Raw genomic sequence first — 55,403 nt, 5'->3', positions numbered from 1 at the left:
CCTTGGCGCGTTCGTCGTCCGTTCCGGCTCTTGCGTAGACCCTGTCGATCGCTGACAGCGCGAGATTGGTGAGATTCAGCAGTTCATTTTCCTTGGCCTTCAGCATGTTCTTTTCGAACGTCTCGATGCTGCTCTGCACGAGTGTCGTCGATTGCCACGTGATGAAAGCCGTGATTGCGAGAATCGCCAGGATAAGGGGTACGATCGCGAGTGCGACAATCTGGTATCGTAACTGCAAAACCAATCCCTCCCCGAACTGACAGTTTTGCGTAGCGCCTCGTCACCCCCGTGGCAACTGGCAAAACTGCCGGTGAGACCGCCCTCGTTTCCTCCGAACGACGCATGTGAAGGCGGTGCGGACTGCCTGATCCGTCCCCTCGTGCCGATCGCAGCGATGCCGTCCGCGGCGTCCGACAGTCTCCAGTACCGGATCAATTCCTCCGCCATGATGATCCGGAGATCGTCAGGCATGTCTTCCGCCTCTGCGGACGTGCCGCGGGCCGATCAATATTAGCCCAAACAGAGATTGACAACATACCAACTAGTCGGTATGTTTTCGATCAATGGAGGAAGAGATGTCCAAGTCAGCGATCAAACCGGATGCCCGGACCAAGCTGCTCACCGCCGCCCTGTCCGTGATCCGTACAAAGGGCTACTCCGCCACCACGGTGGATGAGCTCTGTGCGGCCGCCGGCGTGACCAAGGGCGCCTTCTTCCATCACTTCAAGAGCAAGGACGAACTTGGCGTCGCCGCGGCCAATCACTGGTCCGAAACGACCGGGGCACTGTTCGCCGACGCGCCCTATCATAATTTCGCCGCCCCTCTCGACCGCATCCTCGGTTATCTCGAGTTCCGCAAGGCGCTTCTCAAGGGTGGAGTGCCGGACTTCACCTGCCTCGTGGGCACCATGGTGCAGGAAACCTACGAGACCGTACCGGCCATCCGCAATGCCTGCTCAAGCAGTATCACCAGCCATGCAGCAACGCTTGAAGCCGACATCGAAGCGGCAGTGCACGAGCGCGACCTGACGCCCGACTGGACCGCGAAATCCCTCGCGCTCCACACCCAGGCGGTCATCCAGGGCGCATTCATCCTGGCGAAGGCCACGGGTGGAGCCGACATTGCCGCAGACAGCATCGATCATCTCAGCCGCTACATCCGGATGCTTTTCAGCGCCGGAGCAGAGCGGAAACGGATTTGAACAAGGCAGCCCCCGAAATCAGTCGATCAGCGTTCTTCGAGGAGGATCGAAGACGCCGACACACGAAATGAAGGAGCTTTCCGATGACACCGACGATTACCGCCTTCGAACACTCCCCGGACGGAGGACAGGGGCTCGCACGTGACACGCGCGTCCGCTGGGCTTTCGAAGAAGTGGGGCAGCCCTACAAGGTCCACCTCGTTTCCTTCAACGCGATGAAAGAGCCGGAACACATGGCTCGCCATCCTTTCGGACAGATTCCGACCTATGAAGAGGGTAATCTCGTCCTCTTCGAGTCCGGAGCGATCGTCTTTCATATCGCCGAACGCCATGCAGGCCTGCTGCCGGCGGAGGCAGAGGCCCGGGCGCGCGCGATCGCCTGGATGTTCGCGGCATTGAACACCGTGGAACCGCCGATTCTCGATCGCGCAACAACCTGGATATCGGAGTGGAAGGAGCCCTGGTGCGAGCAGCGCCTGCGCCTCGTCGATGACCGCATCCGCGATCGGCTCGGCGACCTTTCCACCCGCCTCGGCTCTGCCGACTGGCTCGACGGTCCGTTCAGTGCGGGCGACCTGATGATGGTATCGGTCCTCATCAGATTGAGATCGTCAGGGATACTCGACGAATATCCGAACCTTTCCGCCTATGTCGCCCGCGGCGAGGCGCGGCCCGCCTATCGACGCGCTTTCGCCGCGCAATTGGCGATCAATGCCGGCAAGCAGCCGGCCTGACGACCCCGGTCGCACCGAATGGTACCGCCCAACAACACCTGAAACCCAAAGGAGAATGGAAATGACCGAACTCGTTACCTGCCTGTGGTATGACCATGGTGAAGCAAGCAAGGCCGCAAAGTTCTATGCAGCGACATTTCCCGACAGCCGCGTCGACAAGGTGAACGCCGCCCCCGGAGATTTCCCCGGCGGCCATGCGGGAGCCGAACTGACGGTCGAATTCACGGTCCTCGGCCGGCGCTTTCTCGGCCTCAACGGAGGCCCCATCTTCACGCCGAACGAAGCGGTGAGCTTCGTGGTCCTCACCGAAAACCAGGAAGAGACGGACCGCTACTGGAGTGCAATTACCGGGAACGGAGGGGCCGAAAGCGAATGCGGCTGGTGCAAGGACCGCTGGGGTTTCTCATGGCAGATCACACCACGGCGGCTGATCGAACTGAAGACGAGTTCGGACGCCGGCGTGGCCAAGCGCGCATTCGATGCGATGATGACGATGAAGAAGATCGACATCGCGACGCTTGAAGCCGCGGCTGCAAACCGGTCATGAGCGGTCGGTCCGGCCGGCTTCTCCCGGCCGGATCGCCAGAACGGGGCGAACACTGACCCCGTCAGACGATCTTTCCACGTGCGACGATCGGCCATTTCTCCGGGGTCGCCCGTCCGTCGCCCGTCACCACGACAGCATCGACCATGTTGGTCACCACGCAGGCGTGGTTCGGCACGATCCGGACCTTGTCGCCGACAGCAAGGCCGATCGGCCCCTGGCTCACCAATCGGCCATGCTCCTCGGAAAGCTGGTCGATCATTATATCGTCGCGCCCGAGCACGTGGCCGTAGCCGGTGAGCCCGAGAAGGTCGGAGGTCAGGGTTTTCGAGCCGGCGTCGATAATGGCCCGGTTCGGCGCGGGGACCGACACGACGGTTGCGAGCACATTCAGGGCGCAGTCGTCCCAGCCGCAGACCCCGCGCGATACCAGCGACCGGTCGTTGTAGACGTAGGTTCCGGGCCGGTATTCGGTCGTCACCGGGGCTTCTGCAGCATGCATCATCGTTGGACTACCACCTGAGGTGATGACGGGAACGACGATGCCCCTTGCCTCGATGCGGCTCTTCGCCTCTTCCATAAACCGTTCGACGGCTGCCTCACCTCCTGCCGGCGGATAGGTCATGAGGCCTCCAAAGACGAGTCCGGGCGACGCGTGGATGTGCGCGGCAAGCGCCTCGGCGGCCTCAGGTGTGAGGACACCGCAGCGGTTCGCGCCGGTGTCGCATTCCACCAGGACGGTCAGGGGCTGTGGCTCGCCGCGAAACGCCCCGGACAGTCCGTCCACGACGGCGCGGCTGTCTGCGACGACGGACAACGTCACTTTTCTGGCGAGCGCCTTCAGGTGTTCGAGCTTTTCGGCGCCGACGATGTTGTAGGTGATCAGGACATCGGTGATGGCACGGCTGCCCGCGACCATGGCCTCGGCCTCCGACACCTTCTGGCAGGTTATGCCGACCGCACCGGCCGCAAGCTGCATCTCGGCGATCGCCGGAAGCTTGTGCGTCTTGATATGCGGCCGGACGCGAAGCCCGTGTTGATCCGCATAATGCTGGAAACGCTCGATGTTGCGCCTGGCGACGTCCAGGTCGATCAGGACGGCCGGCGTGTCGATCGCCGCCAGATCTTCGGAAGAAAAGGACATGGGAACCTCGGTACCGATGGATGCAGCGCGGCCGGGACGTGCCACTGCTGAGCGCTGCATCGCAATGGCTATTGACAAGACATCCTCCATGAGCGTTGATATGTCAATCCGGTAAAACAGACATATGTCCGCTATATTGGATTTCAAAAGAAACACTCGATTCCCAGGGGAACGCCATGACCATTTCCTTCCGTGCCGGCCTGATGTCGCTGGTCGCCGCAACCTTCCTTTCCACTCCGGTCCTCGCCGAAGGCAGCAAGCTCGATGAAGTCCTTGCCCGCGGCCACCTCGTGCTCGGCACCGGCAGCACGAACGCGCCCTGGCACTTCAAGAGTGCCGACGACAAGCTGCAGGGCTTCGACGTCGACATGGGCCGTATCGTCGCCAAGGCACTGTTCGGCGATCCCGACAAGATCGAGTACGTCAACCAGTCCTCCGACGCGCGCATCCCGAATATCACGACCGACAAAGTCGACCTGACCTGCCAGTTCATGACCGTCACCGGCGAGCGCGCCCAGCAGATCGCCTTCACCATTCCCTATTACCGCGAAGGCGTCGGCCTGATGCTCAAGGCTGACGGCAAATATGCCGACTACGCCGCCCTGAAGGCCGCCGGGTCCTCGGTTACCATCTCGGTCCTGCAGAATGTCTATGCGGAAGACATGGTGCACGCCGCGCTCCCCGAGGCGACCGTCGACCAGTACGAATCCGTCGACCTCATCTATCAGGCGCTCGAATCCGGACGTGCCGATGCCGCAGCGACCGACCAGTCGTCGCTCGCCTGGTACATGACGCAGAATCCCGGACGCTATAAGGACGCCGGCTACGGCTGGAACCCGCAGACCTATGCCTGCGGCGTCAAGCGCGGTGACCAGGACTGGCTGAACTTCGTCAACACCGCACTGCACGAGGCGATGACCGGTGTCGAATTCGACTTCTACGCCAAGTCCTACAAGACCTGGTTCGGCAAGGACCTGACGCCGCCGCAGATCGGCTTCCCGGTCGAGTTCAAGTAAGACGCGAGCACTGTCATCGGGACGAAGGGCCGATGCCCTTCGTCCTTCGTTTTCTTTCTTGGCAGGACCCCGCCATGGGTTATTCGCTCAATTTTGCCGCCGTCTGGCGCAGCTTCGACCAACTTCTCGAAGGGTTGCTTCTCAGCCTCGGCCTGGCTTTCGTTTCCATTCTGATCGGCGCGGCGATCGGCCTGATGGTCGCATTCGCACTGGTCTCGAAAAGCGCGTGGCTCAAGACGCCGGCCGCGACATATGTGACGATCATCCGCAACCTGCCCATCCTGGTCCTCGTGCTCTTTGCCTATTTCGCGCTGCCGCAGATGGGTGTGCGGCTCGGCAAGATCGAGAGCTTCGTCGCGGTCCTCTCCATCTATTCCGGCGCCTATCTCGCCGAGGTCTTTCGCGCCGGCCTTCTGTCGATCCCCAGGGGGCTGACCGAAGCCGGTCTCGCCATCGGCCTCACCCCGACGCAGATCCGCACCTCGATCATCACGCCGCTCATGTTCCGTAACGTGCTTCCGTCGCTCTCCTCGACCGTGATCTCGCTGTTCAAGGATACGTCGCTCGCCGCGGCGATCGCCGTGCCGGAACTCACCTTCGAGGCACGCAAGATCAATGTCGAAACCTTCCGCGTGATCGAAACCTGGATCGTCACCTCGGGCCTCTACGTCGCCACCTGCACCCTGCTCGCCGCCCTTATGCGCGTCGCCGAGCGGCGGCTGGCTGTTCCAAGATAGGTGGAAATCATGATGGATCTCTCAGCCTTCCTCGATCAGCTCTGGCTCGCGCGCTACGTGATCCTCAAGGGTCTCGGCATCACCGTCTCGATCTCGCTCATGTCGATCATCGCAGGCTCACTGCTCGGCGTGCTCGTCGGCCTGTCGCTGGTCTACGGCAACCGTGCGCTGCGCCTCGTGGTACGCGCCTATACCGACGTCATTCGCGGAACGCCGGTGCTCGTTCTCGTCCTTGCGAGCTATTATGTGCTCTCCACCGTCGGCATCGAGCTCGGGCCGTTCCAGGCCGGCGTTCTGGCGCTCGCGATCTTCTGCTCGTCACATGTCGGCGAAATCGTCCGCGGCGGACTGCAGGCAATCCCAAACGGACAAACGGAGGCCGCGAAGGCGATCGGCCTGACCTTCGGCCAGACGTTCGCCTACGTGCTCTGGCCGCAGGCCCTTCGGCAATTCCTGCCGGCATGGGTCAATACGGCCGCGGAGATGGTCAAGGCCTCGACGCTCCTCTCCGTCATCGGTGTGGCGGAACTCCTGCTCCGCACCCAGGAGATCATCTCCCGCAATTTCATGAGCCTGCAGTTCTATTTCTTCGCCGGGCTTCTCTACTTCGTCATCAATTACGGCATCGAGCGCTTCGGCAAATACGTCGAGCGCAAGACCGCCGTCCCGTCCTGAGGTCGCACATCATGAGCAAGATACTTCTCGAGATCGAGGGTTTGCGTAAACAATACGGAACACTGGAAGTGCTGAAGGGCGTGGACTGCACCATGCGCGAAGGCGAGGTGATCTCGATCATCGGCTCCTCCGGATCCGGCAAGACGACGATGCTCCGCTGCATCAACATGCTGGAGGACTTCCAGGGCGGGCATATCCGTCTCGCCGGCGAGGAGATCGGCTACGATCACGTCGGTGGCGTTCGCAAGCGCAAGAGCGAAAAGGAAATCGCCCGGCAGCGGGCGATGACCGGCATGGCCTTCCAGCAGTTCAATCTCTTTCCGCACATGACCGCCCTGCAGAACATCATGCTCGGGCTCGTCAAGGTGAAGAAGATGAACCGTGACGAGGCGCGTGCCGTCGCCGAGAAATGGCTGGACCGTGTCGGGCTGGCGAGCCGCGGCGATCACTATCCCGGCCAGCTGTCCGGTGGCCAGCAGCAGCGCGTCGCCATCGCCCGCGCCATTGCCATGGCGCCGCAGCTGATGCTGTTCGACGAGGTGACATCGGCGCTCGACCCAGAGCTCGTCGGCGAAGTCCTGCAGGTCATCAAGGGTCTGGCTTCGGATGGCATGAGCATGTTGCTCGTCACCCACGAGATGCGTTTCGCCTACGAGGTGTCCACCCGCGTGATCTTCATGAACCAGGGCGTCATCTGCGAGGAAGGCGACCCGAAGGAGATGTTTGTCAGGCCGAAGACCGAGCGGCTTGCCGAATTCCTGAAGACATCCAGTTTCAACTGAAAGAAAAAGAAGAGAGAATTCTATGACGATCAAACGTTACGGTGCGGGCGAAACCGGTGCAGGCGGCCAGCCCCTTCCCTTTGCCCGCGCGGTCGAGGCGAACGGATGGCTCTACGTCTCCGGGCAGGTGCCGATGGAAAAGGGCGAGATCGTCCGTGGCGGCATCGTGGCGGAGACCCGCAAGGCGATCGAAAACCTCATTGCCATCCTGCATGAAGCTGGTTACGGCGTCGAAGACGTGGTGCGCGTCGGCGTCTGGCTCGATGACCCGCGTGACTTCTGGAGTTTCAACGGCGTCTATGCCGAGTACTTCGGGGACCATCCTCCGGCACGTGCTTGTGTTCAGTCGCGTATGATGGTCGATTGCAAGGTAGAGGTCGATTGCGTGGCTTACCGCGCTGATCGCACCTGAGAACGATTGGAGAAGAGCATGGCCGAGGCCGCAGGCGATTTGGTGTCGCGACGCACCCGGGGACTGGATCGCGCCTTCGAGATCCTCGAGTTCCTCCGCGTGAAGCGGCAGCCCATGCGGCCGAACGAGATCGCATCCGAAATCGGGGCGCCCCGGTCGTCGGTCTATGAACTGGTCAATCTGCTCCTGAGCCACGGCATGCTCGATTATCAGGGAGGTGACGGCCGCGTCTATCTCGGCCGTCGTCTCTACTTCCTCGGCACCGCCTATGCCGAGCAATTCGACCTGATGCGCGAATGCGACCGCATGCTGGTGAGGCTCGCAGAGGAGACCCGCGAGACGGCGCAGATGTGCCTGCTGGAAGGCCGGAAGTATACCGTCGCCATGATGCGCGAGGGTATCCGGCCTTTCCGGATTTCGTCGAATGTCGGCGAACTGGTTTCGATCCCGTGGACAGCCTCCGGCCGCCTGCTGGTCTCGCATCTGAGCGATCAGGAGATCGTCGATTTCATCCCGCCGGAAGATTTCATCCTTCCCGACGGACGCCAGATGCAGCCGTCCGAGTTCATCGCCCAGGTGCGCCAGGCGAGCCGCGACGGCTACTTCACCTTCAACAGCGAAGTCGAGAACTTCACCCATTGCTTCGCCGTGCCGATCTATCAGGCCGACGGCACCTGCATCGCAACGCTCTGCCTCGTCACGCCACGCGAGGACGGACTGCGCAATCGGAGCGCTTATCTCGAGAGCCTGCTGAAGGCAGCAAGCGAGATTTCCGAAAAACTGGGTTTCCATCCGCAGAGCAGGACAGCCGCCGCGCGCTGAGGCGTTCCTTGAAAACCTGCGGGAACACTTCCGACCGGCGTTCTAGCGCCGCTTCGCCAGCATCGACCGCGACAGGACGACAACGAGGCCGATAAGGACGGTCGCCGCAATGAAGAGGAAGGCGGCTGCGGCAATCGCGGGACTGATATTCTCGCGGATCGAGGAGAACATCTGCCGCGCCAGCGTTCGCTGGTTCGGGCCCGCGACGAAGAGCGTCAACACCACCTCGTCGAGCGAGGTCGCGAAGGCCAGCACGGCGCCCGACAGCACGCCCGGCATCGCAAGCGGCAGGGTGATGCGGCGAAACACCGTCGTCGGTGCGGCGCCGAGGCTCTGGGCGGCACGCTCCACCCGCTCGTCGATGCCGGCAAGCGCCCCGGTGACGCTCACCACCACGAAGGGCACGGCGACGACGGTGTGGGCGATGATGACCCCGAGATAGCTGTTGGTGAGGCCAAATCCCGACAGGAGCACCTGCAGACCGACACCGAGGACGACGGCCGGCACGACCATCGGCAAAAGGAATAGCGTGCGCATCGAGCCCCGGAAGAAGAGCAGCCGGTTGCGCAGGCCGAGCGATGCGGCCGTGCCGAGCGCAGTCGCGAGCAGCGTCGTGCCCGTGCCAATGACCAGGCTGTTGACGATCGCCCGACGCCAGGCGTCGGCGAAGAACAATTCCTCGAACCAGCGCAGTGACCAGGAAGGGATCGGATAGGTGAGGATGACGCTCGAGGTGAAGGCGAGCGGCAGGATGGCGATCAGCGGCGCGACGAGGAAGAGGATCGACAGCGTGGCGAAGGTGACCTTGGCGATTTTCATCGGCATCGTCAGCTCCTCCCCGGCTCGTCGCTGGAGAGCCGCGCATAGACGCTGTAGAGCAGGAGCGTCGCGACGAGCAGCACGACGCCGAGTGCCCCGGCCATACCCCAGTTCGCCGAGCCGGTGGCATAGAAGGCGATGATGGCCGAGATCATCTGGTCGCCCGGCCCGCCGATCAGCGCCGGCGTGATGTAGTAGCCGATCGCCGAGATGAACACGAGCAACCCGCCCGAGGCGACGCCGCGCAGACTGAGCGGCAGCAGCACGCGCAGGAAGGCGCGCAGCGGAGGGGCACCGAGCGAGGCGGCGGCCGGCATCAGGTTCTTCGGAATGGTGATCAGCACGGAATAGATCGGCAACACCATGAAGGGCAGGAGCACATGGGTCATGGCGATGATGACGCCGGTGCGGTTGAAGATCAGCGCGAGCGGCGCATCGACGATGCCGAGCATCAACAGGAGATCGTTGATCAGCCCCTTTTCCTGCAACAGGATGAACCACGCAGCAGTACGCACGAGAAGCGAAGTCCAGAGCGGCAGTAGCACGGCGGCAAGCATCAGATCGCGCTTCCAGCCGGAAAGCGAGGCGGCGATGATGGCATAGGGATAGCCGATGCAGGCACAGGCGAAGGTGACGAGCGCGGCGATCCAGAAGGTGCGCGCAAGGATCACACTGTTGACCGACTGGTCCGGTGGCAGATGTTCGATCTCGCCGGCGGCATTGCGCCCGAGATCCACGGCGGCGAGAAGGTTGCGGTCCGTATAAGGCGAGAGCGAATCGGCGATCGCCAGCCAGAATTCCGGCTTTTCCCAGCGCTTGTCGATGGATACGAGATCGGCGGGCGGGTTTGCGGTATCCTCCAGCGCACTCGTGGTCTTGCCCATCAGCGTGCGAAAGCCGGGGCGGGCGCTGTTGAGGCGGCGCACCATGTCGCCGAGCGCCTGGTCGTCATCGACGGCCCTCAGGTCTTCCATCATCGCGATTTGCATGGGCATGGTCGGGGGTGACTTGCGGTCCCAGTCGGCGAGAACCTCCGCGCTGCGCGGCAGAAGCCTGAGCACGGCGGGATCCGACACGGCCTGCGACATCATGCTGAAAAGCGGCCACACGAAGAAACCGATGAGGAAGAGCAGGAGCGGCGCGAGCAGGAGAAGCGACCGCCCAGTGCGGGAGGGAGCCGCACTCATGGCATGATGACCCGACAGTCGCCGGCCGAAAAGGCCGCAAAGACCCTGGTGCCCGGCGGAAACTCGCGCGACCTTCGGCCGAGCTTGGCGATCAATGGATGGCTGACGTTCTGCAGCTGCACACGCAGGTGATCACCTTGGTAGACAGAATCGGTGACCTCCGTTTCGAGCACATTGCGCGCCTCGCCTCGCGCCTCGCTGAGATCGACCCGCTCCGGACGGATGGACAGCAGGACGGGTTGGCCGGACGCGACACTGCCTGAGACGGCCGACACGATCTGTGCACCCGAGGCAAGCCGCACCGTCGCTTCCGCGCCGTGTACGGCTTCCACGACACCTTCAAAGAGGTTGGTTTCCCCGATGAATTCGGCAACGAAGCGCGTCGCCGGCTCGTCATAAACCTCTCGGGGCGTGCCGATCTGCTCGATCTTGCCCCGGTTGAAGACGGCGACGCGGTCCGACATGGTGAGGGCTTCGGACTGGTCGTGCGTGACGAAGACGATTGTGAGGCCGAGACGGCGATGCAGGTCGCGGATATCAAGTTGCATCTGCTCGCGCAGCTGCTTGTCGAGCGCGCCGAGCGGCTCGTCCATCAGCACGACACGCGGCTCGAAAACAAGGGCGCGCGCGAGCGCCACGCGCTGTTGCTGGCCGCCGGAGAGCTGTATCGGGCGCCGGTCGGACAGGGCCGACATCTGGACCATGTCGAGCGCGCGGCTGACGCGCTCGCCGATCTCCGCCTTGCCGACGCCGCGCATCTGCAGCGGAAAGGCGATGTTGTCGCCGACCGACATGTGGGGAAAGAGAGCATAGCTCTGGAAGACGACGCCCATGTCCCGCTTGTGGGTGGGCACGGCGTTGATCGCTACTCCGTCGAGCAGGATATTGCCGGACGTCGGTTGCTCGAAGCCCGCGAGCATCATCAGAAGCGTCGTCTTGCCGGAGCCGGACGGGCCGAGCAGGCTGACGAATTCGCCCTTCCCGATGGCAAGATCGAGGTTCTCGACCACGCAGAGCGGGCCGTAGAATTTCGTGATGCGGTCAAATCGAATGAACTCGGCCACGGTAGACTCCATCGCTAGAGGCGAAGGTACGCCTTGTGGAACGCACCCGGCCATGCAGGAAGAGCGCCCGACGGGGCGCCCTTCACCACGGATGTCCTTACTGGGCGAGCCAGGCGTTGAAGCGCTGTGTCAGCGTTTCGGCATTGTCGATCCAGAAATCGACGTTGAGCGGAATGGCGTCCGTCATGTTTGCCGGATCGGTCGGCAGATCCTTCGCGAACTCCGCCGGCACCTTCGCGGCCGCTTCCTTGTTCGGCAGACCGTAAGCCACGAACTCCGGCAGCTTCGCCTGGTTTTCCGGCAGGCTCGCAAAGGCGATGAAGTCCTGAGCCACGTCCTTGTTTTCGGCATCCTTCAGGACCACCCAGCTGTCGACGGCATAGATGCTACCCGGGAAGACGACTTTGAAGTTCTTGCCCTCCGAACGGTTGATGCCCGTGATGCGGCCGTTATAGGCCGAGGTCATGACGACTTCGCCCGAAGCGAGGAACTGCAGCGGCTGGGCACCGGACTCCCACCAGATGATGTTCGGCTTCAGCTCGTCGAGCTTCTTGAAGGCGCGTGCGACACCCTCTTCCGTGCTCAGCACGTCATAGAGCTCGTCTTTGGAGACACCGTCGGCGAGCAGCGCGAATTCCAGCGTATATTTCGGGCCCTTGCGCAGCGCGCGCTTGCCGGGGAACTTCTCGACGTTCCAGAAATCCGCCCAGGAGGTCGGGCCTTCGGCCAGCTTGTCGCCGTCATAGGCGATCGCCGTCGACCAGACGATCGCGCCGACACCACAGTCATTGACGGCGCTGTCGAGGAACTTGTCCTTGCCGCCCATCTTGTCCCAGTCGATCTTCTCGTAGAGACCGTCGGCACAGCCGAGCGCCAGCTCCTCGGCTTCCACCTGCACGGCATCCCAGTTCGGGGCGCCCGCCTTGACCTTCGACTGGATCACGCCGATGCCGCCGTCCCAAGCCTCGTCGAGCACCGGCTTGCCGATCTTTTCCGAGAACGGCTTGAAGTAAATGTTACGCTGCGCGTCCTGGTAGTTACCGCCCCAGGAGACGACGGTGAGGTCACGCGCGAGAACCGGCGCAGCGAGGCTTGCCGACAGAACGACGGCGGCCGCCGCAAGGACACCCGATTTCAAGATGGTCTTCATGACATTCCCCTTTTCTTCGTTGTATCGAGCCGTTGCCGGCTCCGTGTCGTATTCACGCCGACCGCCAACCCGATGCTTTGCACCTTCGGTTGCGGCCTCTCCGGTCGTCGCGCCCTTTCCCCTGAACGTTTCGGCCGATTGATGCATTCCGGTCATTGCCGGTCAACGGGCAACTTGCCCCGCTTGACCGTTGTCAAACGTGCTGCCCTCCGTTGATGTGGATCTCTGCTCCATTGATGTAGGAGGAGGAGTCGGTGCAGAGGAAATAGATGGTTTCCGCGACTTCGCGCGGTTCGCCCAGCCGTCCCATCGGCACTTCCGCCGCCACCAGCGCATCGGTCCCTGGTGAGAGGATCGAGGTTTCGATTTCGCCCGGCGCAATCGCATTGGCGCGCACACCGCGGCGGCCGAATTCATGCGCCATCTCACGCGTGAGCGCCGCAAGCGCAGCCTTCGAGGCCGCATAAGCAACGCCCGCAAATGGATGCACACGCGAGCCGGCAATCGAGGTGACGTTAACGATCGAGCCCCTCGCCGCCTCCAGCTCCGGCATCAGCGTACGGGCGAGCAGTGCCGTCGAGACGAGATTGACGTTGAGCACCTGCGTCCAGACGTCCGCATCCGTGGCCATGACGCCGAGCCGGCTCTTGCCCGGCCCTTTCGGAGAGATGCCCGCATTGTTGACGAGCGCGTGCAGCTTGCCGTTCGGCAGCCGTTCACGCACGGTCGCGGCGAGACGACCGATCTGCGAGAGATCGGCAAGATCGGCCTGGATGTGGCTTTCCCGGGCAGAGGGCCAGGCGCATTCCTCGGAAAACGGCTGGCGGGAAACGGTGAGCATGCGCCAGCCTCTCGACTGGAAGAGCTTCACCGTCGCATGACCGATGCCGCGGCTCGCCCCCGTCAGCAACATATAGCGGCATTCTTCGGTCATACAGAACTCCTCTTGATGCTTGATACATCATAATAAGCGGCCGACGAATTGCAAGTCTCTCTTTTCACCACTCCTCAGGCGCGACGGGCCTCCCGGCCGGCATCCCGTTCGATGCAGTCGAGAATCGGCTTTCCACCCAGAAGGATATCATCGACGATGGCCATGGAGGCCGCTGCCGGATCATGACGCTTGAGCGCCTCGACGACCGGATAGTGATGGTCGATCATCGCCCGGCCGCCCGCGATATAGGCGCCGGAAATGTGCGGCCCCATCTGCAGCCACAATCGGCGCAAAATGCTGGTGAGCACCGGAAGCCCTGCGATCTGCGGCAGCATGAAGTGAAAGGCCTGGTTGAGCTGGGTGCCCTTCAAGCGGTCGCCGGCGGCGATTGCCGCCTCATTTTCCCGCAAGATCTGCTCCAGCGCCTGGATATCCGCAGTCGTCGCCAGCTGTGCGGCCGTCTCCGCCGCCAGTCCCTCGAGACGCACGCGGATGGCACGAATCTCGCGGTAGCGCTCTTCGCTGAGCCCGGCGATGCGGATGTCACGCGGTGAGCGAAAGGTGACCGCCTCGTCGTTGGCAAGGCGCAGGATCGCATCGCGGATCGGCGTGACGCTGGTGCCGAACTGTTCGGCAAGATCACGGATCTTCAAGCGATCTCCCGGCTGGAACCGCCCCTGCATCAACGCATCGCAAAGGGCGCCGTACACGACGCTGTTGAGGTTCGCATATTCCAGTGTCGAAAACTCGGCCATCGAACTCATCCGGCAAATAAAAGTGAGAAGATACTTGATGCATCTTTTTTTGCATGTTTCAAGTATGCACGAACGGCATTGTGGCGATCTGCGGGGAGCGCCCCGCCGGCCGGCACAAGCGTCCGCCGTCGCAGAACCGTCCAGGGACGGGGAATGGGAGCAAGTATGACCGATTCGATGTCGGCGACATGGGAACCGACCTCACTCGACGATGCGGAGCAGGCCGTCGCGGCCGTCTATGGCCTTGGCGGTGCGGCCAAGCGTCTATCCAGCGAGCGCGACGAGACCTTTCTCTTCACCCGCATGGACGGCACACCCTTCATCCTGAAGATCGCCAATCCTGCCGAAGATCCCGCCGCCCTCGTCTTCCAGGACGGCGCGCTGCTGCATCTCGAAGCCGCAGCGCCCGCCGTGCCCGTCCCCCGGCTCGTGCCGACCCTTGAGGGCAAGCCCAGTGAGACGCTGTCCACGGTGGAAGGACCGCGCATCATTCGTCTTCTGACCTTCCTCGACGGTGAGCTGCAATACCGCACGCCGGCCTCGGAAGCGCAGAGCCGCAACGTCGGTCGGGCGCTGGCCGAACTCGGGCTCGGCCTGGAAGGCTATGCCGGGCGGGCGCCCGAGGGAAAGCTGATGTGGGACATCTCGCATACGCTCGATCTGGCCGCCGTCGTCGACCATGTGGCGCTGGAGCGCCGCGCCCAGGTTGAGGCTGTGCTTGGCGAATTCGAGCGGGCGCTCCCCGCGATTGCGGCGCTCCGGCGCCGACAGATCATCCACAACGACTTCAATCCGCACAACATCCTGCTCGATCCGGCCGAGCCGACACAAGTGGTTGGCATCATCGATTTCGGCGACACGGTGTACGCGCCTGTCGTCAACGATCTTGCTGTCGCCCTCTCCTATCATCTCGCCACCGACAACTGGGCCGCCCGCATCGGCGCCTTCCTTGAAGGCTACCAGTCGGCGCGCGCGCTCCAGGAGGAGGAAATCGACCTCCTGCCGCTTCTCACCCGGGCACGCCTGGCCATGTCGATCATCATCGCCGAATGGCGCTCGGCCCGTTTCCCGGAGAACAGCGCCTACATCATGCGGAACCACGCAACTGCCTGGCGCGGTCTGCAAAATACCGCCGATCTCACTGCGGCCGGGCTGAAACGGCTCGTGCCCAACCTGTCCGAGGGCTGATCATGTCGATGTTGAATGCTTTTTCGCGCGAGGATTTCGAACGGCTGAGCGAAAGCGAACGGGCCCTCATCGCCCGACGGGAAAAGGTGCTGGGTCCGGCCTATCGCCTGTTTTACGAAAAGCCGCTACATCTCGTGCGCGGCGAAGGCGTTTTCCTCTACGATGCCGCAGGCGAACGCTATCTCGACGCCTACAACAATGTCGCCTCGCTCGGTCACTGCCATCCGCGCGTCGTGGAAGCGATCACGAAACAGACCGCCGTTCTCAACACCCATACACGCTATCTGCACGAGGGCATCGTCGACTATGCGGAAACGCTGACGGCGACGTTCCCCGAGGACCTGAGCCAGGCCATGTTCACCTGCACGGGCAGCGAAGCCAACGATCTCGCCGTACGCACCGCCCGTTACGTCACCGGCGGCACCGGCATCATCGCCACCGATCTCGCCTATCATGGCCTGACCAGCGCGGTTGCCGAGTTTTCGCCCTCGCTCGGCGAATCCGTGACCCTCGGCCCGCACGTGCGCACCGTGCCCGCCCCCGACAGCTATCGCCACTCGCCCGAGGAGATGATGGAGAAGTTCGGCCGCGACGTCCGCGCCGCCATCGCCGACCTCAAGCGCCACGGCGTCAAGCCGGCCATGCTGATCACCGACACGATCTTTTCCAGCGACGGCATCTTTGCGGATCCGAAGGGTTTTCTGAAGCCGGCCGTGGACGCCATTCACGAGGCGGGCGGTTTGTTTGTCGCCGACGAGGTGCAACCCGGATTCGGCCGCACCGGCGAGGCCATGTGGGGCTTCGAGCGTCACGGCCTTGCCCCCGACATGGTGACCCTCGGCAAGCCGATGGGCAACGGCTACCCGATGGCCGGCATCGTGCTGCGGCCGGAAGTCATCGCCGAGTTCGGCCCGAAGGCGCGCTATTTCAACACCTTCGGCGGCAATCCGGTCGCTGCCGCCGCCGGCAAGGCGGTGCTCGACACCATCCGCATCGAGGGCGTGCAGCAGAATGCGTCGGAAGTCGGCCGCTACCTGATGGACGGCCTGAAGGATCTTGCCGGCCGCCACTCGGCCATCGGCGACGTGCGCGGCTCCGGCCTCTTCATCGGCGTCGAAATCGTCGCCGATCGGGCGACGAAGAGCCCGGATGCGACGCTCACCACCCGCATCGTCAACGGCCTTCGCGAGCGTCGCGTCCTCATCAGTGCGTCCGGCCCGCGCGGCAACGTGCTGAAGATCCGCCCGCCGCTGGTCTTCTCGCGCGAGAACGCCGACATGCTGGTGGAGGCGCTCGGAAACGTCATGAGGGCGCTGTGACCGACGGCAAGAGAGCACTCGAATGCGGACCGCATATGTCAGGCGGCATGAAGGCGCGAGCGGCCGCCGCTGTCACGCCCTGACGCCGGTTGTTCTGGCGAGGTCGAGTGCTTCGCTAATTACCGCGTGATCGCCTATGTGGTTCATCAGGATCAGGATCAGGCGCGCATTCATGGCGTGACTTTCTTCTTCCGAGAGCCCCTCATGCGCTTTGATCAACCGCGCATAACTCTCATCCGGTCGGGAAAGATTGGGCTTGGTCTGCAGCATGGATCAATCCTTTGCAATCGCACGGGCAAGTGCTGCGCTGACGGCGACCGCATCGAAGCGATCCCATCGGGCGGCGACATGCTGGTCGGGGCGGATCAGATAGACGGCACTCTTCGCCCCGCCGAGATAACGTTCCTCGAGCGCCCTGTTTTCCTTCGCCGAAACCGCGAGCGTCTTCAGAGCGATGCCATGCGCCGCAAAGTTCTCCGGAACGTCCGCATCGATCGCGAGCAGCACGAAATCGCCGCCGATCAGGCGCAGTAGCCATTCCGTGCCGACCGGAGCGTCAGGGCATGGGCTTCCAGGACGCGTCCGGGCAGGCAGGCCTGGTAGATCCGGTCCGTTCAACCGCGAGCCGTCGTAAGTACAGGGTACCGAAAGACGGCCGGAATTGACCACGGTGCGGGCAAAGGGAAGTGTCTCCGCCAGGTCGAGAACCGCATTGCGGAAGAGTTTCGAAACGGCCGATTTCGGAGTGATGAAATCGGTTGACCGCGTCGAATTGGCGATGTTCTCGTCGGCTCCGAATACGCGTTCTTCGTCATATGTATCAAGCAGAGTATCGGGCGCCAGACCGTTGGCGACGAGAGCCAGCTTCCACCCGAGATTGTCGGCATCCTGCACGCCAGAATTGGCGCCGCGCGCACCGAAGGGCGAGACCTGGTGGGCGGAGTCTCCGGCAAAGAGAACCGGCCCATGGCGGAACTTTTCCATCCGGCGGCACTGGAATGTATAGATCGAGCACCAGTCGAGCTCGTATTCGACCTCTGGGCCCAGCATGGCGCTGACGCGGGCCCTGATATTCTCGGGCTCCAGTTCCTTCGCCCGGTCGATGCTCCAGCCGAGCTGGAAATCGATCCGCCAGATGTCGTCAGGCTGCTTGTGGAGAAGCGCGCTATCGCCGGATTTGAAATGCGGCTCGAACCAGAACCAGCGCTCGGTCGGGAAGTCCGCCTTCATCTTCACGTCGGCGATCAGGAAATTGTCTTCGAACACACGTCCCTCGAAGCCAAGGCCAAGCATCTTCCGGATCGGCGAACGGGCACCGTCGCAGGCGACGAGCCAGTCGGCCTCGACCTGGTAGGCACCATCGGGCGTCATGATATCGAGCGACACGTGGTCGTTATGGCGGGTGATCGAATCGATGCGATTGCGGCCACGGATTTCGATCAGGGCTCCCTCTTCCTGTGCCTTGACCACACCGTCATGCAGGAACTTTTCGAACCACGGCTGCTGCAGATTGATGAAGGCAGGGAAGGCGTGGCCATCTTCCGGCAACAGGTTGAACTCGTAGAGCAGCCGGTCGTCATGGAAGACCTTGCCGGTGTTCCACTGCACACCCTTCGCCAGCATGGCCTCGCCTGCGCCCAGCCGGTCGCAGATTTCCAGCGTCCGCTTCGCAAAACAGATGGCGCGGCTGCCGAGCCCCGGCCCCTCGTGATCGTCGAGGACGAGGACGGGAATGCCCCGCCGGCCGAGGTCAAGCGCCGTCGCAAGTCCGACGGGCCCCGCGCCGACGACGATCACCTTGTGCCGGACGGGCGTCACCGCATCCTGGTCAGGCGATCTGACATAAGGATATAGCCGGAACGCTATCGGATAGCGCTCCGTAACAGGATTCTCCATGGTCCCCTCCTCCGGGAAAGCCGTCAGCCCTGCAGGTCAGCCCACATCTGCAGGTCGCGATCCGCCGTCCAGATGCGTGGATGGTCGATGCCTCGCGCCTCGTCGTAGGCACGCGCCACATTGAACGGCAGGCAGTGCTCGTAGATTGCGTAGTCCCTGAACTTCGGATCGCATTCGGCACGAACCGCGTCCCAGGCTTCCTTCAGCGAGCCGCCGCGTGCCGCAATCCGCACCACCGGCCTGTAAGTCGATTCCACGAAGTCCTTCGTCCGGTCGAGCGCGGCGTTCGCCGCATCGCGGCCGACCACGGCATCGCCCCGGCCGGGCGCTATCGCCGCCAGATCATAGGCGCGGATCGCCTCCAGCGTCCTACCCCAGTCGGCAAAGTGGCCATCGCCGCAATAGCAGGCCGAGTGCGCCTCGACGATATCACCTGTGAACATCACATTCTGGTCAGGTACATGGATCACCGCATCGCCCGCCGTGTGGGCACGGCCGAGCTGAAGAATGTCGACCCGGCGCTTGCCGAGAAAGACCGACATCTTTCCGTTGAAGGTCGTGGTCGGCCAGGTCAGGCCCGGGATGGACTCATGGCCCTGGAACAGGCGGGGAAACCGCTGGAACTCGCTGTCCCAATCCTCCTGCCCGCGCTCGACGACCATCTTGCGCGCAGCGTCCGACATGATCACCTGGCCGGCACTGAAGGCGCTGGCGCCGAGCACGCGGACGGCATGGTAATGCGTCAGCACCACATGGCTGATCGGCTTGTCGGTGACGGTGCGGATGCAGTCGATCACCTTCCGGGCAAGGCGCGGTGTTGCCTGCGCCTCGACGACCATGACGCTGTCGTCGCCGATGATGACGCCGGAATTCGGGTCGCCCTCGGCCGTGAAGGCGTAGAGCCCGTCGCCGATTTCAGTGAAGCTTATCTTCTTCTCGGTGAGGTCGCCTTGGGACGCGAATGCCTTTGACATGAATCTCTATCCTTGCTGCTTTTCAAGCTTTGTAACGGTCTGCTCAATGGCGCCGAAGATGGAATGTCCGCTCTCGTCCTTCATTTCGATGCGCACGGTGTCGCCGAATTTCATGAACGGGGTCTTGGGGCCGCCGCTCTCGATCGTCTCGATCATGCGGATTTCGGCAATGCAGGAGTAACCGGCACCGCCTTCCCCGACCGGCTTGCCGGGGCCGCCATCGAGCTTGTTGGAAACCGTGCCCGAGCCGATGATGGTACCCGCAACGAGCGGCCTGGTCTTCGCCGCATGGGCGATCAGCTGACCGAAATCGAAGGTCATGTCGATGCCGGCATTGGCGCGACCGAAGGGCTTGCCGTTATAATCCACCAGAAGAGGCAGATGCAGCTTGCCGCCGTCCCATGCGTCGCCGAGTTCATCCAGCGTCACCGCAACGGGCGAAAATGCCGAGGACGGCTTGGACTGGAAAAAGCCGAAGCCCTTTGCCAGTTCGGCCGGGATCAGGCCGCGCAGCGACACGTCGTTGACCAGCATGATCAGCCGGATTGCATGCCTCGCCTCTTCTGCCGAAACGCCCATGGGAACGTCATCGACGATGACGGCGACTTCGCCCTCCATGTCGATGCCGAAGGTTTCGTCGTCGGGCATGACGATGGGTGCGCGTGGCGCGAGGAAACTGTCGGATCCGCCCTGATACATCAGGGGATCGGTCCAGAATGTCGCGGGCATTTCGGCATTGCGCGCCTTTCTGACCAGCTCGACGTGGTTCACATAGGCCGAACCGTCCGCCCATTGGTAGGCGCGCGGCAGTGGCGAGGCCGCGTCGTGCTCATGGAAACGTGTGAAGGGCTGCGAGCCGGTTTCCAGGCCTTCCGCGACACGCTGGAGGCGCGGCCCGACATGAGCCCAATCGTCGAGAGCCGCCTGCAGGGTGCGGGCGATATGGCCGACTTCCGAACAGCGCGTGAGATCCCTGGAAACGACGACCAGTTTTCCGTCGCGTGTGGAATCCTTCAAGGTGGCAAGTTTCATTGTCCCTCCAACCCGGCTCGCGGCCGGTTATTTCTTGATGCCCGGCGTGCCGTCGAACTTCTTCTCGAGGCTGTCCCAGCAGTCGATATAGTCGTCCTGCAGCGGTGCATGCTTCGCAGCCCACTCCGTGAGATGCTGGGGGAAACGCGTCTCGAACATGAAGCTCATGGTTTCCGCCTGGAATTGCGGCACCATCGGCTCATTCGAGCCGTGCTCGAAGGCGTTGCGGTCCGGCCCATGCGGCAGCATGCAATTGTGGAGACTCATGCCGCCTGGTGCAAACCCCTGTGGCTTGGCGTCATAGACGCCGTAGATGTTGCCCATCAGCTCCGACATGATGTTCTTGTGGTACCAGGGCGGGCGAAACGAGTGCTCGGCCACCATCCAGCGCTCACGGAACAAGACGAAATCGATGTTGGCCGTGCCCTCCTGCCCGGACGGTGCCGTCAGCACCGTGAAGATCGACGGATCGGGGTGATCGAAGAGGATCGCACCGACCGGCGAGTAGGTTCTGAGGTCATACTTGTAGGCACAGTAATTGCCGTGCCAGGCGACGATGTCGAGCGGTGAGTGGCCGATCCTGGTCTCATGGAACTGGCCGCACCATTTGAGCACGACGCGCGAGGGCACTTCCCGGTCTTCGAAAGCAGCCACCGGGCATTTGAAGTCGCGCGGATTGGCGAGGCAGTTCGCGCCGATCGGACCGCGGTTGGGGAGATCGAACTTCTGGCCGTAATTCTCGCAGACGAAGCCGCGGCACGGGCCCTCCAGCACTTCCACGCGATAGACGAGACCACGCGGCAGGAGTGCGATTTCCTTAGGCTCGACATCGATCACACCGAGTTCGGTAGAGAAGCGCAGCTTGCCCTCCTGCGGCACGACCAGCAGTTCGCCGTCGGCCGAGTAGAAATACTCGTCCACCATGGATTGCGTGACGAGATAGACATGGCTCGCCATGCCGGTCTGGGTGTTGACGTCGCCTGCCGTCGTCACCGTGCGCATGCCGGTGACCCATGTCAGCTTTTCGTCCGCATGCGGGATCGGGTCCCAGCGATATTGTCCCAGGGAAGTCACGTCCGGCAGGATGTGCGGGGCCGACTTCCAGAGGGGCACGTCGATCTTTTCGAACCGTGTCGTATGCTTGACGCTGGGACGGATGCGATAGCACCACGTGCGCTCGTTTTGTCCGCGCGGTGCCGTGAAGGCCGTGCCGGAGAGCTGCTCGGCATAGAGGCCATAATTGCATTTCTGCGGCGAGTTCTGACCCTGCGGCAGCGCGCCGGGCAGTGCCTCGGTTTCAAAGTCATTGCCGAAACCCGGCATGTAACCCTGATGCGGACCAAGATTGCTGAGTGCGCGGGTCGTGCCAGCGGCGAGCGGATGCTGGTTCATCGTCTGCTCCGATCAGATTTGTGTCTGGACCGGAGTAGATAGTTGCATTCGCAACTTTGTCAAGATAGAGTTTGACGGAACGCAAGAAGAGGACGTCCGGGATGACCGAGCACGATGTGACGCTGTTTGACTACTGGCGGTCCTCCGCCTCCTATCGTGTGCGGATCGGTCTGAACCTGCTCGGCATCTCCTATGCCGGTGAGCCGGTCGACCTCCTTTCCGGTGCACAGCGGAGCCAGGAGAATCTGGTGCGCAACCCGCAGGGACTGGTGCCGACCCTTTCGATCGACGGCGTCGAGCTTACGCAGTCGCTGGCAATCCTCGAATATCTGAACGAGACACGCTCCGTCGGATGGCTTCCGGCCGATGCGGTCGGGAAAGCCAGGGTGCGAGCGTTGAGCTACGCAATTGCGATGGAGATCCACCCCGTCTGCAACCTGCGCGTGGCCCGCCACGCAGCTGCACTGGGCGGCACGACCGTCGAGGAATGGATGAGACATTTCATCACGGATGGATTGGCGGATTTCGAGGGCATGCTGCAACGGCAGCCGGAAGGTCGCTTCTGCTACGGGGATCAGGTGACGCTCACCGATATCTGCCTCGTGCCGCAGATCTACAACGCGCGGCGATGGGGCGTGAACCTGGAAAGCCTGCCCCGCACCATCGCCGTTTCGGCCCGGCTGGAGGAGATTCCGGCCTTCGCGGCCGCCCATCCGGATCGTGTGCGGCCGCAATCGTGACTTCGGAAGTGGGCTGTGGCAGGTTCACCGCCCAGAATCATGGATACCTGAATGGCCGACCAGAAGCGCGACGTGGATTTCGATCTCGAACAGTTCCTGCCCTACCTGCTGAACCAGGCAGCGGAGGCGATATCCCGTTCCTTTCAGGAAATCTACCGCGAGCTCTACGGCATGACGCGCACGCAATGGCGGGTGATGGCCAATCTCGGCAAGTTCGGCGCGATGACGGCGAAGGACATTTGCGTCATCTCCCATGTCGAGAAGACGAAGGTCAGCCGCGCGGTCTCCGCACTGGAAGCCGATGGCTTTCTCGTGCGCACGCCGAGTGAAGAAGACAGGCGGGCCGAGATCCTGAGCCTCACGGACAAGGGCCGCACTGCTTTTGCCGACCTTGGCCAACGCGCCATCACCTACGATCGCGATCTGCGCCGCAAACTCGGGCCGGGACTTACGATCCAGCTCGATGCGCTCCTGAAAAAGCTGATTGCCGAAGCGCCGTCCCGGCACGACGACGAGTAATCAGCCAGCGGCTCCCGCACGCCCCCTCACGCATCAATCCCCAAGCTCGAGGACCTCGCTGTCCTTCAGCGTCCTCAGCACGAAATCAGAGCGCACCTGCGCGACCTGCGGCTGGATCAGAAGGCGATCATGGACGAAGTCCGAAAAGCGCTCGAGGTCTCGTACCCGCACGTCGAGCACATAATCGGCGTCACCCGACACTGAAAAGGCCGATTGCACCTCCGGCTGCCGTTCGAGCCATCTCGAGAAGTTCTTGTCGGTGTCCCGATCATGCATACGCAGGTTGACCCGCACGATCACCCGGACCTTGACCCCGAGTTTCGCCGCATCGAGCCTTGCGTGGTAGCCTGCAACCAGACCCGCCTCTTCCAACGCCGTCCGCCGTCGGGAACACTGCGACGGTGACAGATTGATCAGCTCCGAAAGCTGCGCATTGGTGAGCGATCCGTCCTTCTGCAGGGCATCCAGAATCTGGCGGTCATGGCGGTCGATGAGCATGGCGATCCTCTCACATGTCGCACTCTTCCGAATATACATACACATATCATGCATCACTATCCATAGTGGAGCACGTTTCATGCGATATTCCGCGGATGCAGGCCAAAGGTCGCACACCTCGTGCACATTGTCGCTGCTATTCTCACCTTCACGCCAGAGACCAGGGCGACGGGAGGATACCGGCCATGACGCCAAAGACGGACTATGTCTATCAATCCATCGCGCGCGCCGTGCGCGATCACGATGTCGGAACGATGTTCGGGCTCATGGGCGATGCAAACCTCTTCATGGTCGACCACTTCGTTCGCGGCTGCGGCGGTCGCTTCGTGCCGGCGGCGCATGAAGGCAGTTCCGTTCTGATGGCGCTCGCCTTTGCCCATGTGTCGGGCGGCGTCGGCGTCGCCTCCGTGACCCATGGCCCTGCGCTGACCAATTGCGTGACAGCGCTCACCGAAGGCGCCCGCGGCAACATTCCGATGGTGCTTCTGGCGGGCGATACGCCGGTCATGAACCCGCGCCATATCCAGAGCATCGACCAGCGCGAAGTGGTGAAGGCGACCGGCGCCGGCTTCGAGCAAATGCGTGCGCCCGAGACCGCAACCTATGACGTGGCGCGGGCCTTTTATCGTGCCAGTGTCGAGCGGCGCCCGATTATCCTCAACATGCCGGTCGATTTCATGTGGCACGAACATCCGTACCAGTCCCACCGCTTCGAAGTCTTCGAAACGCCGGCTTATGTTCCGGAAGGCGATGCCTTGAACAGGGCGATCGGCGTGATCGCCGCCGCCCGCCGTCCGCTGATCCTTGCCGGGGGTGGCGCTTGCGGCGCACGTGAACAACTGATCCGGCTCGCCGACCGGCTCGAGGCGCCGCTTGCCACGACACTGAAGGCCAAGGGCCTCTTCTCCGGCCACCCTTACAACATGGACATCTTCGGCACGCTCAGTACGCCTGCGGCCTATGATGTGATCGCCAGGTCCGACTGCATTCTCTGCTTCGGCTCCGGCCTGCATGATTTCACCACCGAGAAGGGTGCCCTGATGAGGGGCAAGCGTGTCGTGCAGGTGGACGTCGACCAACGCTTCATCGGCCGCAGTCTGCATCCGGATGTGGCGCTGGTGGCCGACAGCGCACTGACGGCTGACAACATCGTCTATTGGCTCGACGAGGCGGAAATCCCGCCGAGCGGCTTCACCGGCGAACTCGCGCCGCAGGCGCTCACTGGCCATGTTCCCGGCCAGCGCGACAAGGCCGGACCCGGATTCGTCAACTATGTCTGGGCGGTGGAAGAACTCGACAAGGCCCTGCCCGACGACCGTATTCTGGTCACCGACGGCGGGCGCTTCATGACCGAGGTCTGGTGCCGCATTTCGGTGACCGACCCGAAAAGTTTCATGGTGACCGCCAATTTCGGCTCGATCGGGCTCGGCCTCGCGGAAGCGATCGGCGCAGGGCTCGCCGCGCCTGACAGGCCGGTCGTCCTCTTTACCGGCGACGGCGGCTTCATGATGGGCGGCATCAACGAGTTCAACACCGCCGTGCGGCTCGGCCTGAACCTGATCGTCGTCGTCTGCAACGATTCGGCCTACGGGGCGGAACACATCCAGTTCCTCGACCGCAAGATGGATCCCGGCCTCACCGAATTCGACTGGCCCTCTTTTGCGGAAGTTGCCACGGCGCTCGGCGGTGAGGGCATCGCCGTCCGCTCGGCCGACGAGCTCGACGTGGCCATCGCTGCGATCGGAAACCGCACGAAGCCTCTCCTGATCGAACTGCGGCTCGATCCGAACGACGTGCCCCGCATGCGCATCTGACGCGTAACACCACTCTTTCGAAGAAACCTACTGTGAGACAGATCCTCAATGTTTGAAACCCTTACCCGCGAAGCCGACGACCCACTGCTGGCACTGACACCCCTCTTCAAGGCCGATCCGAACCCTGCGAAGGTCGACCTCGGCGTCGGGGTCTATCGTGATGATCTCGGCAGAACCCCCGTCTTCCGCGCGGTCAAACGTGCGGAGGCCCTCCTTCTGGAAACGCAGGAGACGAAGGCTTATGTCGGTCCGGAGGGCGACCTCGCGTTCATCGAAGCTTTCTGGAATTTTGTGGCCGGCGAAGGACGAGATGCCGCCGGTGTGCAGACCGTCGGCGGGACCGGCGCACTGAGGCTGGCCGCGGAACTGCTCCGACGTTCCGGCTCATCGCGGATCTTTCTCGGCACCCCCACTTGGTCGAACCATTCAGCCATCTTCCAGGCGGCCGGCCTCTCGGTGGTGACCTATCCCCTGTTCGACGTTGCCAGCCAGAACCTGCTCGCCGGGGAGATGATGTCGACGCTGGCCGACAGGGCACAGCCGGGCGATGCCGTTCTCCTCCACGCAAGCTGCCACAATCCGACCGGTGCCGTCATGGACGACGCCACTTGGGCGGCGGTCACCGAAATGATCCTCAGGAAGGGTCTCGTGCCGCTCCTCGACAGCGCCTATCAGGGTTTCGGAACCGGCATCGAAAGTGATGCCGCCCCGTTGCGCCGCTTGCTCGACCAGGTCCCGGAGACAATTGTCGCAGCCTCGGCTTCCAAATCCTTCGGGCTCTACCGCGAACGGACGGGGGCGGTCTATGCGACCTCCCCTTCGCCAGCAACCCGTGACAAGCTGAAATCCCATCTCGTGACTGTCGGACGTGGCTCCTATTCCATGCCGCCGGATCACGGTGCGGCGGTCGTCCGCACCATTCTGACCGACCCCGAATTGCGGGAGGACTGGCGGACCGAACTCGATGAAGCACGCCAGCGGATTACCGCCATGCGGGCGATCCTCGCGGAGGGCCTTTCCCCGCTTTCTCCCGCGCTCGCTGCGATCGCAACCCAGCAAGGCATGTTCTCGCTTCTTCCGCTGGACGAGAGACGGATCATCGAGCTCCGCCAGCGGAGCGGAATCTACATGCCGCTCTCCGGCCGTATCAACATCGCCGGGCTGAACAGCGGACAGGCTCCGGGCGTGATTGCAGCACTCCGCGCCCACGCCGCGCGTGGCTGAAGGAAACGAACGGCTGCCATAGGTCGGAGCTTCGACGGCGACGACCTGAGGTGGCTCAGTCGAAGGAAAGGCCTTCATCGCGGCTGACCGGTCTTCTCCGCGATATAGGCAACAATTGCCGAGATGGTCGAGAGACGAGGGTAGTCCTCCTCGGGCATCGGCAGGCCGAACCGCTTGCCGAGTGCCGCCATCAGGTTGAGGAAGTCGATCGAGTCCAGGTCGCATTGCTCCCGCAGCGACCGGTCCGGGACGATCTCGGCCGGATCGATGTCCGGTGCGATCCGCCGCAACTCCGCCTTTACGGCATTTTCGATGTCCTGTGCGGTCATAACGCCTCCGGTCGCTGGAGCAGGTCTGCAATGGTGCCGAGGAAAAGCGCGCCGCGGTGACCGTCGCTGACCCGGTGATCGCCGGCGAGCGAAAGGCTGACGACGCGCCGCGGCACAATGTGGTCGCCTTCGACAACAGCTTTCGTCGCGGGGGTGCCGAAACCAACGATCGCCACCTGCGGCGGGTAGATGACGCCGTACAGCGTTTCCACACCCCGGTCGCCGAGGCTTGAGATTGTAATCGTCGGATCCGCCAGTTCCGAGCCCCGGAAACGTCCGGCACGCACGCGGGCGACAAGGTCCTTCAGTTTCTCCATGAGCTCCGGGAGCGGCATCCGGTTGACGTCGTGGATCGCCGGCGCGACGAGTCCGCCTCCACGGATATTGATCGCGACGCCGGCATGTACTGCGCTTGCGGCCACGAACGCGCCGTTCAGATGGTGGCCGTTGAACTCCGGGTAACTCTTTGCCGCGATTGCCACGGCCTTGACGAAGAGAGCGCCGAGCAACAAGCGGCTCGCGGGATCCCGACCGGCATTGTAGGCGGCAAGCCATGTCTCGGCCTTCGCGAGCTCGGCGGTGTGTGAAAGATAATAATGAGGGATTTCCCGTTTCGATCGCGCCATCGCGGCGGCGATCGCGGCGCGCATGCCCGTCATCACCTGTGCCGTCGAAACCGCTTCCGCCTGCCGCAGTGTATCCTCTCTGCCCTTCCGGACCTCGACATCGGCAAGCACGATCTCACCGCGGGGACCGCTGCCGTGCAGCTCGGCCAGCGCTATTCCCGACTGCTCGGCGAACCGTCGCGCCGCGGGCGTAACAAGAATGCGTGCGGCTACTCCCGGCCCTACCGGAACCACGGGCGCGGCCTGCGGAATAGGCGGTGGGGGAACGGCCGTCGCGATCGTCTCCACCGCCGTTACGGACACCGGCGGCACCGGAGCTTCGACGACAACCTCGCCGGGACGGGCGATCACGGCCATCGGCGCACCGACCGGAAGTCGGTCACCGATCGCCGCGAGGCTCTTCTCGAAGACACCGTCCTCAAAGACCTCGATCTCGATCGCCCCTTTCTGGGTTTCAACGACGGCAATGACATCGCCGTGGCGGACGGCCGCGCCGGGCGTGACGAGCCATTCGACCAGCGTCCCCGCCTCCATGTCGGCGCCGAGCGAAGGCATGTGGAAGGTGCCCATGCTCAGCCCTTTCCGAACATTGCCTTGACGGCCGCGACAATCGTCGCCGTCTGCGGGATCGACGCCTGCTCGAGATGGGCGGGATAGGGGATCGGGACCTCCGCGCTGCAGACGCGGGCAAGCGGCGCATCGAGATCGAAGAAACCGCGCTCGGCGATCTGCATGCCGATCTCGGCGGCAAGGCTGCCCGTCCTCCAGCCTTCGTCGACGACCAGCACCCGATGGGTCTTGCCGACCGAGGTGAGGATCGTGTCGATGTCGAGCGGCCGAAGCGACCGGAGGTCGATCACCTCCGCCTCGATGCCCTCTTGCGCCAGTTGCTCGGCGGCCTCCAGTGTCTTGAACAGCGACCCGCCATAGGTGACGAGCGTGACGTCGCGTCCCGCGCGGCGGACGGCGGCACGGTCGATGTCAACCGGACCGGCATTCACCGCGAGCCGACCCGTACGGTTGTAAAGCATGACGTTTTCGAAGATCAGCACCGGATCCGGCTCCTGAAGCGCCGTCCAGAGCATGCCGCGGGCGTCCTCGAGCGTCGCCGGCGCGAGCACGCGGATGCCGGGAATGTGGGCATACCAGCCCTCGAGACTGTGCGAATGCTGTGCGGCGAGTTGCCGGCCCGCACCCGTCGCCATGCGGATGACGACGGGGACCGGAAACTGCCCGTTCGACATGTGGCGCAGCGTGGCCGCGGTGTTGACGATCTGATCAAGCGCGAGCAGCGAGAAGTTCACCGTCATCACCTCGACGATCGGCCGCATGCCGGCGATCGCCGCGCCGATCCCCGCGCCGGTGAAACCCGATTCCGAGAGCGGCGTGTCACGGATGCGTTCGGGACCGAATCGGTCGAGCAGGCCCTTGCTGACGGCATAACAGCCGCCGTAGCGGCCAACATCTTCTCCCATCAGGAAGGTTCGCTCGTCCCGTTCCAGCGCCTCGACGATCGCCGCCTTGACGGCCTCGCGATAGCTGATCTCGACGGTTTCGGCCGACGGCGCGACGATCGCCGGCGCGGGCGGCCGCACATCCGCATAGACGTCCCGCGTCAGCGTTTCGAGTGGCTCCCACGTGCCGGCTTCGGCAAAGGCGACCGCCTCGGCGATCTCGCCTGCGACCTCCGCCTCGATCGCGGCAATGTCGGCCTCGTGGACGATGCCGTTCTGCGTGAGCCATGACTGGAAGCGGACGATCGGACCCTTGGCCCGCCATGCCTCGACCTCGGCCTTGTCGCGATATAGCTGCGCATCGAACATCGAATGGGCACGGAAGCGATAGGTCCTGAACTCCAGGAAATAGGGTTTTCCGGTCTCGCGGATCGCGTGGACGGCGCGCCGTGCCGCCGCTTCCACGGCGACCACGTCCATGCCGTCGACCGCCTCGCTCGTGATCCTGTAGCTCTCTGCCTTCCTATGAAGGTCGGTCTCGGCCTCGGACCGTTCCAGCGCCGTGCCCATCGCATAGCGGTTGTTCTCGCAGACGAAGAGGACCGGCAGACCCCAGAGCGCGGCGAGATTGAGGCTCTCGTGGAACTCGCCCTCGGCGACCGCACCCTCGCCGAAGATGCAGGCCGTGACGTGGTCCTCGCCCCGCATCCGGTCCGCGAGCGCGAGACCGACGGCAAGCGGCAGGCCACCGCCGACGATGGCGTTTCCGCCATAGAAGTTGCAGGCGCTCGAAAAGAGATGCATCGAGCCTCCGCGTCCGCCGGAACACCCCTCCGCCTTTCCGTACATCTCGGCCAATACCGCGCCCATCGGCACACCGCGAACCAGCGCATGCCCGTGCTCGCGATAGGTGGCGACCAGACGATCCCTCTCCTCCAGCACGGGAATGACGCCGACGGCGATCGCCTCCTCGCCGTCGTAGAGGTGCAGGAATCCCCGGATCTTCTCCTGGGTATAGAGTTCGGCGCACTTGTCCTCGAAGCGCCGGATGCGGATCATCTGCTTCAGGAGGCTCAGGGAGTGCTCGCGGGTCAGATGCGGTTTGAGGCTGCTGTCGCTGGTCATTTTTCGTCACTCTCGAGCGTGGAGATGTCGCCCTCGGGAAGGCCGAGTTCGCGGGCTTTCAGGAGCCGCCGCATGATCTTGCCGCTGCGGGTCTTCGGAAGGTTCGTCCGGAAGGCGATCTGTTTGGGCGCGACGGCCGGACCGAGGCGGCGCCGGGCATGGCCGAGCAGGTCGAGTTCGAGCTCCTCACCGGGCTGGTATCCATGCTTCAGCGCAACGAAGGCCTTGACCACCTCCCCCGCCGTCTCGTCGGGAATGCCGATGACCGCCGCCTCGGCGACGGCCGGATGCTCCATCAGCGCGCTTTCGACCTCGAAGGGGCCGATCAGGTGGCCGGAGCTCTTGATCACGTCGTCGTCCCGCCCGACGAACCAGTAGTAGCCGTCCGCATCCCGCATCGCGAGATCGCCGGAGAGATACCAGCCGTCGACGAAGCACTTGCGGTAGCGTTCCTCCTCATGGAGATAGGCGCGCATCATCGACGGCCAGCCGGGTCTGAGCGCCAGATGCCCGATCGTCATCGGTGTGGTCACCTCGCGCACGCCAGTTTCAGTTCGTTCGACGATGCCGGCGGTTATACCAGGCAGGGGCTTGCCCATGGAGCCGGGCTTCACGTCCATGGCGGCATAGTTGGCGATCATGATGCCGCCGGTTTCCGTCTGCCACCAGTTGTCGTGGAACGGCTTGCCGAAGGTCTCGTTGCCCCAGACGACCGCTTCGGGATTGAGCGGCTCGCCGACGCTCGCCATGAAGCGGAGGCACGAGAGATCGCGACGCTTCGCCGGCCCGGCACCGACCTTCATCAGCATGCGGATCGCCGTCGGTGCCGTGTACCAGACATTGACCCGTTCGGCCTCGAGAATGCCGTACCAGCGCTCGGCATCGAATTCGGCTTCGTCGACGATCATCGTCACGCCGTTCGTCAGCGGGGAGATGATGCCGTAGGAGGTACCCGTCACCCAGCCCGGATCGGCCGTGCACCAGAAGATGTCGTCGGGATGCAGGTCGAGTGCGATCCGTCCCGTGACATGATGGGCGACGACCGCCTCGTGCACGTGCACCGCACCCTTCGGCCGGCCGGTGGTGCCGCTCGTGAAATGCAGGAGCGCCATGTCTTCCGGCACGGTCCGCGCCACCTCGAAGTGTGGCGACGCCTCGGCCATCAGTTTGCGAAGTTCCGACGTCCCTTGCGGCGGCTCGCCGTCACCATCGATGATGAGGACATGGGCGAGACCGGGAAGTTCGCGCCACCAGCCGGCCACCTTGCGCTTGAAGAGCGCGGCCGATGTGACCAGCACGCGCGCCTCGCCGATTTCCATGCGCGCCCTGACCGGCTCAGGTCCGAATTGCGAGAACATCGGACAGAAGACCGCGCCAGCCTTCAGCGTCCCGAGCGCCGCAATGTAGAGCTCGGGTACCCGCCCCAGGAGCGCGTAGACACGCTCTCCCTTCCCGATGCCGAGCGAGGCGAGCACGTTCGCGAACCGGTTCGTCCGAGCCTTGAGGTCGGCAAAGGTGAAATCGTGACGGCTCTCGTCCTTGGCGATCCAGCGGATGGCGACCTTGTCTGCAAGACCGTCGGCGACATGGCGGTCGACCGCCTCGTGGGCGATGTTGAGACCGCCACCCGGCAGCCCGTCAAGAAGCGAGCGGGCCTTGTCCCAGGTGAAGTCTTCGCGCAAAGCCTCGTAGCTCGAAAAATTCGCACCCCCGACGGTGTTCCGGTCCTTGATGATAACCTCCATCCCTGCCTCCCCTCCGGTTCGACCCGGCATCAACCGGCGATCGCTGCCTGCCACCGGTTCTTCGAACATCGTTCGCAGTCGGCCCGTTACTCGACCGATCCTCGATGCTCTTTATTCTTTTATTCGGATATAATTACATTGTTGTTGGCCTATATCAATCAACCGCAATTGTGAGAGAAGGCTTGGAACAGCGAGGCGGCCGGCGAGAGGCCGTTCAATCTCCTCACGCGGCCGTGGAACCTCCGTCATGCAGTCCGACGTCAAGGATAACAGAGCCTGGGGGGACGAGAAGGGCAATCAGGCATTCTTCCGCAGTTCAATCACGGGACGCCGCCACGAGACAATCTTCGGGGTGAACACCTGCACGATCTCGCCATCCTGGTTGAGCGTTTCGCTGCGAAAGGTGACGAGGCCGCGTTCGGGCTTCGAGCGCGACTGCGCGATGGTGACGATCTCACTTTCCACATGGATGCGGTCGCCGGGCCATGTGGCGCGCGGCCAGGAGATTTCCCCGCCCGCGCCGATCAGCCCGCCGGCCAGCGGCAGGCTGTCGCGGGCCAGCTCGTCATCGAGATGGAAAAACTGCGGATCGTAGCGCCCCGCGAATTCCCGGATTTCGTCGAGTTCCATCACATGGGAAGGGCTGGTGAAGCGCTGGCCGGCCTCGAGGTCGTCGGGATAGAGCTTCACCGCCTGCGCGTCGTCGGTCATATTGCGTCTCCCTCAGCCGGCAAGCGTCGCATCCGGCGAGCGCTTTTCGTATTCGTCTAGAACGATCCGAAGGATCGCCGTCTTGAGCACCTTGCCCATTACCGTATGCGGCAGTTCCTCGACGATGATGACGTCGTCGGGATTGCTCCACTTGGAGATCTTGCCGGTATAGACGTCGAGCATGTCGTGGCGGGTAAAGGTCTGGCCGGGCTTCACCACCACGACGAGAACAGGGCGCTCGCCCCAGCGGGCATCGGGAACGGCAACGACGGCCGCTTCCTTGACCGCCGGATAGGCCTGCGCGATGTATTCGAGCTCGATCGAACAGATCCATTCGCCGCCGGATTTCACCACGTCCTTGGTGCGATCGACGATCTGCACGAAGCCGTCCTCGTCCACGGTGACGACGTCACCGGTATCGAACCAGCCTTCGACGGCGTGCGCCGGGCCCTTTTCGGTGTTGTAGTAGCCGGCGGCGACCCAGGGACCCCGCACCAGCATGGCGCCGAAGGCCTTGCCGTCGCGCGCCACCGGCTTGCCGTCGCTGCCGTCGATGCGGAATTCCATGCCGAACAGCGGGCGGCCCTGCTTGGCTTCGAGCATGAGCCTCTGCTCTGCCGACAGCAACTCGTGCTTGGGAAGCAGGGTCGCCGCAAGCCCGATCGGGCTCGTTTCCGTCATGCTCCAGGCATGGCGAACCATGACGCCCATGTTGTGGAAGCGGCTGATCATGATCGGCGGCGTGGCCGAGCCGCCGATGGCGACGCGCTTCACCGTCGTGGACTTTTGCCCATGGGCGTCCATCCAGTCGAGCAGGCCGAGCCAGACCGTCGGCACGCCGGCGGTCGCGGTCACGCCCTCGCTTTTGAACAGAGAATGAAGGCTTGCGCCGACGAGGTTCGAGCCGGGCACCACGAGCTTCGCCCCGACCATCGGCGCCGCGAAGGGCAGGCCCCAGGCATTGACGTGGAACATCGGCACGACCGGCACCACCGCATCCGTCGCCGAAAGGCTGAGCACGTCCATGAAGCTGATCGCCATGGCATGCAGCACGCTTTTCGGGTCGCCTCGTCGTACCCGAGGTGTAGCAAAGGCCGGATGCGGTGTTCTCGTCGAACACCGGCCACTCGAATTCGTCGGGCTCGTCCGCAATCAGCGTCTCGTAGCAGACGAGGTTCGGCAGCGCCTCCGACTTCGGCATATGCGCCTCGTCGGTCATGATGACGACGGCCTTCAGCGGCGCCAGCCGGTCGGCCAGCGCTTCGAGGATCGGCAGGAAGGTGAGGTCGGAGAAGAGCACGCTGTCGCCGGCATGTTCGATGATGTAGCCGATCTGCTCGCGGAAGAGGCGCGGGTTGATCGTGTGGTACACGAAGCCCGAGCCGAAAACGCCGTAGTAAAGCTCTATGTGCCGGTAGCCGTTCCAGGCGAGCGTGCCCACCAGTCGCCATGCTGGAGGCCGAGCTTCTGGCTGCGCTTCGAAAGGTCCGCATAGATGTTGCGATGGATCGGCCCCTCGACGGTCTTCGAGACCTCGTCCGTGCTGCCGTGATAGGTCGCTGCATGACGCAGAATCGACGACACGAGCAGCGGTGCATTCAACATCATGCCAAGCATGGTCTTACTCCTCCCAGGGACAGAGTAATTCCAGCAAAAGTGTGAAGCGGTTTTGCGTCCGGAATTACGTAAAAACAAAAAGACAGAGCATTTTCGGCGACTCCGTTCTCACTGGAAATGCTCTGGATTTCGATCAGAACAGGCCGGCGTCGAGCGCCATGATATCGGCAGCGCCGGCACGAATGGCCGCGTCGAGGCTCACGGTCTGCGGCAGCAGGCGGGCCGCGAAGAAGCGGGCAAGCACAAGCTTGCGCTGCTTCAGCGGCGTCGTTGCATCGGCAGCTGCCTTGCCCGCCATGCGCACCCAGAGCCAGCCGAGCGAAACCAGCGCGAAGAAGCGCAAGTGTTCGGTGGCGCTCGCTCCGGCCTCCACCGGATCGGCGCCCCTGGCCAGCAAGTTTTCCGTCAGTTCCTCCAGCCGAGCAAGGGCCTCGATGACCGAGGCCTTCACTGACTCCAGTTCGGCCGGACCCTTCGTTGCCTTAAGATCGTCGCGCACCAGCGCGAAGAAGCCGCGCGCCACATTGCCGTTGTCCATCGGCAGCTTGCGGCCGACGAGGTCCATGGCCTGCACGCCGTTGGTGCCCTCGTAGATCTGTGCAATGCGGGCGTCGCGTACATACTGCTCCATGCCCCATTCACGGATATAGCCGTGGCCGCCGAACACCTGCTGCGACTGGACGGCGATCTCGAAGCCGAAATCGGTCAACGCCGCCTTCACCACCGGCGTCAGGAGCGCAACGAAACCGTCAGCCTTGCGGCGCGCTTCCGGATCGGGATGGCGGGCGGCGATATCCATCTGCAGCGCGGTCCAGACGGCAAGCGCGCGGCCGGCCTCGGTGAGCGAGCGGCCGGTCAAGAGCATCTTGCGCACGTCGGCATGCTCGATGATCGGCACGGGACCGCGTGTTCCGTCGGCGGAACGGCCCTGCAGGCGCTCGCGGGCGTAAGTGACGGCCTTCTGGTTTGCGGCCTCGCCAATGCCCAGCCCCTGGATGCCGACGAACAGGCGCTCGGCATTCATCATCGTGAACATGGCGTTGAGGCCACGGCCGGGTTCGCCCACCAGCCAGCCGATGGCGCCGTCATAGTTTATCACGCAGGTCGGCTGGGCATGGATGCCCATCTTGTGCTCCAGCGAGCCGACCGACATGCGGTTGCGGTCACCGAGCGAGCCGTCTTCCTTGACGAGGAACTTGGGCGACAGGAAAAGGCTGATGCCCTTTACGCCCTTCGGGGCGTCGGGCAGGCGGGCAAGCACCAGATGCACGATATTGCCGCCGAAATCCTGGTCGCCTGAGGAGATGAAGATCTTCGTGCCCTTGATCGCGTAGGAACCGTCACCCACTGGCTCGGCGCGGGTGGTGAGCAGGCCGAGATCTGTGCCGGCGGAGGATTCGGTGAGCGCCATGGCGCCCGGCCATTCGCCGGAAATCATCTTCGGCAGATATGTCTGCTTCAGCTCGTCGCTCGCATGATGCGCGATCGCCTCTACCGCGCCGCGGGTCAGACCCGGAAACAGGCCGAAAGAGAGGTTGGCGGAAGACAGCATCTCGTCGAGCAGGATCTGCAGCACGCGCGGCAGGCCTTGTCCGCCGAATTCCGGGTCACCGGAAAGTCCGCCCCAGCCGGCCTCGACGAAGGCCCTGTAGGCATCGGCCACGCCCTTCGGCGTCGTCACCAGCCCGTTTTCCAGCCTGCAGCCTTCCTCGTCGCCGGGCCGGTTGAGCGGTTCGAGGATTTCGGCGCAGAACTTGCCGCCTTCTTCGAGAACGCTCGCTGCGAGTTCCGTATTGACCTCTTCAAAGCCGGGAAGGGCGGCCATCTGCGCATCGAAGTCGAAGACCTCGCCGAGCAGGAAGGAGATATCGTCGACGGGAGGGATATAGCCAGCCATGGGGCGTCCTTGCCTCTTCTTGTTCAGTTGCGCAGCGGCTTGCCGGTCGCCAGCATGTGCTTGACGCGGTCCACGGTTGCGGGTGTTGCGAGCAGGTCGATGAAGGCCTCGCGCTCCAGCGCGATCACATCGTCTTCCGTCAGCGGTTTCAGCGGATCGGCGGAAGGGCCACCGGTCAGAACATTGGCAAGCGCACGCCCGGCCACCCCGTCATGCACGGTGGCCCGGCCGGCGAGTGCTTCGCTTTCGATGATGTTGTGGATCGCCGAGGCGCCCGACGGGCCGGACATGGCGATCACAGGCGGTTCCGGCGGCACATAGCCCTTCGCGAGTGCGAGCGCCTTTGCCTTGGCATCGCCGATCAGCCGGCTGCGGTTCATGGTGATGCCGTCGGTGGTCTTCAGGAAGCCAAGGTTGCGCGCGTCGAAGGCGCTGGCCGAAACCTTGGCCGGCGCAATCAGGTTGAAGGCGGCAATCGCCGGAGCGACCGGCCCGCGCAGGGCGGCGGCGGAAGCCGAGAAGCGCAGCATCATTTCCTTGCAACCGCCCCAGCCCGGCACGACGCCGATGCGGGTCTCGACGAGGCCGATGGAAAGCTCCGCATGGGCCTGGATCGCGTCGCAATGCAAAAGGATCTCGCAGCCGCCGCCAAGCGCCAGCCCTGCTGCCGCGCCGACGACCGGAAAGGGGGCATATTTCACGGCCTTGAAGGTGCGGTGGCCATGGTCGATGAAGGCGCCCGGAGCCTCGCGACCGCCCTTTTCCACCGTGTTGAGGAAGACGCGCAGGTCCGCGCCCGCGCTGAACACGGCAGCATCGCTGCCGATCACCAGGGCCTTGAAATCCTTCGCCGTGCGTTCGACAGCCTTGTTGATAGCGTCGAGCAAGGCGGGATTGTAGGTGTTCATCTTTGTGCGGAATTCGAGGCAGGCGACGCCGTCGCCGAGATCCCAGAGGCTTGCCGCGCCCCAGTCCTCGACCGGCTTGCCGGCGAGCTTGAGGTCGGAAATGAGCAGCACGCCGTCACCCTTGGCAATGGGCTCGACCGTGCCATCAGGCAGCAGGTTGGCGCGCTTGCCATCGACGACCGAATAGAAGCCGCCCTTTTCAGCCGCAAGCGAGAGATAGGCGGGCACGGCAACGCCGCGTGCTTCAAGCCGCGCCTTCAGCCAGCCGGCGCCGAGCCGGTCGATCAGTTCGAACGGACCCTGCTTCCAGCCGTAGCCGGTGCGCATGGCCTCATCCACGGCATCCGGCGTGTCGGCGATTTCCGGCCCCAGCGATGCGGCATAGGCGAGCGACTTTTCCATGACGACGGAGGCATAGCGGCCGCCGAGGCCGGCATGTTCCATCAGCGCGCGCGCATCGCCGCCCGAGGCTTCGAGGCTTTCGGAGGAAACCGCCTTCTGCGGCCGGTAGTCACCGGTCTTGAGATCCGTCACGTCGCGCGACTTGCGGTCGGGCGAAAGGCGCACGAAACCCGCGCCGCTTTTGCGGCCAAGACGGTTTTCCGCGATCATGCGGGCGATCAGCGCCGGTTCGGCGTCATAGTCCTTCACCGCGTCGCCTTCAGGCGTCGCGTTCTGCAGGCTGCGCAGGATGGTCGGCATCAGGTCGATGCCGACGAGATCCAGCAGGCCGAATATGCCGGTCGACGGAATGCCGAAAGGCTTGCCGATGATGGCGTCGGCTTCCTCGACATCGAGGCCGAGTTCGATGGCCTCGTTCTGCGCCACCACCATCCAGTAATTGCCGATGCGGTTGCCGATGAAGCCGGGCGTGTCCTTGCAGACGACCACGCTCTTGCCGAGGCCGCGATCCGCGAAGTCACGGATCGCCGCGGTCACTTGCGGATTGGTTGCCTGGCCCGATACGAGTTCCAGCAGCCCCATGATGCGCGGCGGATTGAAGAAATGGGTGATGAGGAAGTCGGCGGCGAAGCTCTCCGGCAGGCCCTCGACCAGTGAATGCAGCGGAATGGTCGAGGTGTTGGAGGAAACGATCGACCCCTTCTTCCTGACGCCGTCGATGGCGCGGTAGAGCGCCTGCTTGATCTCCAGCTTTTCCGCGACCGCCTCGACGATCCAGTCGGCATCGGCGATCAGCGCGAGGTCGTCCTTCGTCGAACCGGTGGTGATGCGGGCCGCGAATGCCGGGTCCATGAAGCCGTTGGCCTTGAGCTGGCGGGCGACGCCGCCATCGGCGAACTTCTTCTCCATGTCGAGCAGCACCACGTCGAGCCCTGCATTGGCGAGATGGGCGGCGATGCCCGAACCCATGACGCCCGCGCCGATGACGGCGGCTTTTCTGATCCCGGTCATGATTATGCTGCCTCCAGAACCATGGCGATGCCCTGACCGCCGCCGATGCACTGGGTGGCGAGAGCATGACGTCCGCCGTCTCGCTTCAGGAGCAACGACGCCTTGCCGACAAGGCGGGCGCCAGTCGCACCCAGCGGATGGCCGAGCGCGATTGCGCCGCCGTCGCGGTTGAGGCGGCTGGGATCGATGTCGAGGTCGCGGCAGCAGGAGAGAACCTGCACGGCAAACGCTTCGTTCATCTCGATTACGTCGAGATCGGCGGCGGAAATGCCGGCGCGCTTCAGCGCCTTGCGGCTGGCCTCGACGGGGCCGATGCCCATGATCTCGGGCGCGCAGCCGGAAATGGCATATCCCGAGATGCGGGCGAGGGGCTTAAGATTGTGGCGCTTCAAGAAGTCTTCTGAGCAGACCAGCGTCGCGGATGCGCCGTCGGTAAGCGGCGAGGAGTTGCCGGCCGTGACCGAGCCACCGGCCTTGAAGGCGGTCTTGAGGCCGGCGAGCTTTTGCGTATCCGTCTCGCGCGGGCAGCCATCCTGAGCCACGTCGCCGATCGGTGTGATCTCGGCGGCGAGCCGGCCATCGGCGCAGGCGGCGAGCGCCTTCTTCTGGCTTTCCAGCGAGTAGGCGTCCTGTTCCTCACGCGAAATGCCGTAGCGGTCGGCGAGGTTTTCGGCGGTCAGTCCCATGTTGAGGAAGGCGATGCGCTCGGCATCGCTCCAGGCCGGGTTCGGCATGGGGTTGAAACCCATCATCGGCACGCGGCTCATGCTTTCCACGCCACCCGCGACGAAGGCGTCACCGGCACCCATGGCAATCGCGCCAGCAGCCATCTGAATCGCCTGCATGGAGGAACCGCACCAGCGGTTGACTGTCGAGCCGCCGACCGATTGCGGCAGGCCGGCGATCAGGCCCGCGCAGCGGGCGATGTTGAGGCCCTGCTCGCCCTCTGCGAAGGCGCAGCCGAGGTTCACATCCTCGATTTCGGCTGGGTCGATGCCGGAGCGGCCGACCAGCGCCTTGATAACGGCGGCTGCGAGATCATCCGGGCGAACGCCTGCAAGCGCGCCGCGATAGGCGGGCGCAAAGGGGCTGCGCAGGTAGTCGACGATGTAGGTTGCGGTCATGGTCTTCTTCTTCCTGTCTGGAAGCATTTCCGGCAAAACTGCGAAGCGGTTGGCGTCGGATAATGCGTAGAAACAAAGGGATGGAACGGGTGTCACATGTTGGGATAGTTCGGGCCGCCGCCGCCTTCGGGCGGAACCCAGGTGATGTTCTGCGACGGATCCTTGATGTCGCAGGTTTTGCAGTGCACGCAGTTCTGCGCGTTGATCACGAAACGGGGCCCGGTCCTCGCCTGTTCGTCGTCATAGACGACCTCGTAGACCCCGGCGGGACAGTAGAGCCGCGCCGGCTCGCCATAGAGCGGCAGGTTGCGTTCGATCGGGATGGCGGGATCGGCAAGCCTCAGATGAACCGGCTGGTCCTCGATATGGTTGGTGTTCGACAGGAAGACCGAAGACGGCTTGTCGAAGGTAAGTTTACCATCCGGCTTCGGATATTGAATCGGCGTGACCTCCGAGAGCGGCTTCAGGCTCTGGAAATCGGCCTTCCTGTGCTTGAGCGCGCCGACGGGTGAGACGCCAAACAGCGTCTGCAGCCACATGTCGATGCCGCCGAGGCCGACGCCGAGCACAGTGCCGAACCGCGACCATAACGGCTTGACGTTGCGGACCGGCTTCAGGTCCCGCCCGATGGCCGAACCGCGCCAGCCGGCCTCATAGGCTTCGAGCGTATCGTTGGCGCGGCCGCCGGCGAGCCCGTCGAACACGCCATCCGCGGCCTGCATGCCGGAATGGATGGCGTTGTGCGAACCCTTGATGCGCGGCACGTTCATGAAGCCCGCCGCGCAACCGGCAAGCACGCCGCCGGGGAAGGCGAGCTGCGGCACCGACTGATAACCGCCCTCGGTCAAGGCGCGAGCGCCATAGGCGATGCGCTTGGCCCCATCGAAGGTGTCGCGGATCAACGGATGCGTCTTGAAGCGCTGGAATTCGTCGAAGGGCGAGAGCGTCGGGTTCTTGTAATCGAGGTGCAGCACGAAGCCGACGGTCACCAGATGATCGTCGAAATGATAGAGGAACGAGCCGCCGCCGGTCTTCATGTCGAGCGGCCAGCCGAACGAATGCTGCACCAGCCCTTTGCGGAACTTCTCCGGCTTGACCTGCCAGAGTTCCTTGATGCCGATGCCGAATTTCTGCACCGAGCGTCCCTCGGTCAGGTTGAAGCGGGCGAGAAGTTGCTTGGTCAGGCTGCCACGCGCGCCCTCGGCGAACACGGTATATTTCGCCCGAAGCTCCATGCCGGGGGTGAAATCGTTCTTCGGTTCGCCGTCGCGACCAATCCCCATGTCGCCGGTGGCGATGCCGGCGACCGCGCCGTTGTCGTCATAGAGAACTTCGGTTGCCGCAAAGCCCGGATAGATCTCGACGCCGAGCGCTTCGGCCTGGGCGCCGAGATAGCGGGCGACATTGGCGAGCGAACCGATGAAGTTGCCGTGATTGTTCATCAGCGGCGGCATCAGCGCATTGGGCAGCCGCAACGAACCGGTGGCGGTCAGCACATGGAAATGGTCGTCGGTCACTTCGGTGGTGAGCGGCCGGTCGGGATCTGCCCGCCAATCGGGCAGAAGCGCATCGAGGCCGGAAGGATCGATCACCGCGCCCGACAGGATATGCGCCCCGACTTCCGAACCCTTTTCCACGACGACGATGGAAAGTTCCTCGCCCGCGTCCATGGCGCGCTGCTTCAGGCGGATCGCCGTGGCAAGACCGGCCGGTCCCGCGCCGACGATCACCACGTCGAAGTCCATGGCCTCCCTGACTGTTTCGTTCAACCTTTCCTCCTTCAGCTGATGGCGATATATGTACCAAACGATTGTTACAGTTCGCAAGTGCAAAATTCTTCTCGCGCTTGCGAAGCCAGTGGAGAGTGCTGCAAGGGCATTTGGGAAAAGCGCCGGTCTGGGCTATGAGCATTGAAGAGGTGCAGTCGGACGATGAACGAATGCCGGGAGATGCAATGACGGACGGAGACCGCCGGAAGGAGCTGCGCGTGCCGCGGAGCGCGCTGGTGGGCGCATTGCAGTTGAGCGGCCTGAGCGACCGTCATCGCGATATTCTTGAAGCCGCCGCCACCCTCTTTGCCGAACGCGGCTATGCGGCGACGTCGGTGCGCGATATCGGCGACCGGGTGGGGCTGCTCGGCGGTTCGCTCTATCATTACATCAAGTCAAAGGAAGCGCTGTTCGTCCGCATCCACGACATCGCCCTGCAGGTGGCGGAAGATCGCATCCGCGCGGCCATCGCGCCGCTTTCCGATCCGTGGGAACGGCTGGAAGCGGCATGCGTCACCATGATGGAAATCCAGCTCGATCCCAACTCGCTGACCATGCCGCTGATGAATGACTTCGCCTCGGCCCCGCCGGAGATCCGTGAACGGCTGGTGGAAAAGCGCGACACTTTCGAACTGGTGTTCCGCGACCTGATCGCCGCTCTGCCGCTCGACCCGACCCTTGACCGCGGAGTCTACCGCCTGCTGCTGCTGACGCTGCTCAACAATGTCTCAAGCTGGTATCGCCCCGGCCGCCTGACCCCCGACGAGATCGGCCGCCAGATCGTGAAGATCTTCCGGCACGAGAAGTGACGGAGGCATCGAGTTTCGCTCGGGCCTGGAAACACGAACCTCAACAATGTCATCCGTCTTGCTGCTGCCGGAATCGGCGATGGTATCGCGCTTTCTGTCTCCGCTGGCGGCCGACGCAGAAAGCTTACGACTCTAGAGATGCGTAAGGATGTTCACCAAGCGGCGAAACAGATCACGGACATAAAATCGACGTACGCCCCACGGCTCCAACTCCGGGCCGTACTCGACCGGGATGCCCGCCTTCGAAACGCGCGCCAGAACGTCGTCCAGATCATCGACCTCGATCGAGAGATCCGGAACCGGGGTGCCGGAGCCGCCTTCGGATGCGAAGCTGACCTGCACTCTCGCCTGGGCGTCGCTGGCGAATGTGCTGATCCATCCATGATCATCACCACCTCCAGCCCGAGGATGTCGTCGTAGAAGGCCTTGGCATCCTCAGGCGAAGAGCATGCGATGTTGGCAACGATGCCTCGTACAGTCGCGGAAGGCATCCTTGCGTTGTCGCGTCATAAACGTAGTGTGATTTCATCTGCCGGACAGATGCGTCGAAGAGCCCGGCAGGAAATCGGCCGGATCCAGTTATCCGAACCCGCTCGTTGCGGAGGAGCGCGAAGCCGTCAATCCGCGCTGGCTACCTCTTCGGCAATAACGCGGTAGAGCGCCATCTGGCGTGCAGCCCATCCTTCGAACTCGCGGACCAGATCGGCCGACACGACAACGGATTGTCCGCCCTGGGCAACCGAAAACCAGCCGCGCTGTCTGGCCTCGATCAGGAGATTGCCCACGTGCTGCCTGGAAACGCGAAACCGCTCCGCCAGTGCCGCGTAGGTCAGCGGGAGCGTGAAGGGCGTGCTCCCCGACTGTGCCGCATAAGACGCCCCCATGACGGCGGCAAGCAGGGGATAGCCGCTGTCGCGCTCTGCGAACTGAACGATGGTCGGGAACGGCGCGAAATAGACATCGTCGGCATGGAACCGCTCCGCCGAACGACCGAGCAAGTCGCAGAGCAGAACCTCATCGTCGTGAATGCGGCCGACGAGCGATGCCGATGCCGGAAGAATACGCTCGGAGGCGTTCAGAAACGCGAGCGGAGAGCGCGCAATTTCGTGCAGGAGCGCCGAAGAGGGACGGAGATGAAGGCTGCGGCGGTCTGCACCCCGCCCCGCGATGACGTACCCGCCGTGCCGCAGCGCATCGACGAAACTTGCGACCTGCCGCGCGCTCGCCGGCACCTTGCGTTGCAGCGCCGTCAGCGTCGGAGGCTCTGCCCCGTCGCGGAGCCACCGGGCGTGGTTTCCGATGAGATCGAAACAGACGATGTAGCGCATGCTCTGGCCGAACAACTTGTTGGTTGGCCATGACACGTCCGGCGGGCGGGTCATCTCCGTGCAATAGGATTCCAGCACTTCGGTGAAACGAGGCTTTTCAGCCAAGGATGCCGCAAGCGACGAAACGTCCGTCGGCACGGCAACTCCGCCAGAGCTGCGCGAAAGGCCCCCCTCACGACCATCCGGCAATGACTTGCTCATCGGCAACTCCTGCAAAGTTTGGACTTTGCAGTTGCATGCCACGAATGACAATAATCAACCAGTGGTTATGGGTGCCGGCTCTGCCAAACGGTTAACGATTGATTTTCGTGGTCAATGCGGCAGGCTTCCTTCAATCCCGACGTGCGAAGCACTGTGAGGTAACGTCATGTGTGACCTATGCCCTGTGAATGCGACGAGACTGTCCCGACGTGGGCTGCTCCTCGGAGGTGCGGCGCTCGCCGGTATGGCGGCAATGACGCCAAAGGCCGCGTGGTCGCAGGCGGCCGCGCCCCAGAACGCGATCTCGCCGGACGCTGCACTTGAGCGGCTGATGGAGGGCAACGCCCGCTATGCCGCCGACACCTCGGCCAACAATGACTACTCGGCCGGCCGGGCGGCGCGCGTGAACGCGCAGTATCCAATCGCGGCGATCCTCAGCTGCGCCGACGCACGCGTCGCTCCGGAGCTTGCCTTCGACCAGGGGCCGGGCGACCTTTTCGTGGTCCGCGTCGCCGGCAACTTCCTCAACGATGACGGGCTTGCGAGTTTCGAATACGCCGTGAAATACCTCAACGCACCCCTGCTGATGGTGCTCGGTCACTCCAATTGCGGCGCGGTCGGTGCAACGATCAAGGTGGTCAAGGACGGCGTCACGCTGCCCGGTCACCTGCAGGACATGATCCGCGACATCAAGCCCGCCGTGGAGACTGCCGAGAAGGCGAAGCCCGCCGACCTGTTGTCCGCGTCGATCGCGGAAAACGTGCGCTTGGCCGCGCACCGCCTCGAGACAGCCTCGCCGATCCTGTCGGAATATGTGACGTCGGGAAAAGTGAAGGTCGTCGGGGCACAATATGACCTCGCGACCGGCAAGATCGCGCTTCTCTGACACCGGTCGAACCCGACGACGGGCGGCGGCGTCTGCAGTTCAGGGCGCCGCTGTCGTCTTCAGCAGGTAGTGTGCGGTCTCCTCGTCCGTAATCAGCCCGTTGAGGTGGCCGCCGACCACGGCCGCCCGGATTGCCGCATGCTTGCGCCGGCCGCGCGCAAGGCCGATCACGGTGGAGCTTTCCCGCGAAGGGATGGAAATGCTCGCGACACGCTCGTTGACCGGATCGTCGAGGAGGTTGCCGTCCGCCCCGAAGACCCAGCCGCAGATCTCGCCGGTGGCGCCGGTCCCGAGGAGGGCCTCCATTTCCGGACGCTTCAGAAAACCGTCGAGGAGAAGCGGCGCATCAAGCCCCATATGGCCGACGCCGACGAAGGTGACGTCCGCCTTCGAACCGAGTTCGATCGTCGGCGCCACGAGCGGCTGACTGCGCAGGAGATCGCGTTCCGCACGTGAGGAGACGAGAACCGGCAGGGGCATCGGAAAATGCGGTGCCTTCACGGCGTCCGCCATAGAGAAGATAACGTTGAAATAGGCAGCCGACCCGTCCGGACTGATATTGCCGGTGAGCGACACGATCTTGTGCTGAGGGCACTCCATGGGCGAGAGCTGGTCGATCACCGCCCGAAGCGTGCGCCCCGTGCCCATGCCGATGATCAGCGGTTCGCTCTGCTTCAGCCAGCGCTCGAGTTCGGCGGCACCTGCTTCCGCCACGCCGACGGTCGCGGAATCCCCTCCGCCGTCGGACGGAACGACCTCGACCTGCTTCAGGCCGAACTTGTCCTTCAAGGCCTCGGCGAGTTCCATGCAGGCGGCAATCGGATGATCGAGTCGGACCTTGATCAGCTTCTCCGCGACGGAAAGCGAGACGAGCCTCTGCGCGCTCTGGCGGGAAATCCCCATCGCCGCGGCGATCTCATCCTGCGTGCGGCCGGCGACATAGTAGAGCCAGCCAGCCCGCGCCGCATCATCCAGTCGTGTCTGCCCTTCCGATCGTCTCGCCATCCGGTCTTCCGCCCGCTTCCCCACCAGTGCTGCCAAGTTTTGCGATCCCTGTCAAACCGCAGGGGACCGCACGCGGCCGCGGCCGGTGGCGGTTCCCCATCGCCGATCGGTCGGCTGCGGGACCTTCTCGGCCTCGACGCACTGTCGCCCTACCGCGACGACCCGCCGCACGATGGACGGCGCGTGGCTGCGGCCCCGTCACAATGGCCACATGCCTTTCCGGGAACAGGCTTCCCATATCGTCAACGACGCGGTCTCGGGTGACATCTCCTCCGAGCTTGCGATCGACTCACCTGAACGACGGCTTCCTGAAGAGCTTCGGGGGCTGATCGCCCCCGCTTCCGCAAACCTTCCCGACTTCGATCCGGCGTCCTGTCTCACGGCAGCCGCCATATTCTCCTGGCGTTGGCGGAGAACACCTTTTCCTTGTCCTCGAGGCTGACACCGGAAAGCAGGGCCTGGGTTGCCCCCATCCACGTAGAAAGGCCGCCGCCGAGGGTACAGACGGGCCAGTCACTGCCCCAGACCATGCGATCGAAACCGAACGTCTCCACGACATGCGCGAAATACGGTTTCAGGTGCTCGAGCGTCCAGTCTTCCGCGCCGTAGGCAGGCAGCCCCGAAAGCTTAACCGTCACATTCGGCCGCCGTGCAATCTCCGCGAGCGGCCCCTCCCAGACACCGAAACCGCCGCCCTTGATGTCGGGCACGCCGCAGTGGTCGAGAATGAACGGAACGTCCGGTGCGAGATCGACAAGGGCGATGGCCTTCTCGATCTGGTGCGGCAGCACACAGAGATCGAAGGTCAGACCCGTCGCTGCCAGCCGCCGGATGTTCTCGCGGAAGAGGCTTCCCTCGGAAACGTCGTCAGGCACCACGTGCAGCACACGGCGGAAGCCGCGCACGAAGCCGTTGGCCCGAACCCGCTCCAGATAGTCGGCGAAACCTGCCTGTTCCGGCCGGCAGGAGGCGATCGCGCCCACGAGGAGGCTTTCCGCCGCTCCTGCAAGGTCACCGACAAAGCCCGTTTCGCGCTCGATATCCTCCTCCGCGACGTCGACTTCCATGTGAAGCACCGCCCCGATGCCGAGACGCCGTGCTTCCCGCGCATAGCGCTCATAGGTGAAGTCGGCATCGAGGGGAGGCACGCTCTTCAGCCACGGATAGGAAAGCCGCTCGCGGTAGATGAGATGCAGGTGCGTGTCGATGATCATGCCGCGGGTCCTCCTCTTTGAGACGAAAATCCTGCCACAGAAAAATCATCTATTCAAATACGAATTTTGTAGGACTCAGGATTCACTCTGGAACCCGGATCCCGCCATTTCTGAAAGCCGGCCCGTCGTCTCGGCGAGAAGGTGGATCGTGCTCGATATGTCCGGAGCGGCCGGCGTGTTGATCAGCGTGATATAGGGCACGGTGAGCGCAGCGATCGCCTTGCCGTCAGCCCCGAGGACGGGCGCGGAAAGGTTGATGACGCCCGCGGTCTGCGCGCTCGGCATCATCTCGTAGCCGCGAGAGCGTATCTGGTCGAGCCGGCCCAGGAATTCCGCCGTCACCTTGCTCTCGTCGCCGCCGCTGCCGAGATATTCGGCAATCATCATCTGGCGCTCCTCGGGTGTACGGAAGGCAAGCAGGACGTGTCCGGAGCCCGTATCGAACAGGCTGATGCGTGAACCGACGCGGATCGAGATACCCCAGTAGCCGGGCGCCTCCTGCTGCGCGATGACGACGGGATTGCCGCGGTCGAAGACCACCAGCTGGTTCGCCTGACGGGAAGCCTCGGCGAGTTCGCGCATCAGCGGAATGGCAAAGGAGGCGAGACGGCGAACCGGTGCGTGCAGTTGTGCGAGACCGAAGAGCTTCAGCGTCAGGGTGAAGCGGTCCCCGTCGATCCTGGTGACATAGCCGCGCTTCACCAGGCGGTCGAGCATCCGGTAGAATTCGTTTGGGCTGCGTTCGAGGCGCTTAGCGATTTCGGCCTGCGTCAGTCCGCCATCGACGGCGGCAAGAAGCTCGAGAATGTCGAGCCCCTTGTCGAGCGCAGGCGCACGGTAGCGATCATTCTCGTCGTCAGCCACGTATTTCACTCCCTAGTGAATACAACCTTTCATATACGGATAATCAGGCCTCTACAATAGTTTCGGCTTGACGAAACATGAATGAATGGTTTGTATATGAATGACGCACTCATTGGCGAGCGCTGCGGCGTAAGCCCACATGGGAGGAGAGAATGCCCGGGTTCCGGACGAGCGTCACGATCGGCTTGTCGGTGTGCCCGAATTTCCTGATGGAACCGCATTGGCCCCATCTGCCCGGGTACAGAACGACATGGCGCTGCCGTCAGCACTGGCCTCGGCATCGCGCGGGATTGGCACCCGATTACCACCCGTACCATGCCGGCCTCGACCACGACATTCGCTAGAGGAGGAGAAAATGCAACGCATTGGCATGGTGATCGGCGTTCGGCCGGAAAAGATCGAAGAATACAAGCGCCTCCACGCCGCCGTTTGGCCCGAGGTGCTTTCGATGATCTCCGCCTGCAACATTAGGAACTACTCGATCTTCCTCAAGGAGCCGGAGAACCTGCTCTTCTCTTTCTTCGAATATCACGGCACCGACTATGCGGCCGACATGGCGAAGATGGCGGCCGATCCGAAAACCCAGGAATGGTGGTCCGTCTGCATCCCCTGCCAGGAGCCGCTTGCGAGCCGCAAGGAGGGAGAATGGTGGGCACAAATGCCGGAAGTCTTCTTCCATGCATGACGCACGCTTCGCGAACCACCCCCTCTGGGCTATCGGACAGGGGGAACGAGCCGTCCCGCACGTCACACCGCCGTTATCAACCAAAAGGGCGAAGTCGTGCTTGCCGCCGATCACATCCACATTGTCGAGCGCCGGCCGAAGGCGGCCTGAATGCGCATGAGAGAAAAGGAAGAAGATATGTCCCTCCCCCTTCAATCAAAACGCGTACTTGTGACGGCTTCGGGCCAGGGGATCGGCCGTGCGAGTGCGCTGGCCTTTGCGCGGTCGGGCGCAAGCGTGGTCGCGACCGACATCAACGAAGGGGCGCTCGAGAGCCTCTCGGCCGAGGCGAAGGCGGAAGGGCTCGCCGTCGAGACCCGCGTGCTCGACGTGCTGAAGGACGCGGCGGTGGCCGAAGTGGTCGCGGAGACCGGTCCCTTCGACGTGCTCTTCAACTGCGCCGGCTTCGTCCATTCCGGCACCGTGCTGGACATGGCCGACAAGGATCTCGACTTCGCCTTCGACCTCAACGTCCGCGCCATGATCCGCACCATCCGCGCCGTGCTGCCGGGCATGATCGCAAAAGGTGACGGCTCGATCATCAACATGGCCTCCGTCGCCTCCTCGATGAAGGGCGTGCCCAACCGCTGCGCCTACACCGTCACCAAGGCCGCCGTCATCGGGCTGACCAAGTCGGTCGCCGCCGACTATGTCGCACAAGGCATCCGCGTGAACGCCATCTGCCCCGGCACGGTCGAGAGCCCCTCGCTGCAGGAGCGCATGAAGGCCCAGGGCGACTACGAGACGGCGCGCGCCGCCTTCATCGCCCGCCAGCCGATGGGACGGCTTGGAACACCGGAAGAAATCGCCGACCTCGCCGTCTATCTCGCGACCGCCACCTATACATCCGGCCAGGCCTACGCCATCGACGGCGGCTGGACGATCTGAGCAATGCCAGGAAAAGTGTGAAGCGGTTTTCCGTCCGGCATTGCGAACAACAAAGAACCAAGGAGCGGCTCGGCCGCGAATTCGAAAGGAAACTCCCATGAAACTGATGCGCGTCGGCCCGCCCGGCCAGGAAAAGCCGGCCCTCCTCGACAAGGACGGCAAGGTCCGCGATCTCTCCGCCCATGTCGCCGATATCGGCGGTGCGGCCATCTCCCCCGAAGGCCTTCAAAAGATCGCGACGATCGACCTGGCGAGCCTTCCGGAGCTTTCCGTGGACCGCATCGGTCCTTGCGTTGCCGGCACCGGCAAGTTCATCTGCATCGGGCTCAACTATTCCGACCATGCCGCCGAGACAGGTGCCACGGTCCCGCCCGAGCCGGTGATCTTCATGAAGGCGACCTCGGCCATCTGCGGCCCCAATGACGAGGTGCGCATTCCCCGCGGCTCGGAAAAGACCGACTGGGAGGTCGAGCTCGGCGTCGTCATCGGCAAGACTGCAAAATATGTCTCCGAGGCCGACGCCCTCGACTACGTCGCCGGCTACTGCGTCTCCCACGACGTCTCCGAGCGCGCCTTCCAGACCGAGCGTGCCGGCCAGTGGACCAAGGGCAAGTCCTGCGACACCTTCGGGCCGATCGGCCCCTGGCTCGTCACGAAGGACGAGGTCGCCGACCCGCAGAACCTCTCGATGTGGCTGAAGGTCAACGGCGAGACCATGCAGGACGGCTCGTCGAAGACCATGGTCTACGGCGTCGCCTTCCTCGTCTCCTATTTGAGCCAGTTCATGAGCCTCCATCCCGGCGACGTCATCTCCACCGGTACACCCCCCGGCGTCGGCATGGGCATGAAGCCGCCACGCTACCTCAAGGACGGTGACACCGTCGAACTCGCCATCGAAGGCCTCGGTACACAGAAACAGTCCTTCAAAGCCGATTGATGATTGGAAGAAACACAAGGCGACTGCCATGACCAAGATAACCAGCCTGCGCAGCATCGACCTGCGCTTTCCCACAAGCCAGAGCCTCGACGGTTCGGACGCGATGAACCCGGATCCGGACTATTCGGCCGCCTATGTGGTGCTCGGCACCGACACGCCCGGGCTCGAAGGTCACGGCCTCACCTTCACGATCGGCCGCGGCAACGAAATCTGCTGCGCGGCGATCGACGCCCTCGAACATCTCGTCGTCGGGCTGGACCTCGAATGGGTGAAGGCCAATCCGGGCCGCTTCTGGCACTATCTCACCGGCGACAGCCAGCTGCGCTGGATCGGTCCGGACAAGGGTGCGATGCATCTCGCCACCGGCGCGGTCGTCAACGCCGTCTGGGATCTCTGGGCCAAGGAGGCCGGCAAGCCGGTCTGGCAGCTCGTCGCCGACATGTCGCCGGAAGAGATCGTCTCGATCGTCGACTTCCGCTACCTGACCGACGCGCTGACGCCCGAAGAGGCTCTCGACATCCTCCGGAAGGCGGAGACCGGCAAGGCGGAGCGCATCGCCGTCCTCGAGAAGGAAGGTTATCCCTGCTATACGACCTCGGCCGGCTGGCTCGGCTATTCCGACGAAAAGCTCCGCCGCCGCTGCCAGGAGGCCGTCGACGAGGGCTTCACCCACATCAAACTGAAGGTCGGCCGCGATCTCGAAGACGACAAGCGGCGCCTGCGGATCGCCCGCGAGGTGATCGGCGACGATCGCTTCATGATGATCGATGCCAACCAAGTCTGGGAAGTCGGACAGGCGATCGAATGGATGAAGGAGCTCGCACCTTACAAGCCCTATTTCATCGAGGAGCCGACGAGCCCCGACGATATCGCCGGCCACAAGAAGGTCCGCGAGGCGATCGCACCGATCAAGGTCGCGACCGGCGAGATGTGCCAGAACCGCATCGTCTTCAAGCAGATGATCGCGGGCGGCGCCATCGATATCGTCCAGATCGACAGCTGTCGTATGGGCGGACTGAACGAGGTGCTGGCGGTACTGCTGATGGCCGCAAAGTACCAGCTGCCGGTCTGGCCCCATGCCGGCGGTGTCGGCCTCTGCGAATACGTCCAGCACCTCTCGATGATCGACTACCTCGTCGTCTCCGGCACCAAGGAAGGCCGCGTCATAGAGTATGTCGATCATCTCCACGAGCATTTCCTCGAACCCTGCCGGATCGAAAACGCGGCCTACATGCCGCCGAAGCTGCCCGGTTTCTCGATCGAGATGAAGGCCGAAACGCTCTCGCAGTTCCGCTTCGGCGGCTGAGCACGCTTCAGGGAAGGCGGAGGAGAGCCTCCGCCCCCTATGCGGTCTCAGGCCAGGGCGTGAACGCGCAGTGAAGAAAGGAGAGTCTGTTTGGACGTGCTGAGATGGTCGGTCATCGCCGCCTGCGCGGCGGCCGCATCCCGCGCCTTCAGTGCCGCAATCAATCGCAGATGCTCGCCGATGGCCGCCTCGTTTCGCTGGCGTTCATGGGTCTTGTCCCACTGGAAGTGGTAGTGGAAAATCAGCGACACGATCTTCTGGAATTCCGCGGCGAAACGGTTGCGAACCGCACTGCCGATCAGAGTGTGGAACTCTTCGTCCAGCAGCGAAAAATCGTGGAACCGCTCGTCAATCTCGGCGGCGAGCGCCCGATGTTTCCGCTCGAGATCGTCGAGCCGTGCCCAGATGGGATCTTCAGGCGGCAGACGCACCAGATGGGACACCGCGTTCAGCTCCAGGATCATCCGGAATTCCGACAGTTCGATCGCGAACTCCGGTGTAAATCCGAGCAGTTGCCAGCCCCCTTTCGGCCTGCGCCGGACAAGACCGAACCTGCTGAGAGAAGCCAGGAACTCGTGCAGCATCTGGGGCGTGACGGAAAACTGCCGCCTCAGCTTCGCAACGTTCAACGCCGTTCCCGGCGCGACGTCGAAGCGAAGAATCCAGTCGAGGAACTGCCGTTCGAGTTGCTGCTCGGTGATCTGCCCGGTCTGGACCTCCAGCCGGTCCTTGTCTCCCGGCGTCCTCAGGAGCTGCTTCTGCCGGCCGACCCAGGTGATGATCTTCGCGTCCTGCAGCTTTTCCAGAATCGCACGCACGACCGTCCGGCTGACGTCGAGCCGCTTCGCCAGGTCGTTTTCCGACGGCAGGTGATCGCCTGCAGTCATCGTCTTGCAAAGGTCGAGCGCTTCGTTGAACGCCTCTCGAAACCGTTCGTCAGTCCGCGCCATTCATGCTCCAGGTTGGGGCCGCATCATCGCACGCCTGCGAGTGCCCGGTCGAGATGTGTATAGCCGCCGTCGACGAAGAGCCATTGTCCCGTGAGATGCAGGGCCTGCTGAGAGAGTGCAAAGACCGCCATGGCGGCGATTTCGCGGGCCTCCGTCATGCGCTGGCCGAGCGGAATGCGTGAGGTGATCTCCGCCAGCTTTTCCGACGGATTGTCAAAGGTCGCAATCCAGCGTTCGTAAAGCGGCGTCATCACCTCCGCGGGGAGGACTGCATTGACACGGACGCCGTCGCCGGCGAACGCGGCAGCCCATTCGCGCGTCAGGCCGAGCTGTGCCGCCTTCGCCGCGACATAGGCGGAGGTGCCGCCCTGGCCGGTCACGGCGGTCTTGGAACTGATGTTGACGATCGCACCCTTGGACTCGCGGAAGTCGTCCGCCAGAAGATGGACGAGCGTATAGTAATGAATGAGGTTCTTCTCGAGCGACGCGCGGAAGGCTTCGGGGCCCGCCTCGATGCCGACGCCGTCGTTGATCCCGGCATTGTTGACGAGGCCGTAGACCGTCCCGAAACGCTTACGGGTCTCCTCGACCGCCTTACGGCATTCTTCGTCTCGCGAAAGCTCGACCTCCACGAAGGTTGCCTTTCCGCCGAGAGAGGCGAACCACTGAGGATCCGGAGGGCGACGCGCGAAGATGACGGGGCGAGCCCCTTCTTCCGCCAGCACTTCGGTGATCGCCCCGCCGATCCCGGCGGCACCACCGGTAACGACGATGACTTTGCCTTCAAGTCCAAGATTCATGAGATATCTGCCAAACTGGGAAACTGCCGGCCTGCACAGGCAGGCCGGCAGGTCCGGTTAGATCAATCGTAGAGAACGGCCGAGATTTCCGGGCTGTCCATGTTGGTTTTGTCGTACCAGTAGAAGCCGGTGTCGATCGTCTTCGGGAGGGTCTCTCCCTTGATCGCGGCGACGGCCGCCTTGACGGTCTCGTAGCCGATGCCGACCGGGTTCTGCGTGATGGCGCCGGCCATGACACCATCCTTGATCGCCTGCTTCTGCGCGGTACCGGAATCGTAACCGATCACGGTTACGCCCTTGGTGCCGGTTTCCTTGATGGCGTTGACGATGCCGATCGCAGAGCCTTCATTCGCACCGAAGAAGCCCTTCAGGTCCGAGTTCGCCGCAAGAATTGCCTTGGCGATTTCGGTCGACTGCAGCTGGTCACCGCCGCCATACTGGATGTCGACGATCTCGATGTTCGGATGCTTCGCCTTCATCTGGTTCACAAAACCGTCGCGACGGTCGATGCCGGTCCGCGAGGTCTGGTCGTGGACCACCAGGGCGACCTTGCCCGCATCACCGATCAGCTCGGCCATCTTGTCGGCCGCGAGCGCTGCCGCTGCGACGTTGTCGGTCGTTGCCGTCGTGGCGGGAATGTCGCTGTCGACCCCGGAGTCGAATGCGATGACCGGGATCTTCGCATCCTGTGCCTGTTTCAGAAGCGGGATTGCGGCCTGGGTATCAAGCGCCGCGAAGCCGATCGCCTGCGGGTTCTTGGCGAGAGCGGCAGACAGCATGTCGATCTGCTTGTCGACCTGCGTTTCGTTGTCGGGGCCTTCGAAGGTCACCTCGACGTTGAATTCGGCGGCGGCCTTGTCGGCACCCGCCTTCACGGCCTGCCAGAACTGGTGCTGGAAGCCCTTCGAAATCAGCGGAATGTAGGTCTTGTCCTGAGCATATGCCGCCCCTCCGGCGCTCAGAATGGCAACCGCGCTCAGCGCTGCCATGATGCTACGTCTCGTAATCATTTCACTCCTCCATTTTTCGGCGATATGCCGTTGCTACGATTGAGACTGCCTTGCGGGGCGTTGATCGCCCTTCTCGGCAAAGACTTGCATGCTCCTCACACGCGTTGGCGGCGAACCATGTCGGCGTAGACTGCCAATATGATGATCAATCCGGTCACGACCGTCTGCCATTCCTGTGCGACCGACAGGATCCGGAGCCCGTTCAAAAGGACGGACATGATGAAAGCGCCGATGATGGTGCCGAGGACAGAACCCCGCCCACCCGCAAGGGACGTTCCCCCGATGACAACAGCGGCGATGGCGTCGAGTTCATAGCCGAGACCCAGCGCAGGTTGCGCGGAGTTCAGCCGGGACGCGATGATCAGGCCGGCGATCCCGCAGATACCACCCGACAGGCTGTAAACGCAGACCTTCCAGAAATCGGTGTTCACGCCGGAAAGTCGGGCCGCCTCTTCGTTCGATCCGAGGGCGAACGTATAGCGGCCGAGAGCCGTGCGATTGAGGACGAACGCCACGAATACGGCGAGGACGAAAAGAACGAGCACGCCGTTCGGGATCGGAAGGAACGGAACCACGGTGCCGATCAAGGAGCCCGTCGAAATCTGCGAGAATCCCGGCGTTCCATTGAAGTAAATGGGCTTCGTTCCGGAGATGACCAGCGACAGGCCCTTCAGAATGAGCATCATGCCGAGCGTCGCGATGAAGGGCGGGATCTTCATGCGGGCAATGAGCGTCCCGGAGACGAACCCACAGAGGGCGCCCGTTCCGATCGCAGCGACGATGCCGAGCGGCAGCGGCATTCCGAGATAGGTCAGGACCACGCCGGCGATCACCGCCGTGAACGTCATCAATGTCCCGACGGAAAGGTCGATGCCGCCGGTTATGATCACCATCGTGACCGCCACGGCCAGCACCCCGTTGACGGAGGTCGCCTGGAGGATACCGATGAGGTTTGAGGTCTGCAGGAACTTGTCGGAGGCGAGGCTGAAGAAGATCAGCATGACGATCAGGCTGGCGGAAGCCAGAAGCTTCTGATGGACCCCGGATGATGCCTTCTTCTTTATTTCGTTTTGAACCGTCAGCGTCATGCCGCCCTACCTTTCAGATGCTGTGTGAACAGCGCCTTGCGGTTTGCTACTGCCGTGGCAAAATTTCCGCCGGGCGGCGCTGCCGGGATGGTTTTCATGCTG

Annotated in this window: 54 protein-coding genes and 2 pseudogenes (1 of these 56 running past the window's edge); 21 read left to right on the top strand and 35 right to left on the bottom strand. The window is 63.3% G+C overall.

Features of this window, described 5'->3' with window-relative positions; genetic code table 11:
• Positions 1-238, bottom strand: the 5' end (the start) of a protein-coding gene (gene mctS / locus EUU22_RS08295) for a two-component system sensor histidine kinase MctS (protein ID WP_129331550.1). It extends 1,145 nt beyond the left edge of the window; only the first 238 of its 1,383 coding nucleotides appear in the window; its start codon is at positions 236-238; its stop codon lies off the left edge, out of view.
• Positions 239-575: 337 nt separating this feature from the next.
• Here mctS and EUU22_RS08290 point away from each other — a divergent pair, with 337 nt between their 5' ends.
• The 3 genes from EUU22_RS08290 to EUU22_RS08280 all read left to right on the top strand — a co-directional run bounded on the left by EUU22_RS08290 (position 576) and on the right by EUU22_RS08280 (position 2,483).
• Positions 576-1,202 (top strand): TetR/AcrR family transcriptional regulator, encoded by a 627-nt coding sequence (locus EUU22_RS08290; protein WP_129331549.1) that lies wholly within the window; start codon positions 576-578, stop codon positions 1,200-1,202.
• 83 nt (positions 1,203-1,285) lie between these two features.
• On the top strand, positions 1,286-1,936 hold the full coding sequence (locus EUU22_RS08285; protein WP_129331548.1) for a glutathione S-transferase family protein: 651 nt from the start codon (positions 1,286-1,288) through the stop codon (positions 1,934-1,936).
• A 61-nt stretch (positions 1,937-1,997) separates the two neighbouring features.
• Entirely contained in the window at positions 1,998-2,483 is a 486-nt protein-coding gene (locus tag EUU22_RS08280; protein WP_129331547.1) for a VOC family protein, read from the top strand.
• 61 nt (positions 2,484-2,544) lie between these two features.
• Here EUU22_RS08280 and EUU22_RS08275 read toward each other — a convergent pair whose 3' ends face one another.
• Entirely contained in the window at positions 2,545-3,624 is a 1,080-nt protein-coding gene (locus tag EUU22_RS08275; RefSeq protein WP_129331546.1) for a D-TA family PLP-dependent enzyme, read from the bottom strand.
• Between the two features lie 176 nt (positions 3,625-3,800).
• On the opposite strand from EUU22_RS08275, the gene EUU22_RS08270 reads away from it, so the two are divergent.
• From EUU22_RS08270 to EUU22_RS08245, 6 genes are all read left to right on the top strand, one after another.
• Positions 3,801-4,640 carry a transporter substrate-binding protein gene (locus tag EUU22_RS08270; protein WP_129331545.1) on the top strand — a complete coding sequence of 280 codons (840 nt, stop codon included), beginning with the start codon at positions 3,801-3,803 and terminating at the stop codon, positions 4,638-4,640.
• A gap of 74 nt (positions 4,641-4,714) precedes the next feature.
• The gene (locus tag EUU22_RS08265; RefSeq protein ID WP_129331544.1) at positions 4,715-5,377 is read left to right on the top strand and encodes an amino acid ABC transporter permease; all 663 of its coding nucleotides are present in this window, start codon (positions 4,715-4,717) and stop codon (positions 5,375-5,377) included.
• A gap of 9 nt (positions 5,378-5,386) precedes the next feature.
• Complete coding sequence (locus EUU22_RS08260) at positions 5,387-6,052, top strand: amino acid ABC transporter permease (protein WP_165351115.1); 666 nt, start codon at positions 5,387-5,389, stop codon at positions 6,050-6,052.
• 11 nt (positions 6,053-6,063) lie between these two features.
• Positions 6,064-6,834, top strand: coding sequence for an amino acid ABC transporter ATP-binding protein (locus tag EUU22_RS08255; protein WP_129331543.1), 771 nt, complete (start codon positions 6,064-6,066; stop codon positions 6,832-6,834).
• A 22-nt stretch (positions 6,835-6,856) separates the two neighbouring features.
• Positions 6,857-7,246 (top strand): RidA family protein, encoded by a 390-nt coding sequence (locus tag EUU22_RS08250; protein WP_129331542.1) that lies wholly within the window; start codon positions 6,857-6,859, stop codon positions 7,244-7,246.
• Positions 7,247-7,264: 18 nt separating this feature from the next.
• Positions 7,265-8,068, top strand: a complete 804-nt coding sequence (locus EUU22_RS08245) for an IclR family transcriptional regulator (protein ID WP_129331541.1) — start codon at positions 7,265-7,267, stop codon at positions 8,066-8,068.
• Positions 8,069-8,110: 42 nt separating this feature from the next.
• On the opposite strand, the gene EUU22_RS08240 is transcribed toward EUU22_RS08245, so the two are convergent.
• The 6 genes from EUU22_RS08240 to EUU22_RS08215 all read right to left on the bottom strand — a co-directional run bounded on the left by EUU22_RS08240 (position 8,111) and on the right by EUU22_RS08215 (position 13,977).
• Positions 8,111-8,893 (bottom strand): ABC transporter permease, encoded by a 783-nt coding sequence (locus EUU22_RS08240; RefSeq protein ID WP_129331540.1) that lies wholly within the window; start codon positions 8,891-8,893, stop codon positions 8,111-8,113.
• Positions 8,894-8,895: 2 nt separating this feature from the next.
• Complete coding sequence (locus EUU22_RS08235) at positions 8,896-10,074, bottom strand: ABC transporter permease (RefSeq protein WP_129331539.1); 1,179 nt, start codon at positions 10,072-10,074, stop codon at positions 8,896-8,898.
• Positions 10,071-11,150, bottom strand: coding sequence for an ABC transporter ATP-binding protein (locus EUU22_RS08230; protein WP_129331538.1), 1,080 nt, complete (start codon positions 11,148-11,150; stop codon positions 10,071-10,073). Before EUU22_RS08230 ends, EUU22_RS08235 begins: the two co-directional genes overlap by 4 nt.
• 85 nt (positions 11,151-11,235) lie before the next feature.
• Positions 11,236-12,288: an ABC transporter substrate-binding protein gene (locus EUU22_RS08225; RefSeq protein ID WP_129331537.1), complete on the bottom strand. Its 1,053-nt coding sequence runs from the start codon at positions 12,286-12,288 to the stop codon at positions 11,236-11,238.
• A 193-nt stretch (positions 12,289-12,481) separates the two neighbouring features.
• On the bottom strand, positions 12,482-13,222 hold the full coding sequence (locus tag EUU22_RS08220; protein ID WP_129331536.1) for an SDR family NAD(P)-dependent oxidoreductase: 741 nt from the start codon (positions 13,220-13,222) through the stop codon (positions 12,482-12,484).
• Between the two features lie 74 nt (positions 13,223-13,296).
• A complete protein-coding gene (locus EUU22_RS08215) occupies positions 13,297-13,977 on the bottom strand; it encodes a GntR family transcriptional regulator (protein ID WP_129331535.1) in 681 nt (226 codons plus the stop codon).
• A gap of 165 nt (positions 13,978-14,142) precedes the next feature.
• Here EUU22_RS08215 and EUU22_RS08210 point away from each other — a divergent pair, with 165 nt between their 5' ends.
• A complete protein-coding gene (locus EUU22_RS08210) occupies positions 14,143-15,165 on the top strand; it encodes a phosphotransferase (protein ID WP_245484936.1) in 1,023 nt (340 codons plus the stop codon).
• 2 nt (positions 15,166-15,167) lie between these two features.
• Entirely contained in the window at positions 15,168-16,484 is a 1,317-nt protein-coding gene (locus EUU22_RS08205; protein WP_129331533.1) for an aspartate aminotransferase family protein, read from the top strand.
• 72 nt (positions 16,485-16,556) lie between these two features.
• On the opposite strand, the gene EUU22_RS08200 is transcribed toward EUU22_RS08205, so the two are convergent.
• From EUU22_RS08200 to hmgA, 5 genes are read right to left on the bottom strand one after another with little or no spacing between them, the layout of a single operon-like run.
• Positions 16,557-16,754, bottom strand: a complete 198-nt coding sequence (locus tag EUU22_RS08200; RefSeq protein WP_129331532.1) for a DUF2783 domain-containing protein — start codon at positions 16,752-16,754, stop codon at positions 16,557-16,559.
• 3 nt (positions 16,755-16,757) lie between these two features.
• On the bottom strand, positions 16,758-18,380 hold the full coding sequence (locus tag EUU22_RS08195) for an FAD-dependent oxidoreductase (RefSeq protein WP_129331531.1): 1,623 nt from the start codon (positions 18,378-18,380) through the stop codon (positions 16,758-16,760).
• Positions 18,381-18,403: 23 nt separating this feature from the next.
• The gene (locus EUU22_RS08190; protein ID WP_129331530.1) at positions 18,404-19,354 is read right to left on the bottom strand and encodes an MBL fold metallo-hydrolase; all 951 of its coding nucleotides are present in this window, start codon (positions 19,352-19,354) and stop codon (positions 18,404-18,406) included.
• 6 nt (positions 19,355-19,360) lie between these two features.
• On the bottom strand, positions 19,361-20,386 hold the full coding sequence (locus EUU22_RS08185; protein WP_129331529.1) for a fumarylacetoacetate hydrolase family protein: 1,026 nt from the start codon (positions 20,384-20,386) through the stop codon (positions 19,361-19,363).
• Between the two features lie 27 nt (positions 20,387-20,413).
• Positions 20,414-21,709 (bottom strand): homogentisate 1,2-dioxygenase, encoded by a 1,296-nt coding sequence (gene hmgA / locus EUU22_RS08180; RefSeq protein WP_245484944.1) that lies wholly within the window; start codon positions 21,707-21,709, stop codon positions 20,414-20,416.
• Between the two features lie 170 nt (positions 21,710-21,879).
• On the opposite strand from hmgA, the gene maiA reads away from it, so the two are divergent.
• A complete protein-coding gene (gene maiA, locus EUU22_RS08175) occupies positions 21,880-22,518 on the top strand; it encodes a maleylacetoacetate isomerase (RefSeq protein ID WP_129331527.1) in 639 nt (212 codons plus the stop codon).
• A 51-nt stretch (positions 22,519-22,569) separates the two neighbouring features.
• Positions 22,570-23,037 (top strand): MarR family winged helix-turn-helix transcriptional regulator, encoded by a 468-nt coding sequence (locus EUU22_RS08170; RefSeq protein ID WP_129331526.1) that lies wholly within the window; start codon positions 22,570-22,572, stop codon positions 23,035-23,037.
• A gap of 33 nt (positions 23,038-23,070) precedes the next feature.
• Here the strand turns inward: EUU22_RS08170 and EUU22_RS08165 are convergent, their stop codons facing one another.
• Positions 23,071-23,535 carry an Lrp/AsnC family transcriptional regulator gene (locus EUU22_RS08165; RefSeq protein WP_129331525.1) on the bottom strand — a complete coding sequence of 155 codons (465 nt, stop codon included), beginning with the start codon at positions 23,533-23,535 and terminating at the stop codon, positions 23,071-23,073.
• 185 nt (positions 23,536-23,720) lie between these two features.
• Here EUU22_RS08165 and EUU22_RS08160 point away from each other — a divergent pair, with 185 nt between their 5' ends.
• Both EUU22_RS08160 and EUU22_RS08155 read left to right on the top strand, forming a co-directional pair.
• Positions 23,721-25,349 (top strand): thiamine pyrophosphate-binding protein, encoded by a 1,629-nt coding sequence (locus EUU22_RS08160; RefSeq protein ID WP_129331524.1) that lies wholly within the window; start codon positions 23,721-23,723, stop codon positions 25,347-25,349.
• 48 nt (positions 25,350-25,397) lie between these two features.
• Positions 25,398-26,573, top strand: a complete 1,176-nt coding sequence (locus EUU22_RS08155) for an amino acid aminotransferase (RefSeq protein ID WP_129331523.1) — start codon at positions 25,398-25,400, stop codon at positions 26,571-26,573.
• A 74-nt stretch (positions 26,574-26,647) separates the two neighbouring features.
• On the opposite strand, the gene EUU22_RS08150 is transcribed toward EUU22_RS08155, so the two are convergent.
• The 12 genes and pseudogenes from EUU22_RS08150 to EUU22_RS08105 all read right to left on the bottom strand — a co-directional run bounded on the left by EUU22_RS08150 (position 26,648) and on the right by EUU22_RS08105 (position 41,267).
• Positions 26,648-26,902 carry an acyl carrier protein gene (locus EUU22_RS08150; protein WP_129331522.1) on the bottom strand — a complete coding sequence of 85 codons (255 nt, stop codon included), beginning with the start codon at positions 26,900-26,902 and terminating at the stop codon, positions 26,648-26,650.
• Positions 26,899-28,098 (bottom strand): dihydrolipoamide acetyltransferase family protein, encoded by a 1,200-nt coding sequence (locus EUU22_RS08145; protein ID WP_129331521.1) that lies wholly within the window; start codon positions 28,096-28,098, stop codon positions 26,899-26,901. Before EUU22_RS08145 ends, EUU22_RS08150 begins: the two co-directional genes overlap by 4 nt.
• Before the next feature lie 2 nt (positions 28,099-28,100).
• Positions 28,101-30,107 carry a pyruvate dehydrogenase (acetyl-transferring) E1 component subunit alpha gene (gene pdhA, locus EUU22_RS25815; protein ID WP_129331520.1) on the bottom strand — a complete coding sequence of 669 codons (2,007 nt, stop codon included), beginning with the start codon at positions 30,105-30,107 and terminating at the stop codon, positions 28,101-28,103.
• On the bottom strand, positions 30,104-31,852 hold the full coding sequence (acsA, locus tag EUU22_RS08135) for an acetate--CoA ligase (RefSeq protein WP_129331519.1): 1,749 nt from the start codon (positions 31,850-31,852) through the stop codon (positions 30,104-30,106). The genes pdhA and acsA overlap by 4 nt, the downstream gene beginning before the upstream one ends.
• 297 nt (positions 31,853-32,149) lie before the next feature.
• Positions 32,150-32,563, bottom strand: a complete 414-nt coding sequence (locus EUU22_RS08130) for a hotdog family protein (RefSeq protein ID WP_112689489.1) — start codon at positions 32,561-32,563, stop codon at positions 32,150-32,152.
• A gap of 12 nt (positions 32,564-32,575) precedes the next feature.
• A complete protein-coding gene (locus tag EUU22_RS26035) occupies positions 32,576-33,616 on the bottom strand; it encodes an AMP-binding protein (RefSeq protein ID WP_342635415.1) in 1,041 nt (346 codons plus the stop codon).
• 67 nt (positions 33,617-33,683) lie between these two features.
• Positions 33,684-34,004, bottom strand: a pseudogene (locus tag EUU22_RS26030) (AMP-binding protein); the annotation flags it as partial.
• A complete protein-coding gene (locus EUU22_RS26025; RefSeq protein WP_342635414.1) occupies positions 33,968-34,180 on the bottom strand; it encodes a hypothetical protein in 213 nt (70 codons plus the stop codon). The pseudogene EUU22_RS26030 and the gene EUU22_RS26025, both read right to left, overlap by 37 nt.
• Positions 34,181-34,313: 133 nt before the next feature.
• Positions 34,314-36,077: an acyl-CoA dehydrogenase C-terminal domain-containing protein gene (locus tag EUU22_RS08120; protein WP_129331518.1), complete on the bottom strand. Its 1,764-nt coding sequence runs from the start codon at positions 36,075-36,077 to the stop codon at positions 34,314-34,316.
• 23 nt (positions 36,078-36,100) lie between these two features.
• Positions 36,101-38,398, bottom strand: a complete 2,298-nt coding sequence (locus EUU22_RS08115; RefSeq protein WP_129331517.1) for a 3-hydroxyacyl-CoA dehydrogenase/enoyl-CoA hydratase family protein — start codon at positions 38,396-38,398, stop codon at positions 36,101-36,103.
• A gap of 2 nt (positions 38,399-38,400) precedes the next feature.
• Positions 38,401-39,522: a thiolase family protein gene (locus tag EUU22_RS08110; RefSeq protein ID WP_112689483.1), complete on the bottom strand. Its 1,122-nt coding sequence runs from the start codon at positions 39,520-39,522 to the stop codon at positions 38,401-38,403.
• 92 nt (positions 39,523-39,614) lie between these two features.
• Entirely contained in the window at positions 39,615-41,267 is a 1,653-nt protein-coding gene (locus tag EUU22_RS08105; protein ID WP_129331728.1) for an electron transfer flavoprotein-ubiquinone oxidoreductase, read from the bottom strand.
• A 119-nt stretch (positions 41,268-41,386) separates the two neighbouring features.
• On the opposite strand from EUU22_RS08105, the gene EUU22_RS08100 reads away from it, so the two are divergent.
• Entirely contained in the window at positions 41,387-42,100 is a 714-nt protein-coding gene (locus EUU22_RS08100; protein WP_245484935.1) for a TetR/AcrR family transcriptional regulator, read from the top strand.
• Positions 42,101-42,232: 132 nt separating this feature from the next.
• Here EUU22_RS08100 and EUU22_RS08095 read toward each other — a convergent pair.
• Together EUU22_RS08095 and EUU22_RS08090 are read right to left on the bottom strand one after the other, a co-directional pair.
• Positions 42,233-42,591, bottom strand: a pseudogene (locus tag EUU22_RS08095) (VOC family protein).
• A 126-nt stretch (positions 42,592-42,717) separates the two neighbouring features.
• A complete protein-coding gene (locus EUU22_RS08090; RefSeq protein WP_129331516.1) occupies positions 42,718-43,629 on the bottom strand; it encodes a MarR family transcriptional regulator in 912 nt (303 codons plus the stop codon).
• Positions 43,630-43,795: 166 nt separating this feature from the next.
• On the opposite strand from EUU22_RS08090, the gene EUU22_RS08085 reads away from it, so the two are divergent.
• Positions 43,796-44,515 (top strand): carbonic anhydrase, encoded by a 720-nt coding sequence (locus EUU22_RS08085; RefSeq protein WP_129331515.1) that lies wholly within the window; start codon positions 43,796-43,798, stop codon positions 44,513-44,515.
• A gap of 39 nt (positions 44,516-44,554) precedes the next feature.
• On the opposite strand, the gene EUU22_RS08080 is transcribed toward EUU22_RS08085, so the two are convergent.
• From EUU22_RS08080 to EUU22_RS08070, 3 genes are all read right to left on the bottom strand, one after another.
• The gene (locus tag EUU22_RS08080) at positions 44,555-45,520 is read right to left on the bottom strand and encodes a sugar-binding transcriptional regulator (protein ID WP_129331514.1); all 966 of its coding nucleotides are present in this window, start codon (positions 45,518-45,520) and stop codon (positions 44,555-44,557) included.
• A gap of 377 nt (positions 45,521-45,897) precedes the next feature.
• A complete protein-coding gene (locus tag EUU22_RS08075; protein WP_129331513.1) occupies positions 45,898-46,734 on the bottom strand; it encodes an amidohydrolase family protein in 837 nt (278 codons plus the stop codon).
• Positions 46,735-46,809: 75 nt separating this feature from the next.
• Positions 46,810-47,598 carry an IclR family transcriptional regulator gene (locus EUU22_RS08070; protein WP_129331512.1) on the bottom strand — a complete coding sequence of 263 codons (789 nt, stop codon included), beginning with the start codon at positions 47,596-47,598 and terminating at the stop codon, positions 46,810-46,812.
• Between the two features lie 355 nt (positions 47,599-47,953).
• On the opposite strand from EUU22_RS08070, the gene EUU22_RS08065 reads away from it, so the two are divergent.
• The 4 genes from EUU22_RS08065 to EUU22_RS08045 all read left to right on the top strand — a co-directional run bounded on the left by EUU22_RS08065 (position 47,954) and on the right by EUU22_RS08045 (position 51,453).
• A complete protein-coding gene (locus tag EUU22_RS08065; protein WP_129331511.1) occupies positions 47,954-48,283 on the top strand; it encodes an L-rhamnose mutarotase in 330 nt (109 codons plus the stop codon).
• 177 nt (positions 48,284-48,460) lie between these two features.
• The gene (locus tag EUU22_RS08055; RefSeq protein ID WP_129331510.1) at positions 48,461-49,210 is read left to right on the top strand and encodes an SDR family oxidoreductase; all 750 of its coding nucleotides are present in this window, start codon (positions 48,461-48,463) and stop codon (positions 49,208-49,210) included.
• A gap of 97 nt (positions 49,211-49,307) precedes the next feature.
• On the top strand, positions 49,308-50,147 hold the full coding sequence (locus EUU22_RS08050) for a fumarylacetoacetate hydrolase family protein (RefSeq protein WP_129331509.1): 840 nt from the start codon (positions 49,308-49,310) through the stop codon (positions 50,145-50,147).
• A gap of 28 nt (positions 50,148-50,175) precedes the next feature.
• The gene (locus EUU22_RS08045; RefSeq protein ID WP_129331508.1) at positions 50,176-51,453 is read left to right on the top strand and encodes an L-fuconate dehydratase; all 1,278 of its coding nucleotides are present in this window, start codon (positions 50,176-50,178) and stop codon (positions 51,451-51,453) included.
• Between the two features lie 47 nt (positions 51,454-51,500).
• Here the strand turns inward: EUU22_RS08045 and EUU22_RS08040 are convergent, their stop codons facing one another.
• The 4 genes from EUU22_RS08040 to EUU22_RS08025 form a co-directional block, all read right to left on the bottom strand.
• Positions 51,501-52,403, bottom strand: a complete 903-nt coding sequence (locus tag EUU22_RS08040; RefSeq protein WP_112691776.1) for a GntR family transcriptional regulator — start codon at positions 52,401-52,403, stop codon at positions 51,501-51,503.
• A gap of 23 nt (positions 52,404-52,426) precedes the next feature.
• A complete protein-coding gene (locus EUU22_RS08035) occupies positions 52,427-53,203 on the bottom strand; it encodes an L-fucose dehydrogenase (protein ID WP_129331507.1) in 777 nt (258 codons plus the stop codon).
• A gap of 62 nt (positions 53,204-53,265) precedes the next feature.
• The gene (locus EUU22_RS08030; RefSeq protein ID WP_112691778.1) at positions 53,266-54,213 is read right to left on the bottom strand and encodes an ABC transporter substrate-binding protein; all 948 of its coding nucleotides are present in this window, start codon (positions 54,211-54,213) and stop codon (positions 53,266-53,268) included.
• 95 nt (positions 54,214-54,308) lie between these two features.
• On the bottom strand, positions 54,309-55,301 hold the full coding sequence (locus tag EUU22_RS08025) for an ABC transporter permease (RefSeq protein WP_112691779.1): 993 nt from the start codon (positions 55,299-55,301) through the stop codon (positions 54,309-54,311).
• Positions 55,302-55,403: the final 102 nt, after the last annotated feature.

Origin of the sequence: Ciceribacter ferrooxidans, from assembly GCF_004137355.1 — a bacterium.
GTDB classification, from domain to species: Bacteria; Pseudomonadota; Alphaproteobacteria; order Rhizobiales; family Rhizobiaceae; genus Allorhizobium; species Allorhizobium ferrooxidans.
This window is presented reverse-complemented; position numbering and strand designations above follow the sequence as displayed.

What these genes read in the sequence shown, in the direction of transcription:
- acsA (WP_129331519.1), bottom strand. Translation starts at nt 31,852, where the DNA reads ATGGAGGTTATCATCAAGGACCGGAACACCGTCGGGGGTGCGAATTTT.
- EUU22_RS08080 (WP_129331514.1), bottom strand. Translation starts at nt 45,520, where the DNA reads ATGGCGAGACGATCGGAAGGGCAGACACGACTGGATGATGCGGCGCGG.
- EUU22_RS08130 (WP_112689489.1), bottom strand. Translation starts at nt 32,563, where the DNA reads ATGACCGACGACGCGCAGGCGGTGAAGCTCTATCCCGACGACCTCGAG.
- EUU22_RS08170 (WP_129331526.1), top strand. Translation starts at nt 22,570, where the DNA reads ATGGCCGACCAGAAGCGCGACGTGGATTTCGATCTCGAACAGTTCCTG.
- EUU22_RS08200 (WP_129331532.1), bottom strand. Translation starts at nt 16,754, where the DNA reads ATGCTGCAGACCAAGCCCAATCTTTCCCGACCGGATGAGAGTTATGCG.
- EUU22_RS08150 (WP_129331522.1), bottom strand. Translation starts at nt 26,902, where the DNA reads ATGACCGCACAGGACATCGAAAATGCCGTAAAGGCGGAGTTGCGGCGG.
- EUU22_RS08285 (WP_129331548.1), top strand. Translation starts at nt 1,286, where the DNA reads ATGACACCGACGATTACCGCCTTCGAACACTCCCCGGACGGAGGACAG.
- EUU22_RS08215 (WP_129331535.1), bottom strand. Translation starts at nt 13,977, where the DNA reads ATGGCCGAGTTTTCGACACTGGAATATGCGAACCTCAACAGCGTCGTG.
- EUU22_RS08085 (WP_129331515.1), top strand. Translation starts at nt 43,796, where the DNA reads ATGTGTGACCTATGCCCTGTGAATGCGACGAGACTGTCCCGACGTGGG.
- EUU22_RS08055 (WP_129331510.1), top strand. Translation starts at nt 48,461, where the DNA reads ATGTCCCTCCCCCTTCAATCAAAACGCGTACTTGTGACGGCTTCGGGC.
- EUU22_RS26025 (WP_342635414.1), bottom strand. Translation starts at nt 34,180, where the DNA reads ATGCTTGGCATGATGTTGAATGCACCGCTGCTCGTGTCGTCGATTCTG.
- EUU22_RS08110 (WP_112689483.1), bottom strand. Translation starts at nt 39,522, where the DNA reads ATGACCGCAACCTACATCGTCGACTACCTGCGCAGCCCCTTTGCGCCC.
- EUU22_RS08230 (WP_129331538.1), bottom strand. Translation starts at nt 11,150, where the DNA reads ATGGAGTCTACCGTGGCCGAGTTCATTCGATTTGACCGCATCACGAAA.
- EUU22_RS08065 (WP_129331511.1), top strand. Translation starts at nt 47,954, where the DNA reads ATGCAACGCATTGGCATGGTGATCGGCGTTCGGCCGGAAAAGATCGAA.
- EUU22_RS08160 (WP_129331524.1), top strand. Translation starts at nt 23,721, where the DNA reads ATGACGCCAAAGACGGACTATGTCTATCAATCCATCGCGCGCGCCGTG.
- EUU22_RS08045 (WP_129331508.1), top strand. Translation starts at nt 50,176, where the DNA reads ATGACCAAGATAACCAGCCTGCGCAGCATCGACCTGCGCTTTCCCACA.
- EUU22_RS08090 (WP_129331516.1), bottom strand. Translation starts at nt 43,629, where the DNA reads ATGAGCAAGTCATTGCCGGATGGTCGTGAGGGGGGCCTTTCGCGCAGC.
- EUU22_RS08210 (WP_245484936.1), top strand. Translation starts at nt 14,143, where the DNA reads ATGACCGATTCGATGTCGGCGACATGGGAACCGACCTCACTCGACGAT.
- EUU22_RS08245 (WP_129331541.1), top strand. Translation starts at nt 7,265, where the DNA reads ATGGCCGAGGCCGCAGGCGATTTGGTGTCGCGACGCACCCGGGGACTG.
- EUU22_RS08120 (WP_129331518.1), bottom strand. Translation starts at nt 36,077, where the DNA reads ATGGCTGGCTATATCCCTCCCGTCGACGATATCTCCTTCCTGCTCGGC.
- EUU22_RS08025 (WP_112691779.1), bottom strand. Translation starts at nt 55,301, where the DNA reads ATGACGCTGACGGTTCAAAACGAAATAAAGAAGAAGGCATCATCCGGG.
- EUU22_RS08260 (WP_165351115.1), top strand. Translation starts at nt 5,387, where the DNA reads ATGATGGATCTCTCAGCCTTCCTCGATCAGCTCTGGCTCGCGCGCTAC.
- EUU22_RS08185 (WP_129331529.1), bottom strand. Translation starts at nt 20,386, where the DNA reads ATGAAACTTGCCACCTTGAAGGATTCCACACGCGACGGAAAACTGGTC.
- EUU22_RS08265 (WP_129331544.1), top strand. Translation starts at nt 4,715, where the DNA reads ATGGGTTATTCGCTCAATTTTGCCGCCGTCTGGCGCAGCTTCGACCAA.
- EUU22_RS08250 (WP_129331542.1), top strand. Translation starts at nt 6,857, where the DNA reads ATGACGATCAAACGTTACGGTGCGGGCGAAACCGGTGCAGGCGGCCAG.
- EUU22_RS08050 (WP_129331509.1), top strand. Translation starts at nt 49,308, where the DNA reads ATGAAACTGATGCGCGTCGGCCCGCCCGGCCAGGAAAAGCCGGCCCTC.
- EUU22_RS08225 (WP_129331537.1), bottom strand. Translation starts at nt 12,288, where the DNA reads ATGAAGACCATCTTGAAATCGGGTGTCCTTGCGGCGGCCGCCGTCGTT.
- EUU22_RS08240 (WP_129331540.1), bottom strand. Translation starts at nt 8,893, where the DNA reads ATGCCGATGAAAATCGCCAAGGTCACCTTCGCCACGCTGTCGATCCTC.
- EUU22_RS08220 (WP_129331536.1), bottom strand. Translation starts at nt 13,222, where the DNA reads ATGACCGAAGAATGCCGCTATATGTTGCTGACGGGGGCGAGCCGCGGC.
- hmgA (WP_245484944.1), bottom strand. Translation starts at nt 21,709, where the DNA reads ATGCCGGGTTTCGGCAATGACTTTGAAACCGAGGCACTGCCCGGCGCG.
- EUU22_RS08035 (WP_129331507.1), bottom strand. Translation starts at nt 53,203, where the DNA reads ATGAATCTTGGACTTGAAGGCAAAGTCATCGTCGTTACCGGTGGTGCC.
- EUU22_RS08290 (WP_129331549.1), top strand. Translation starts at nt 576, where the DNA reads ATGTCCAAGTCAGCGATCAAACCGGATGCCCGGACCAAGCTGCTCACC.
- EUU22_RS08155 (WP_129331523.1), top strand. Translation starts at nt 25,398, where the DNA reads ATGTTTGAAACCCTTACCCGCGAAGCCGACGACCCACTGCTGGCACTG.
- EUU22_RS08165 (WP_129331525.1), bottom strand. Translation starts at nt 23,535, where the DNA reads ATGCTCATCGACCGCCATGACCGCCAGATTCTGGATGCCCTGCAGAAG.
- EUU22_RS08270 (WP_129331545.1), top strand. Translation starts at nt 3,801, where the DNA reads ATGACCATTTCCTTCCGTGCCGGCCTGATGTCGCTGGTCGCCGCAACC.
- EUU22_RS08275 (WP_129331546.1), bottom strand. Translation starts at nt 3,624, where the DNA reads ATGTCCTTTTCTTCCGAAGATCTGGCGGCGATCGACACGCCGGCCGTC.
- EUU22_RS08205 (WP_129331533.1), top strand. Translation starts at nt 15,168, where the DNA reads ATGTCGATGTTGAATGCTTTTTCGCGCGAGGATTTCGAACGGCTGAGC.
- EUU22_RS08075 (WP_129331513.1), bottom strand. Translation starts at nt 46,734, where the DNA reads ATGATCATCGACACGCACCTGCATCTCATCTACCGCGAGCGGCTTTCC.
- EUU22_RS08190 (WP_129331530.1), bottom strand. Translation starts at nt 19,354, where the DNA reads ATGTCAAAGGCATTCGCGTCCCAAGGCGACCTCACCGAGAAGAAGATA.
- maiA (WP_129331527.1), top strand. Translation starts at nt 21,880, where the DNA reads ATGACCGAGCACGATGTGACGCTGTTTGACTACTGGCGGTCCTCCGCC.
- pdhA (WP_129331520.1), bottom strand. Translation starts at nt 30,107, where the DNA reads ATGACCAGCGACAGCAGCCTCAAACCGCATCTGACCCGCGAGCACTCC.
- EUU22_RS08235 (WP_129331539.1), bottom strand. Translation starts at nt 10,074, where the DNA reads ATGAGTGCGGCTCCCTCCCGCACTGGGCGGTCGCTTCTCCTGCTCGCG.
- EUU22_RS08280 (WP_129331547.1), top strand. Translation starts at nt 1,998, where the DNA reads ATGACCGAACTCGTTACCTGCCTGTGGTATGACCATGGTGAAGCAAGC.
- EUU22_RS08115 (WP_129331517.1), bottom strand. Translation starts at nt 38,398, where the DNA reads ATGACCGGGATCAGAAAAGCCGCCGTCATCGGCGCGGGCGTCATGGGT.
- EUU22_RS08105 (WP_129331728.1), bottom strand. Translation starts at nt 41,267, where the DNA reads ATGGACTTCGACGTGGTGATCGTCGGCGCGGGACCGGCCGGTCTTGCC.
- EUU22_RS08195 (WP_129331531.1), bottom strand. Translation starts at nt 18,380, where the DNA reads ATGGAGAATCCTGTTACGGAGCGCTATCCGATAGCGTTCCGGCTATAT.
- EUU22_RS08145 (WP_129331521.1), bottom strand. Translation starts at nt 28,098, where the DNA reads ATGGGCACCTTCCACATGCCTTCGCTCGGCGCCGACATGGAGGCGGGG.
- EUU22_RS08255 (WP_129331543.1), top strand. Translation starts at nt 6,064, where the DNA reads ATGAGCAAGATACTTCTCGAGATCGAGGGTTTGCGTAAACAATACGGA.
- EUU22_RS08040 (WP_112691776.1), bottom strand. Translation starts at nt 52,403, where the DNA reads ATGGCGCGGACTGACGAACGGTTTCGAGAGGCGTTCAACGAAGCGCTC.
- EUU22_RS08030 (WP_112691778.1), bottom strand. Translation starts at nt 54,213, where the DNA reads ATGATTACGAGACGTAGCATCATGGCAGCGCTGAGCGCGGTTGCCATT.